At 51.7% G+C, this 57671-nt stretch carries 48 protein-coding genes (2 of these 48 cut by a window edge); 20 read left to right on the forward strand and 28 right to left on the reverse strand.

What is annotated here, in order from left to right:
* Window positions 1-1051: the 3' portion of an MFS transporter TsgA gene (gene tsgA, locus EC843_RS08655; RefSeq protein WP_064542897.1), read on the forward strand. 128 nt of this gene lie to the left of the window's left edge; the window shows 1051 of its 1179 coding nt (coding positions 129-1179); the start codon falls outside the window, past its left edge; the stop codon is at window positions 1049-1051.
* A 43-nt stretch (window positions 1052-1094) separates the two neighbouring features.
* On the opposite strand, the gene EC843_RS08660 is transcribed toward tsgA, so the two are convergent.
* Window positions 1095-2378 carry a cytosine deaminase gene (locus EC843_RS08660; RefSeq protein ID WP_133522092.1) on the reverse strand — a complete coding sequence of 428 codons (1284 nt, stop codon included), beginning with the start codon at window positions 2376-2378 and terminating at the stop codon, window positions 1095-1097.
* Between the two features lie 227 nt (window positions 2379-2605).
* On the opposite strand from EC843_RS08660, the gene nirB reads away from it, so the two are divergent.
* The 5 genes from nirB (at window position 2606) to EC843_RS08690 (ending at window position 8210) form a co-directional block, all read left to right on the forward strand.
* Complete coding sequence (nirB, locus tag EC843_RS08670) at window positions 2606-5158, forward strand: nitrite reductase large subunit NirB (protein WP_121814767.1); 2553 nt, start codon at window positions 2606-2608, stop codon at window positions 5156-5158.
* Window positions 5155-5481 (forward strand): nitrite reductase small subunit NirD, encoded by a 327-nt coding sequence (gene nirD, locus EC843_RS08675; protein ID WP_064542888.1) that lies wholly within the window; start codon window positions 5155-5157, stop codon window positions 5479-5481. The genes nirB and nirD overlap by 4 nt, the downstream gene beginning before the upstream one ends.
* 143 nt (window positions 5482-5624) lie before the next feature.
* A complete protein-coding gene (gene nirC / locus EC843_RS08680; RefSeq protein WP_064542885.1) occupies window positions 5625-6431 on the forward strand; it encodes a nitrite transporter NirC in 807 nt (268 codons plus the stop codon).
* Between the two features lie 18 nt (window positions 6432-6449).
* On the forward strand, window positions 6450-7823 hold the full coding sequence (gene cysG / locus EC843_RS08685) for a siroheme synthase CysG (protein ID WP_133522093.1): 1374 nt from the start codon (window positions 6450-6452) through the stop codon (window positions 7821-7823).
* A 213-nt stretch (window positions 7824-8036) separates the two neighbouring features.
* Window positions 8037-8210 (forward strand): DUF4223 family protein, encoded by a 174-nt coding sequence (locus tag EC843_RS08690; RefSeq protein WP_064542878.1) that lies wholly within the window; start codon window positions 8037-8039, stop codon window positions 8208-8210.
* Between the two features lie 48 nt (window positions 8211-8258).
* On the opposite strand, the gene EC843_RS08695 is transcribed toward EC843_RS08690, so the two are convergent.
* The 20 genes from EC843_RS08695 to EC843_RS08790 form a co-directional block, all read right to left on the reverse strand.
* The gene (locus tag EC843_RS08695) at window positions 8259-9344 is read right to left on the reverse strand and encodes an aminotransferase class V-fold PLP-dependent enzyme (protein WP_133522094.1); all 1086 of its coding nucleotides are present in this window, start codon (window positions 9342-9344) and stop codon (window positions 8259-8261) included.
* A 55-nt stretch (window positions 9345-9399) separates the two neighbouring features.
* A complete protein-coding gene (locus tag EC843_RS08700) occupies window positions 9400-10704 on the reverse strand; it encodes a YhfT family protein (RefSeq protein WP_064542875.1) in 1305 nt (434 codons plus the stop codon).
* Window positions 10705-10714: 10 nt separating this feature from the next.
* A complete protein-coding gene (locus tag EC843_RS08705; RefSeq protein WP_034499110.1) occupies window positions 10715-11068 on the reverse strand; it encodes a DUF2620 domain-containing protein in 354 nt (117 codons plus the stop codon).
* A 9-nt stretch (window positions 11069-11077) separates the two neighbouring features.
* The gene (locus tag EC843_RS08710; protein ID WP_133522095.1) at window positions 11078-11968 is read right to left on the reverse strand and encodes a phosphotriesterase-related protein; all 891 of its coding nucleotides are present in this window, start codon (window positions 11966-11968) and stop codon (window positions 11078-11080) included.
* The gene (locus EC843_RS08715; protein ID WP_133522096.1) at window positions 11961-13196 is read right to left on the reverse strand and encodes a phosphopentomutase; all 1236 of its coding nucleotides are present in this window, start codon (window positions 13194-13196) and stop codon (window positions 11961-11963) included. Before EC843_RS08715 ends, EC843_RS08710 begins: the two co-directional genes overlap by 8 nt.
* Window positions 13189-14364 carry a YhfX family PLP-dependent enzyme gene (locus EC843_RS08720; RefSeq protein ID WP_133522097.1) on the reverse strand — a complete coding sequence of 392 codons (1176 nt, stop codon included), beginning with the start codon at window positions 14362-14364 and terminating at the stop codon, window positions 13189-13191. The genes EC843_RS08715 and EC843_RS08720 overlap by 8 nt, the downstream gene beginning before the upstream one ends.
* A 91-nt stretch (window positions 14365-14455) precedes the next feature.
* The gene (locus tag EC843_RS08725; RefSeq protein ID WP_133522098.1) at window positions 14456-14812 is read right to left on the reverse strand and encodes a PRD domain-containing protein; all 357 of its coding nucleotides are present in this window, start codon (window positions 14810-14812) and stop codon (window positions 14456-14458) included.
* A gap of 24 nt (window positions 14813-14836) precedes the next feature.
* Complete coding sequence (gene yhfZ / locus EC843_RS08730) at window positions 14837-15739, reverse strand: GntR family transcriptional regulator YhfZ (protein WP_064542859.1); 903 nt, start codon at window positions 15737-15739, stop codon at window positions 14837-14839.
* A 360-nt stretch (window positions 15740-16099) separates the two neighbouring features.
* Window positions 16100-17104, reverse strand: a complete 1005-nt coding sequence (gene trpS, locus EC843_RS08735; protein ID WP_064542856.1) for a tryptophan--tRNA ligase — start codon at window positions 17102-17104, stop codon at window positions 16100-16102.
* Window positions 17097-17810: a phosphoglycolate phosphatase gene (locus EC843_RS08740; protein ID WP_064542851.1), complete on the reverse strand. Its 714-nt coding sequence runs from the start codon at window positions 17808-17810 to the stop codon at window positions 17097-17099. The genes trpS and EC843_RS08740 overlap by 8 nt, the downstream gene beginning before the upstream one ends.
* Window positions 17803-18480: a ribulose-phosphate 3-epimerase gene (gene rpe, locus EC843_RS08745; RefSeq protein WP_064542848.1), complete on the reverse strand. Its 678-nt coding sequence runs from the start codon at window positions 18478-18480 to the stop codon at window positions 17803-17805. The genes EC843_RS08740 and rpe overlap by 8 nt, the downstream gene beginning before the upstream one ends.
* Window positions 18481-18525: 45 nt before the next feature.
* Complete coding sequence (dam, locus tag EC843_RS08750) at window positions 18526-19344, reverse strand: adenine-specific DNA-methyltransferase (RefSeq protein ID WP_064542845.1); 819 nt, start codon at window positions 19342-19344, stop codon at window positions 18526-18528.
* Between the two features lie 64 nt (window positions 19345-19408).
* Window positions 19409-20731 carry a cell division protein DamX gene (damX, locus tag EC843_RS08755; protein ID WP_064542842.1) on the reverse strand — a complete coding sequence of 441 codons (1323 nt, stop codon included), beginning with the start codon at window positions 20729-20731 and terminating at the stop codon, window positions 19409-19411.
* 98 nt (window positions 20732-20829) lie between these two features.
* The gene (aroB, locus tag EC843_RS08760; RefSeq protein ID WP_064542839.1) at window positions 20830-21918 is read right to left on the reverse strand and encodes a 3-dehydroquinate synthase; all 1089 of its coding nucleotides are present in this window, start codon (window positions 21916-21918) and stop codon (window positions 20830-20832) included.
* A gap of 60 nt (window positions 21919-21978) precedes the next feature.
* Window positions 21979-22500 (reverse strand): shikimate kinase AroK, encoded by a 522-nt coding sequence (gene aroK / locus EC843_RS08765; RefSeq protein ID WP_064542836.1) that lies wholly within the window; start codon window positions 22498-22500, stop codon window positions 21979-21981.
* A gap of 319 nt (window positions 22501-22819) precedes the next feature.
* On the reverse strand, window positions 22820-24067 hold the full coding sequence (pilQ, locus tag EC843_RS08770; RefSeq protein WP_074388510.1) for a type IV pilus secretin PilQ: 1248 nt from the start codon (window positions 24065-24067) through the stop codon (window positions 22820-22822).
* On the reverse strand, window positions 24006-24392 hold the full coding sequence (locus EC843_RS08775; protein ID WP_064542833.1) for a HofP DNA utilization family protein: 387 nt from the start codon (window positions 24390-24392) through the stop codon (window positions 24006-24008). The genes pilQ and EC843_RS08775 overlap by 62 nt, the downstream gene beginning before the upstream one ends.
* The gene (locus tag EC843_RS08780) at window positions 24382-24849 is read right to left on the reverse strand and encodes a hypothetical protein (RefSeq protein WP_064542830.1); all 468 of its coding nucleotides are present in this window, start codon (window positions 24847-24849) and stop codon (window positions 24382-24384) included. The genes EC843_RS08775 and EC843_RS08780 overlap by 11 nt, the downstream gene beginning before the upstream one ends.
* Window positions 24833-25315, reverse strand: coding sequence for a PilN domain-containing protein (locus EC843_RS08785; RefSeq protein WP_133522099.1), 483 nt, complete (start codon window positions 25313-25315; stop codon window positions 24833-24835). Before EC843_RS08785 ends, EC843_RS08780 begins: the two co-directional genes overlap by 17 nt.
* Window positions 25316-25383: 68 nt before the next feature.
* A complete protein-coding gene (locus EC843_RS08790) occupies window positions 25384-26208 on the reverse strand; it encodes a pilus assembly protein (RefSeq protein ID WP_133522100.1) in 825 nt (274 codons plus the stop codon).
* Between the two features lie 119 nt (window positions 26209-26327).
* Here EC843_RS08790 and mrcA point away from each other — a divergent pair, with 119 nt between their 5' ends.
* Entirely contained in the window at window positions 26328-28880 is a 2553-nt protein-coding gene (gene mrcA / locus EC843_RS08795; RefSeq protein WP_064542821.1) for a peptidoglycan glycosyltransferase/peptidoglycan DD-transpeptidase MrcA, read from the forward strand.
* 49 nt (window positions 28881-28929) lie between these two features.
* Here mrcA and nudE read toward each other — a convergent pair whose 3' ends face one another.
* Complete coding sequence (gene nudE / locus EC843_RS08800; protein WP_064542818.1) at window positions 28930-29490, reverse strand: ADP compounds hydrolase NudE; 561 nt, start codon at window positions 29488-29490, stop codon at window positions 28930-28932.
* Between the two features lie 348 nt (window positions 29491-29838).
* Between nudE and EC843_RS08805 the strand changes: the two genes are divergently transcribed.
* From EC843_RS08805 to pckA, 5 genes are all read left to right on the forward strand, one after another.
* A complete protein-coding gene (locus EC843_RS08805; RefSeq protein ID WP_121814756.1) occupies window positions 29839-31980 on the forward strand; it encodes an intracellular growth attenuator family protein in 2142 nt (713 codons plus the stop codon).
* A 60-nt stretch (window positions 31981-32040) separates the two neighbouring features.
* Entirely contained in the window at window positions 32041-32721 is a 681-nt protein-coding gene (gene yrfG / locus EC843_RS08810) for a GMP/IMP nucleotidase (protein WP_121814755.1), read from the forward strand.
* Window positions 32721-33122 (forward strand): ribosome-associated heat shock protein Hsp15, encoded by a 402-nt coding sequence (hslR, locus tag EC843_RS08815; protein ID WP_133522101.1) that lies wholly within the window; start codon window positions 32721-32723, stop codon window positions 33120-33122. The genes yrfG and hslR overlap by 1 nt, the downstream gene beginning before the upstream one ends.
* A 28-nt stretch (window positions 33123-33150) precedes the next feature.
* Window positions 33151-34029 carry an Hsp33 family molecular chaperone HslO gene (gene hslO, locus EC843_RS08820; protein WP_064542806.1) on the forward strand — a complete coding sequence of 293 codons (879 nt, stop codon included), beginning with the start codon at window positions 33151-33153 and terminating at the stop codon, window positions 34027-34029.
* 980 nt (window positions 34030-35009) lie between these two features.
* A complete protein-coding gene (pckA, locus tag EC843_RS08825; RefSeq protein WP_064542797.1) occupies window positions 35010-36629 on the forward strand; it encodes a phosphoenolpyruvate carboxykinase (ATP) in 1620 nt (539 codons plus the stop codon).
* A 55-nt stretch (window positions 36630-36684) separates the two neighbouring features.
* On the opposite strand, the gene envZ is transcribed toward pckA, so the two are convergent.
* Complete coding sequence (gene envZ, locus EC843_RS08830; RefSeq protein ID WP_064542794.1) at window positions 36685-38043, reverse strand: two-component system sensor histidine kinase EnvZ; 1359 nt, start codon at window positions 38041-38043, stop codon at window positions 36685-36687.
* Entirely contained in the window at window positions 38040-38759 is a 720-nt protein-coding gene (gene ompR, locus EC843_RS08835; protein ID WP_001157751.1) for a two-component system response regulator OmpR, read from the reverse strand. Before ompR ends, envZ begins: the two co-directional genes overlap by 4 nt.
* A 236-nt stretch (window positions 38760-38995) precedes the next feature.
* On the opposite strand from ompR, the gene greB reads away from it, so the two are divergent.
* The 5 genes from greB to feoC all read left to right on the forward strand — a co-directional run bounded on the left by greB (window position 38996) and on the right by feoC (window position 45627).
* The gene (gene greB, locus EC843_RS08840; RefSeq protein WP_064542790.1) at window positions 38996-39469 is read left to right on the forward strand and encodes a transcription elongation factor GreB; all 474 of its coding nucleotides are present in this window, start codon (window positions 38996-38998) and stop codon (window positions 39467-39469) included.
* Window positions 39470-39588: 119 nt separating this feature from the next.
* A complete protein-coding gene (locus EC843_RS08845; RefSeq protein ID WP_064542787.1) occupies window positions 39589-41919 on the forward strand; it encodes a Tex family protein in 2331 nt (776 codons plus the stop codon).
* Between the two features lie 858 nt (window positions 41920-42777).
* Window positions 42778-43002: a ferrous iron transporter A gene (feoA, locus tag EC843_RS08850; RefSeq protein ID WP_064542784.1), complete on the forward strand. Its 225-nt coding sequence runs from the start codon at window positions 42778-42780 to the stop codon at window positions 43000-43002.
* Between the two features lie 54 nt (window positions 43003-43056).
* Entirely contained in the window at window positions 43057-45378 is a 2322-nt protein-coding gene (gene feoB, locus EC843_RS08855) for a Fe(2+) transporter permease subunit FeoB (RefSeq protein ID WP_064542780.1), read from the forward strand.
* A gap of 9 nt (window positions 45379-45387) precedes the next feature.
* Window positions 45388-45627, forward strand: a complete 240-nt coding sequence (gene feoC / locus EC843_RS08860; RefSeq protein ID WP_064542777.1) for a [Fe-S]-dependent transcriptional repressor FeoC — start codon at window positions 45388-45390, stop codon at window positions 45625-45627.
* A 25-nt stretch (window positions 45628-45652) separates the two neighbouring features.
* Here feoC and bioH read toward each other — a convergent pair whose 3' ends face one another.
* Window positions 45653-46429: a pimeloyl-ACP methyl ester esterase BioH gene (gene bioH / locus EC843_RS08865; RefSeq protein ID WP_064542774.1), complete on the reverse strand. Its 777-nt coding sequence runs from the start codon at window positions 46427-46429 to the stop codon at window positions 45653-45655.
* A 38-nt stretch (window positions 46430-46467) separates the two neighbouring features.
* On the opposite strand from bioH, the gene gntX reads away from it, so the two are divergent.
* Window positions 46468-47151 carry a DNA utilization protein GntX gene (gene gntX, locus EC843_RS08870; protein ID WP_121814753.1) on the forward strand — a complete coding sequence of 228 codons (684 nt, stop codon included), beginning with the start codon at window positions 46468-46470 and terminating at the stop codon, window positions 47149-47151.
* A 58-nt stretch (window positions 47152-47209) separates the two neighbouring features.
* Window positions 47210-47785 carry a Fe-S biogenesis protein NfuA gene (gene nfuA / locus EC843_RS08875; protein ID WP_064542768.1) on the forward strand — a complete coding sequence of 192 codons (576 nt, stop codon included), beginning with the start codon at window positions 47210-47212 and terminating at the stop codon, window positions 47783-47785.
* Window positions 47786-48532: 747 nt separating this feature from the next.
* Here the strand turns inward: nfuA and malQ are convergent.
* Together malQ and malP are read right to left on the reverse strand one after the other, a co-directional pair.
* The gene (malQ, locus tag EC843_RS08880) at window positions 48533-50614 is read right to left on the reverse strand and encodes a 4-alpha-glucanotransferase (RefSeq protein WP_133522102.1); all 2082 of its coding nucleotides are present in this window, start codon (window positions 50612-50614) and stop codon (window positions 48533-48535) included.
* Window positions 50615-50622: 8 nt separating this feature from the next.
* Window positions 50623-53025 (reverse strand): maltodextrin phosphorylase, encoded by a 2403-nt coding sequence (gene malP, locus EC843_RS08885; protein ID WP_064542762.1) that lies wholly within the window; start codon window positions 53023-53025, stop codon window positions 50623-50625.
* A 377-nt stretch (window positions 53026-53402) separates the two neighbouring features.
* On the opposite strand from malP, the gene malT reads away from it, so the two are divergent.
* Window positions 53403-56111, forward strand: a complete 2709-nt coding sequence (malT, locus tag EC843_RS08890; RefSeq protein WP_121814751.1) for an HTH-type transcriptional regulator MalT — start codon at window positions 53403-53405, stop codon at window positions 56109-56111.
* A 97-nt stretch (window positions 56112-56208) separates the two neighbouring features.
* On the opposite strand, the gene glpD is transcribed toward malT, so the two are convergent.
* Window positions 56209-57671, reverse strand: the 3' portion of a protein-coding gene (gene glpD, locus EC843_RS08895) for a glycerol-3-phosphate dehydrogenase (protein ID WP_064542756.1). Its footprint extends 46 nt past the window's final position; the window shows 1463 of its 1509 coding nt (coding positions 47-1509); its start codon lies off the right edge, out of view; the stop codon is at window positions 56209-56211.

Below are 57671 nucleotides of genomic sequence, written 5' to 3' on the forward strand. Positions count from 1 at the left end.
CAGCATGAGTAATACCTTTACCTTCCTGAACGCGGGTATTTTAATTTCTATTTTCCTGAATGCCTGGTTAATGGAAATCGTGCCACTGAAAACTCAGTTGCGCTTTGGTTTTATACTGATGGTTCTGGCGGTTGCCGGGCTTGTCTTTGGCGACAACCTAACCATTTTCTCGGCGGCAATGTTTGTGCTTGGGCTGGTCAGTGGTATCACGATGTCGATTGGTACATTCCTGATAACCCACATGTATGAAGGTCGTGAACGCGGTTCACGCCTGTTGTTTACCGACTCCTTCTTCAGCATGGCGGGGATGATTTTCCCAATGGTTGCCGCGATTCTTCTGGCTCGCAGCATCGACTGGTACTGGGTTTACGTCTGCATCGGTCTGGTGTACGTCGCTATCTTCATCCTGACTTTCGGTTGCGACTTCCCGGCATTAGGCAAACACGCCGCACCAACCGAGAAAGTGGCCGAGAAAGAAAAATGGGGGGTTGGCGTGCTGTTCCTGTCGATTGCCGCGCTGTGCTACATCTTAGGCCAACTGGGCTTTATCTCCTGGGTTCCGGAATACGCCAAAAGCCTCGGCATGAACCTGAATGATGCCGGTCAGTTAGTCAGTGATTTCTGGATGTCTTACATGTTCGGTATGTGGGCGTTCAGTTTCATTTTGCGTTTCTTCGATCTGCAACGCATTCTGACTGTTCTTGCGGGTGCAGCTACCGTTCTGATGTACCTGTTCAACACCAGCGAACCCACTCATCTGGCATGGTTTATTCTGGCTCTGGGCTTCTTCTCTAGCGCGATTTACACCTCGGTTATCACCCTTGGTTCATTGCAGACCAAAGTTGCCTCACCAAAACTGGTTAACTTCGTCCTGACTTGCGGCACTATCGGCACCATGCTGACCTTTGTGGTTACCGGCCCGATCGTGGCTCACAGCGGCCCGCATGCGGCGCTGCAAACCGCAAACGGCTTGTATGCCGTGGTGTTTGTTATGTGCCTGATTTTGGGTCTGGTGACGAAACACCGTCAGCATAACGCGACAATACATTAATCGTTTTATAGGGCGGATAAGCGCAAGCGCCATCCGCCACTTTTCACCCACCAAATGTTATCTCTTCGGCTTCATCCAGCATCACCCAGGTTTGCGACAACTGCGTGGTCGCAATCACCTTCCCTGCCCGCACTGACCAACGCACTGGCACCTGCCTGCGCACCGCATCAAAGCCATTTTCAGCCGGAAGAATAATCAGGTTCGCTGCATTTCCCTCGGCAATGCCGTAATCCTGCACGCCGAAGGTGCGCGCACTGTTATCGGTAATCAGTTTTAAGCCTTCATCAATTTGCTGATAGCCCATCATCTGGCAAACATGCAGCCCCATATGCAGCACCTGCAACATATTGGCGGTGCCCAGCGGATACCACGGGTCGAATACATCATCATGACCAAAACAGACGTTAATTCCTGCTTCGAGCAACTCTTTAACCCGCGTGATACCACGGCGTTTCGGATAATCATCAAAGCGCCCTTGCAGATGAATATTCACCAGCGGATTGGCGACAAAGTTAATCCCCGACAGCTTCAGTAAACGGAACAGCCGCGAGGTGTAAGCGCCATTGTAAGAGTGCATTGCCGTGGTATGGCTGGCAGTGACACGCGCACCAATGCCATCCCGTAGCGCCAGCGCGGCAACGGTTTCCACAAAGCGCGATTGTTCATCGTCAATTTCATCACAGTGAATATCTAACGGACGGTCATATTTGCGCGCCAGCGCGAAAGCTTTATGCAGCGACTCAACGCCATATTCGCGGGTGAATTCAAAATGCGGGATAGCGCCCACCACGTCAGCACCCAGCCGTAAGGCCTCCTCCAGCAAGCCTTCACCGTTGGGATACGAAAAAATCCCCTCCTGCGGAAATGCCACGATTTGCACCTCAATCCACGGCGCGGCCTCTTTTTTCACTTCCAGCATCGCTTTAAGCGCGGTCAGCGTCGGGTCGGAAACATCAACGTGTGTACGCACGAACTGAATACCATTGGCAATCTGCCACTTCAGCGTTTGCCAGGCGCGCTGCTTCACGTCCTCGTGGGTCAGCAACGCCTTGCGTTCAGCCCAGCGTTCAATGCCTTCAAACAAGGTACCTGATTGATTCCAGCTCGGTTGCCCGGCAGTCTGCGTGGTATCAAGGTGGATGTGCGGCTCAATAAATGGCGGGATTGCCAGACCGCCGCGCCCGTCAAGAATCTGCTGGCTCTCTGGCTGCGTTTCGCACATCGGCTTAATGGCCTTGATGCGCCCATTTTCGAAGGCTAATTGCCACAAACCTTCACGCCCCACCAGGCGCACATTTTGAATTAACTCCAACGTCTTGTTGCTCATACCCACCCCTTCTTGATTAGCCGCCCCTATTTCATAGCACACACCGCAAAACGAGGACATTTATTGTCGGTCCGCGAATAACTAAACATTTCCACGACTTATAAAAACTCACTAAAATCAAACATATACCTCTTAAGAGGTATATAAAGGTGTATTTGATTTGTATCAATAACCACCAATGCTGAATCGTTAAGGTAGGCGGTAATAGAAAAGAAATTGAGGCAATTATGAGCAAAGTCAAAATCGCAATCATCGGTAATGGCATGGTCGGCCATCGCTTTATCGAAGACTTACTTGATAAAGCCCAGCCAGGCCAATTCGACATTACTGTGTTCTGTGAAGAGCCGCGTAAAGCCTACGACCGCGTGCATCTGTCTTCCTATTTTTCGCATCATACCGCTGAAGAGTTATCGCTGGTCCGTGAAGGCTTTTACGAGAAACACGGCGTAAAAGTGCTGGTTGGCGAACGCGCCATCACCATTAACCGCCAGGAAAAAGTCATCCACTCGAATACCGGTCGTACCGTGTATTACGACAAACTGGTGATGGCCACCGGTTCTTACCCGTGGATCCCACCGATTAAAGGCTCTGAAACACAAGACTGTTTCGTCTACCGTACCATTGAAGATTTGAACGCCATCGAAGCCTGTGCGCGCCGTAGTAAACGCGGTGCCGTGGTCGGTGGTGGTTTGCTGGGCCTCGAAGCCGCAGGCGCGCTGAAAAACCTCGGCGTCGAAACACATGTGATTGAATTCGCCCCGATGCTGATGGCCGAGCAACTCGATCACATGGGTGGCGAGCAGCTACGCAATAAAATCGAAAGCATGGGCGTGCGCGTTCATACCAGCAAGAACACCCTGGAAATCGTACAACAAGGCAACCAGGCACGTAAGACTATGCGCTTTGCCGACGGCACCGACCTGGAAGTAGATTTCATCGTCTTCTCCACCGGTATCCGCCCACGCGATAAACTCGCGACCCAATGCGGCCTGGCAACGGGTCAACGCGGCGGTATTGCGGTTAACGACACCTGCCAGACTTCTGACCCGGACATTTACGCCATCGGCGAATGCGCCAGCTGGAATAACCGCACCTTCGGCCTGGTCGCCCCTGGCTACAAAATGGCGCAAGTCACCGCTGACCACCTGATCGGTAGCGAAAACGCTTTTGAAGGCGCAGACATGAGCGCCAAGCTAAAACTGCTGGGTGTGGATGTCGGCGGGATTGGTGATGCACATGGTCGCACGCCAAACTGCCGCAGCTACGTTTATCTGGATGAAAGCAAAGAAGTTTATAAGCGCCTGATTGTTAGCGCTGACAACAAAACCCTGCTCGGTGCGGTTCTGGTAGGCGACACCAGCGACTACGGCAACCTGCTGCAACTGGTACTCAATAACATCGAACTGCCGGAAAACCCGGACGCGCTGATTCTGCCTGCGCATGCCAGTTCCGGTAAGCCAGCGATTGGCGTCGACAAACTGCCGGACAGCGCGCAAATCTGTTCCTGCTTCGATGTCACCAAAGGGCATCTGGTTAAAGCCATCAACAACGGCTGCCATACCGTTGCCGCGCTGAAAGCAGAAACCAAAGCCGGTACCGGCTGTGGTGGCTGTATTCCATTGATTACGCAAGTATTGAATGCCGAACTGAGCAAGCAAGGCATCGAAGTCAACCACAACTTGTGTGAACACTTCGCGTTTTCACGCCAGGAGCTGTATCACCTGATCCGCGTTGAAGGCATTAAATCCTTCGACGAGCTGCTGCAAAAATACGGCAAAGGTTACGGCTGTGAAGTCTGTAAACCGACCGTCGGTTCGCTGCTGGCTTCTTGCTGGAACGACTATGTGCTGTCACCAAAGCACACGCCGCTTCAGGACACCAACGACAACTTCCTCGGCAACATCCAGAAAGACGGCACTTACTCGGTGATCCCGCGTTCTGCTGGCGGGGAAATTACCCCAGAAGGTTTGATGGAAGTGGGCCGTATCGCTCGCGAATTTAACCTCTACACCAAAATCACCGGTTCCCAGCGTATCGGCCTGTTTGGTGCGCAGAAAGATGATTTGCCAGAAATCTGGCGTCAGCTGATTGAAGCCGGTTTTGAAACAGGCCACGCCTACGCGAAGGCACTGCGTATGGCAAAAACTTGTGTTGGTAGCACCTGGTGCCGTTACGGCGTTGGCGATAGCGTTGGCTTCGGCGTTGAGCTGGAAAACCGCTACAAAGGCATTCGTACTCCACACAAAATGAAGTTTGGTGTGTCCGGCTGTACCCGTGAATGTGCGGAAGCACAGGGTAAAGACGTCGGGATTATCGCCACTGAAAAAGGCTGGAACCTGTACGTCTGCGGTAACGGCGGTATGAAACCACGTCACGCCGATTTACTGGCAGCAGATTTAGACAGTGAAACGCTGATCAAATACCTCGACCGCTTCATGATGTTCTACATCCGCACCGCCGACAAACTGACCCGTACCGCGCCGTGGCTCGACAGCCTGGAAGGCGGCATTGAGTACCTGAAACAAGTCATTATCGACGATAAACTGGGTCTGAATGATCAACTGGAAGCTGAGCTGGCGCGCCTGCGCGAGAAAGTGATCTGCGAGTGGACTGAAACGGTGAATACACCGGAAGCCCAGGTTCGCTTCAAACACTTTATCAACAGCCCACACCGCGACCCGCATGTACAAATTGTGCCTGAGCGCGAGCAACACCGCCCGGCTACGCCTTACGAACGTATCCCGGTCACCCTGGTAGAAGAAGTGGAGGAAAATGTATGAGCCAGTGGACTACCGTTTGCCAGTTAAACGACATTCTGCCTGCTACCGGTGTTTGCGCATTGGTGGGTAATCAGCAGATTGCTATTTTCCGCCCACGTAATGATGACCAGGTTTTCGCCATCAGCAATATCGACCCATTCTTTGAGGCCAGCGTGTTGTCTCGCGGCTTGATTGCTGAACATCAGAATGAATTGTGGGTTGCCAGCCCGTTGAAAAAGCAGCGTTTCAGACTGCGTGACGGGTTGTGCATGGAAGACGAGAGCCGTTCAATTGCGCATTACAAAGCGCGCGTACAAGACGGCCAGGTTCAGATTAAAGCTTAAGTCTTAAAACAACCCTCACCCTAGCCCTCTCCCTGAGGGAGAGGGAATTAAATCGGTGTTCTCCCTCTCCTTGGGGAGAGGGCCGGGGTGAGGGGAAAATTTCAATTATTTATTTTTTCTTTCAATTTATTGGGATAACAAAAATGTTCACCGATACCATTAACAAATGTGCGGCGAATGCCGCGCGCATTGCCCGATTGTCGCAAAACAATCCACTCGGATTCTGGATAAGCTCTGCCATGGCAGGCGCTTATGTCGGCCTCGGCATCATCCTGATCTTCACCCTCGGTAATCTGGTTGATCCCGCGCTGCGTCCACTGGTAATGGGTGCCACCTTCGGGATCGCCCTGACGCTGGTTATTATCGCAGGCTCTGAACTATTCACCGGACACACCATGTTCCTGACGTTCGGCGTCAAAGCAGGCACCATCACTCACGGTCAAATGTGGGGTATTTTGCCGCAAACCTGGCTGGGTAACCTGGTGGGTTCCGTGTTTGTTGCCCTGCTCTACAAATGGGGCGGCGGTAGCCTGCTGCCGTTGGACACCAGCCTGGTTCACACCGCGGCGCTGGCAAAAACCACTGCTCCGGCGATGGTACTGTTCTTCAAAGGTGCTTTGTGTAACTGGCTGGTTTGTCTGGCAATTTGGATGGCCGTGCGTACTGAAGGTGCTGCGAAGTTCATCGCTATCTGGTGGTGTCTGCTGGCGTTTATCGCTTCCGGTTACGAACACTCCATTGCCAACATGACGCTGTTTGCACTCTCCTGGTTTGGTCATCATAGCGACGCCTACACCATGGCGGGTATCGGTCACAACCTGTTGTGGGTAACGCTTGGGAATACCCTTTCCGGTGTAGTATTCATGGGTCTGGGTTATTGGTATGCTACGCCGAAAGCCGAGCGCCCACAGCCTGCGCAAGTCGCCGCGCCGGAGACTGCACGCAACTAATTTATTTGAGGATTGACCGTGGATCACCTGCCTATATTTTGTCAATTACGAGGTCGTGCCTGCCTGTTGGTCGGCGGTGGCGATGTCGCAGAACGTAAAGCACGTTTGTTGATGGAGGCAGGTGCGCAGGTCACTGTGAATGCCCTGGAATTCTCCCCACAATTTCATGTGTGGGCGGAACAGGGCATGATCACCCTTGTTGAGGGTGAATTCGCCCCCGAGCTGCTTGATGTTTGCTGGCTGGCCATTGCCGCAACTGACAACGAAACAGTGAATCAACAAGTCAGCGAAGCATGCGAATCACGCCGCATTTTCTGCAACGTGGTCGATGCCCCTAAACAAGCCAGTTTCATCATGCCTTCGATTATCGACCGTTCGCCGCTGATGGTGGCTGTCTCTTCCGGTGGTACCTCTCCCGTTCTTGCCCGCCTGTTACGTGAAAAACTCGAAGCCATTCTGCCACTGCATTTGGGGAAAATTGCCTCTTATGCCGGTACGTTGCGCGGGCGAGTAAAAACAAATTTCAAGGCCATGGCAGAACGCCGTCGCTTCTGGGAAAAGTTCTTCACTAATGACCGTCTGGCGCAATATCTGGCGAACGAAGACCAGCAAGCCATCGATAAAGAAACCGAGTCTATGTTTGCTACACCGCTCGATCACCGTGGTGAGGTCGTTTTGGTGGGTGCAGGTCCAGGCGATGCCGGATTACTGACGCTCAAAGGGCTACAGCAAATTCAACAAGCCGATGTGGTGGTTTATGACCGCCTGGTTTCTGATGACATCATGAATCTGGTGCGCCGTGATGCCGACCGCGTTTTCGTGGGTAAACGCGCGGGTTATCACTGCGTCCCGCAAGAAGAGATTAACCAAATCCTGCTGCGTGAAGCGCAAAGTGGCAAACGCGTTGTCCGTCTGAAAGGTGGCGATCCGTTTATCTTTGGTCGCGGCGGTGAAGAGCTAGAAACCTTGTGCGACGGCGGTATCCCGTTCTCCGTGGTGCCGGGCATTACTGCGGCATCCGGCTGTTCAGCTTATTCAGGCATTCCATTAACCCACCGCGATTACGCGCAAAGTGTGCGCCTGGTGACCGGCCACCTGAAAACCGGCGGTGAATTAGACTGGGAAAACCTGGCGGCAGAAAAACAGACGCTGGTCTTTTACATGGGTTTAAACCAGGCTCCTGCGATTCAGGAAAAGCTGATTGAACACGGCATGACTGCGGATATGCCGGTCGCGCTGGTTGAAAACGGCACAGCGGTTAACCAACGTGTAGTCAGTGGCGTATTACGCGAACTCGGTGAATTATCGACACAGGTTGCAAGCCCGGCGCTGATTATTGTCGGTCGCGTGGTGGCATTGCGCGATAGGTTGAATTGGTTCTCGAACCACTAATTCTACTTTAAGATAAAAAAAAGGCTTGTCAGATTATTCCGGCAAGCCTTTTTATTTATAAGTTATTAATTATTTTGCCAATCATTATAGGCAATATTTATTTCATGTAACCATGCGTCTGGTTTCAGACTTAGTGATATAGCAAGCAGCCCCTATACTTAATTGCCTTTTTGAAGTGCCTCATTACATCCAAGTAAATGATAGGGAATATCAATGAACAAGTTCGTAAAAGCTGCATCTGCACTGGCTGTCCTGGCTCTGTTGTCTGGCTGTACTGGTCATATTGAGAACAAAGACAAATCTTGCGGTTATGATTATTTACTGCACCCAGCCATTTCTATTTCTAAAATTATTGGTGGTTGTGGCCCAGCAACTCCACAGAAATAATAATAGCCACAAATTTTTAATACGCCCTCCCAGTGAGGGCATTTTAATTTATAACCCTTCACAACTTTCTTTTAATATTCGCAATACCGTCTGCGCCCCACTACGATTAGGATTTATACGGATCATACGTTGCTCAAGCGTTGGGTCAGACTGGCGGAAAGTCCCGGACAGCCGATAAAAAAGCGGCGGGATTTCATATTTCGACTCTGCCCCCACAGGATAAGGCAACGCGCCCAGCTTCTGTGCCGCCGCCAATACTTGCTCGGCAATCGGCTGATGAAACTCCACTAACAGAACCTTGGATTGCGCATTTGCGATAAATGCATGCTTCACCTGCGACACCGCTTCGGTATTGAGCGCTTCAACCAGTTTATCGTTTACCTGCGCCTGCACCGCGTGCATCACTGGCGCAAACACTAATCCGCGCAACGCTTCCATCGCCTGGATACCCTGCACCTGGCTGCCACCGGAATACATACTTTTTCGCACCGCATTTACTGTCTTTTCTTCACCCACCACCACGCCAATTCCCGGCGGCCCGAAGAGTTTAAAACACGAGAATGTTGAAAGTGTGGACCCACATTCACAACCAATCTTTTCGACTTTCATCACCGCGTAGTTGTCATCAGTCAACGACGGTAAACCATGCTGATTAAAACAACCAATCACCTCAGCCAACAGATATGAATCATCCATTTTCTGCCGGGTATGCTGAATAAGTGCAGCCTTCGGTTGGTACAACTCAATTGTCCTTTTAACGTCATCAAGTTGATTAAAATCGGCACGAATTAGCGTTAACCCCATCTGTTCAGCGATGACTGCCGAGGTGGGGTAAAGAGGGGCATCGTGGACAAGCAAGCTATCCCCCGCGTTAAGAAGTGCCGCTAACCCGCTACGAATTGCCCCGGTTCCCGCACCTTGCACCAGTCCCGCAGCCGGTGCGCCAAAGAAATCCGCCAGAACTGACTCCACACGCCGCGTCATTTGTGGCTGATTCAGACCGGGGACTAAGCCGAAATCCCCGGCATTGAGGAAATCAGCGCCGGGAAAATGACGGCAAATAATATCCACCAGTTGAAATTGCTTACTCTGCGCCTGCTCCATCGTCAGGCTCTGTAACGGCCAGGTTTTCACTTTATTCACTCCGTGAAGCCTGCCGCAGACCATTACGGCAGGCATTGAGAAGGGATCAGGCCGGAACGAACAGGCCACAGTAGTAAAGAATGTTCAGAATGATGCCGGTTATCAACACCGCGACAACCGGAGAGGCCATTTTCTGAACCGGCCGACCCAGCGATTCGTTGAGGAAGTAAATCGCCGCCGCAATAGAAAAACCGGTATAGCCCGCCATTTTGATAGCCGCAAAGATAGAGCCAACCAGCAGCGCCATTTCCATCAACATATTCATCGAGTTACGGATGTTATCCGATGCGTTACGCACCGATGGATAACGCCCGAGCCATTTGCCGATGGAACGTAGCAGCAATACTTCAACGGAAATCACCACCGCACCCACCGCAAACGCTAACAGCGGGTTAGAAATCAAGTATCCGGCGGCGTAAACAAAGGTGAAACCAGCAACGGCGTACACACCCGTCGCCAGCGCCGTGGTGGCAATCAGTGGAACAAATCCCAGCCCACGCATAAACTCCGCAAGTGCGGCCTGATGCACCAGGGTTTGTGACTGCTCAGGCGTGATGCCTGCGGAATAAGCCTTCTCCAGCGTAAAGATCGACACTTCAGAACCGGCAAAAATCTTCATGCTGGCGACGACCGCAATCAACCCACCAACAACCGCGATATACGGTAGGTGCTTGATAATGCGCGATGTTCGCTCCTCAAAGACCGATACCCCCTCGGTATCATGTTCTCGCTCATCACGGGTACGGTGATCCTGAGTAATCGCAATCCCCAGCAGCATCACCATGCCGACGAAGATTTCGATAGATTCGGGATTGAGGTGTGGGAAGAAACGCACGATCAAAACGCGCGTCATTAACACCACAAAGGCTGCGAGCAGACTGCTCTTCCAGCCAAATTGATAGAAAATTGCCACCAGAGGGAACAGCGCAAATGCAGAAACCACTGGCGAGCTCAACTCACCCAACGAACCCAGCACATCCACTGGCAGTGCCGTCAGCAAATGGTTTACCGGGATCAAGCAAGTCAGGATCAAAATTCCCCAGACTGCGCCCAACCCAAACGCCAACAAACTATTTGCCGCTAAGACTCCGAGGATATCTGTCGGCAGGAATAACAACCATGCATTAAGCAACCCAGTTTTCAGCGTAAACGAAATACCCACCGACGCCACGAAACCAATGCTCAGACCGAAAGCGATACTGCCCGCCTCGCGGCGATTCATATTACCTTCGATAAGCTGCGGCAAAATGGGGCGAATGCCGTCATGGAACACGGCTGCTGACTTATGCGCCAGCAAGGCCGTCATCCCAGTCAGGCAGGCCACCACGATTATTTGAATGTAGAAATCCATAGCGCGGCCTTTATTTTAAATGGGCGATAAGCATCGGAATGGCATGCTCGATATGCTCAACCGACAGACCAAAAGCAACTTTCCCATCCGCCACCATTTTGGCCACCTGCTCTTCTTTTGCCTTAATGCCAGGCTTGGCGATGGTGCAGCTTTTGTTGTAACCAATCACCGCGATGGCAATGGAAAGTGCTGCCCCAGCGCCGGTATTACAGGCACCAATGTAGTAATCAAGCTGCCCGGATTTCACTTTCATGGCAGCTTCCATATCGTTGTAAATAAACACTTCAAAGCAGTCAGGTGCAGACGTTTCGATGGTTTTTTTAATAAGTTCACGCTGTAAGCCAGCAACACCGATCTTTTTCATGGGAAATCCTTATTTAAAGAAGACAGAGGGGTTGTCACGTAACATCAAATCAACGTCGGCCTGAGAGAAGCCTGCCTCGAGCAAAAGAGGCACGAACGTTGTCAGCAAATAATCAAAACCAAGCCCACCGTTCGCCTTCAGATGTGAACGACGGGTAATATCCATGGAAAGCATGACGTGGTCGAGCAGCCCGCGGCTGGCAATTTCTTGCAGCATTGCCACGCGTTTCTCATCCGGGTAATAGTTGTTTTTCCCGATGGTATCGAACTGCACATACGCGCCCTGCTCAATCATGCGCAGAATGTTGTCGAGGTTATCTTTCAGGTCGCAGTGGCCCACAACAACGCGAGATAAATCCACACCGTGGCTTTTCAGCAGCGTCAGTTGTTCCAGCCCCATAGTGCTAAAAGAGGTGTGAGTTGAAATCGCACACCCAGTTTCACGGTGCGCTAAAGCCGCAGCAGCAAAAACTTTGGCTTCATCAGGGGTAATTACGTCTACGCTCGAACCAATTTCAGCAATGATCCCGGCCTTTAATTCAGTGCCATCAATACCTTGTTCAATTTCGTCGATCATCTCCTGCGCCAGTTTTTCAACGGGAGTTGTGGCGACGTGAGCCGGGAAAAAGTCATGCTGGTAATAACCGGTACACGCGACGACGTTCATTCCGCTATCACGCATGATATCCAACATAAACTGAGGGTTACGCCCCATGTAGCGGTTGGTCATTTCGATGATGTTGCGCACGCCCAGCGCGTACAGCGTTTTCATTTCCGCACAAATCAGGTCGTATTGATCCAGGCGGCAATCGATGTTGTTTTTGAATGACGATAAGTCGATATGCAGATGTTCATGCGCGTAGGTGTAGCCCGACGCACCAATTCGTTGCTGTTCAGCCATGGTTGCCTCCGGTGTTCGTGGTGTGCAGTTGTGACAAGAATGAAGTGCCGTTTTGTGGCGCATTTGCGTTAAAGAAATCGCAAACGGTAGCACCCACATCAGACAGTGTTGTTCTGCGGCCAAGATTTGCGCCGGTGATCCCCCGCTGCCAGACGAGCAGCGGCACATTTTCACGGGTGTGTTTGCTGTGGCCGATGGTCGGGTCATTGCCGTGATCGGCCATGACCACCAGGTAATCACCGGGCTGCATCACGTCCATTAACTTGCCGAGATTTTTATCCACCACCTGCAAACGCTCGGCGTAACGTGCGACATCCTGAGCGTGCCCGGCGAGGTCGGTTTCCTGAATGTTGGTGCAGATAAAAACGTCACCGGGCTTTTGGACTTCAGCAAGCGTGATGTCCATGATTTGCTGGGTATCAACGAGGTTCTGATAGCTGACACCGTGCGGATTGATGGCGATGTCGGCCACTTTCCCCACCAGTACTGTTTTGATAGCGGACTCATGCAGTTTTTGTGGCACCTGTACGCTGGCATTCACCCCGAACCCCATATGAACGACCTGAAAACCGTGCTGATACACCCCGGATCGCGGCGCGTTAATGCCAATGTATTTGCCCTGTTTTTCCTCGGCGGCATTCTGGAGTTGCGAACTGCTTTCCAGCAGGCCGCCAAACGCAATCACGCGCCCAACCTGCACGCAACGGCGGACAATTTCGCCGATATTGCGTACTTCCTCGAAAGAGATCGCATTCAGATTGGCACTGATGTTAAACACCTGGCCGAGGTCAGCTTCAAGGTTGTCGCCAATCGCCACCGCCTGATTGACCCACAAATATTGCAGCCCACTGCCCACCCGTTCGACCTGCCAACAATCGGCAATCAGTGCACGCTCTACTTCATCAATCACTTCAGAGAAAGGCATACGCAACGGCGCTTGTGGACGGGTACCGAGAATTTCCTGGTGCCCCATAAAAGTATCGCCACCTTCATGTTGCAGCGCGGCTGTTCCGTAAACAGCATTCGCTGAAGGGTGCATGGCTCCGGTGGTAAAACCCAGCGCGTTGATCAAGCCAAGCTGTTCCAGCACCGGTAAACGTAATTGTGGGAAATGCTGCAAAATATGCCCGCAGGTATTTGCACCGATATCCTCCGGCCTGACTTGTGGCACATCGTCCATCGCGCCGACGCCAAAACTATCAATCACCACCACCACAAACTTACTCACGCGAACCTCCGCAAATGGGGTTACCAAGGCTGTCATACAAAGCTTCGAGTACAGGTTCTCCGCGGCTGATTCCGGACACCAGTGCCACATCGCTGCGCGTGACAAAAACCTGAGTACGGAAACACATCACCACTGGCGTGCTGACCGGGAACTCGCCCGCCAGCCCGATGTGGTAATCAATGCTGCTGTCGTCCATCGGTAGCAATTTTGCTGATAATGCTTCACCGTCCAGAACAGGGAAAACCAGCGCGTTTTGCGCATGACCACGGCGGTAATAACCGCCGCCGAAGCAATAGCTGTTGCCCTGAAACTGGTGTGAGATTTCGGTGAGATAGAGCATGGCGATGTGTTCTGGCTGGTCGCCATGCTGGTTAGCGGGAATCGTTCCGGTTAGAGCATGACCCGGTTCGGCATGGGTCACGCCATATTCAGCCAGCAGCGGTAAAGTACTGCAACTTGAAGCCGATGGCGCGTTGAGCTGTGCCACGTCTATGCCCTGCGCACGAAGCATATCGCGCGCCTGCAATAGCGTATGCAGATTGGGCGTGGGCAGCGTTTGCTGTAATTCTTCATCCCAGAGCAGGCAGGGGAAGTGGGTCAGCCCGGCGATTTTCACGCCCGGCATGTTCTTGAGAGCGGCAACCACGTTATCCAGTGCTGACAACGGGAACCCGGCTTCCTGGCCTGAATACAGGTGGTCTTGTTCATCGAACACTTTCAACATGATGGGCTGGATATGCCCAAGACGTTGCGCTGCAACAGAGATTTCCTCGGCTTTATCCAGCGAGAAAACGGTGATCATTTCAGGTGAAGCGGTGACGTTTTCCGTTACCAGACTTTTTGGTAGCTGAACTAAATGTCCGACATGGGAAACCGGTACTTCTGCATTGCGCAGCGTGCGGGCTTCTTTGAAATCCACCGCAACGGTACCGTGAAAACCCAGCTCAATCAGACGCTTCGCCAGCCACGGATTACGCCCCAGTTGCTTGGTCATCAGATACAGCGTGATGCCATGACGCTCTGCTGTTTCAAGCAGGCGGCGTCCATTTTCCAAAACCTTATCAACATCAATGACGCAGGTATCTGGCAATATCTCTCCCTGCTGCCATAACTTCAGTGCGGCCCCAATCAGTGCCGGGTTTTGTGCCTTGAGTGCTTCAATAAACATGCCCTTGCCTCTCGACTCCATGCTGCAAAAAAACTTAAATAATCATTTTTTTGAATATTTAAGTTAAAGCAGACGGCTGACAAAAAAATTCTTAGCCTTTGCTAACCATCCACAAACTAAACAGGTTCGCGAGCAGATAGCCTTCTTCATTCGGGTGAATATTCACATCAAAGGGAGCCAGCATCGCCTGGTGAATCGGCAGCAGTTCGGCATAAGCCTGAGAAGTGACAATTTCTTCCAGCAGGTCTTCATCAAGTGGGCCGATTTCTTCACCCCGACGGCTGCGCATCAGCGCGTTTGCCATATGGGTGATCGCCATTTCCCCTTGTTCATTACGCATGGGAATGGCCCACATCGTTTCCATTTTCTCAACGACAGCAATCATGCCGTCGCAAATATCTCTGTCGATAACGCCCGCATCACACAGCAGGTTTAGCCGTTCTTCCATCCTGATTTACCCTTTGATGAAGTTCTAATAGCTTGGCTCCTGCTCACCCAGCAGCACTCTTTGTTGGTGAGCAAGCAGCTCATTTTTGTTCACCACTGTGCGCAGCAATTGATTAATTGGCGCATCATCGGCGCGAGTCAGCACCACGGCCTCGGAAGCCTGCAAAAAACGCGAGTCGCCTTTAAGGGGCTGCGCTTGCAGGCCGAGTAACTCAAGATCCGCCTCACTACCCACGTTCCAGATAACCGCATCAATTTCGCCTTTGGCGATACGATTAAGGCTCTCGTGGTAAGGCACATCGAGGATCTCAACCGGCTGACCCGCGAAATAAATGTCCGTCATAATGCGCTGGTCGGCGGAACGCGGGTCGAGGCCGACACGTCTAATTTGCTGATTACCGGTACGGCAAATCAATTTGTGTTCGCCAACGTAAGTGTGTGGCCCAAGTTCCAGCGCCATAAAGACATCGCTGTTATCGAGATAGCTCTGCGCGGCAAGCCTTGAGACAACCGCAAGGTCATAGACGCCATTCAACAAGCATTCCACCCGAACATCTGAGCCACGCATATGCGCGTAGTAAAATGGGATGCCATCAAACTGCGCTTTCAGGCCACTGGCTAAACCTTCATAAAGGCGGGTGTAAGGCAGCGGCATCGCACACACGACATTGCCGATATCAGCAAAAGCCAATAAGGCTTTGTTATCCATGCTGACCAGATAGCTGCCGTTGCGCCCGCGTCTCTCAACTTTTACCGCTCCGGCATTCTCAAGGGTTTTTAACGCCGCCTGAATCAGCCCGACGGAAAAACGACATTCGCTCGCCAGTTCATCAATGGTTTTCAGTCGGTTACCGCTTTTCTCGCCCAGCAAATAACGCGCCAGACTGGCCTGGGCAACCCCTTCTTTTTTGATAAAGCTACGGCTCATATTTAATCTTCAATTTATTGAATAGTTATATCTTCATTAAATTGAATATAAATGGCAAACGGGAAAGATGCAAAAAGAGAATATGATCACAAAAGATATTTAGCTGGGGAATTTATGGGGAGGGACGCCCTCACCCCGGCCCTCTCCCGCAGGAGAGGGAGAAAACCGATCAATCCCTTCTCCTGCAGGGCAGGAGAAAACCGATCAATCCCTTCTCCCTCAGGACAGGGGAAAACCGATCAATCCCTTCTCCCGCAGGAAAGGGGAAAACCGATCAATCCCTTCTCCTGCAGGACAGGGGAAAACCGATCAATCCCTTCTCCCTCAGGGAGAAGGTTAGGATGAGGGTTGTGTTAAAAATTATGGGTGTGCGACAAACCCAATAACTTCATAGACCTTTTTCAGCGTGGCACTGGCGTGCGCACGTGCTTTCTCGGCACCGTCTTTCATCACTTGCTGCAAGAATGCTTCATCGTTACGGAAACGATGAAAACGCTCCTGCAACTCGGTCAACATGTCTGAAACAGCCTCAGCCACGTCGCCTTTCAGGTGCCCATACATTTTGCCTTCAAACTGCTGCTCAAGCTCAGGGATAGATTTACCCGTCACACCCGCCAGGATATCCAGCATGTTGGATACGCCCGCTTTGTTGGCAGTATCGTAACGCACGACAGGTGGCTCGTCAGAGTCAGTTACCGCGCGTTTGATTTTCTTCACGACAGATTTCGGGTCTTCCAGCAGGCCAATAACGTTGTTGCGGTTATCGTCTGATTTAGACATTTTCTTGGTCGGCTCAAGCAGAGACATTACGCGCGCGCCAGATTTCGGGATGAACGGCTCTGGTACTTTGAACACATCACCGTACAACGCATTGAAACGTGCAGCGATATCGCGGCTCAGTTCCAGGTGCTGTTTCTGGTCTTCACCAACGGGCACCAGGTTGGTCTGGTACAGCAGAATGTCAGCGGCCATCAGCACCGGATAATCAAACAGGCCAGCGTTAATGTTTTCAGCATAGCGGGAAGATTTATCTTTGAACTGAGTCATGCGGCTTAGCTCACCAAAATAGGTGTAGCAGTTCAGTACCCAGCCCAGTTGTGCATGTTCAGGCACGTGGGACTGTACAAAGATAGTACTTTTCGCCGGGTCAATACCGCAAGCCAGGTACAACGCCAACGTATCGAGAGTACGGCTGCGTAGTTGTGTCGCATCCTGACGCGCGGTAATCGCGTGCTGGTCAACGATGCAGTAAATGCAGTGGTAATCATCCTGCATATGGACCCACTGACGCAGCGCACCCATGTAGTTACCAATGGTCAATTCACCTGATGGCTGTGCGCCACTAAAGACGATGGGCTTACTCATGTTCTGATTCCTGATGTTCTTTGTTAGAGAGCCCTAATGCGGGCAATAAATCGTTGAAATGGTCGTACACGAAATCGGGTTTGCTCAACTCGATGGCTTCACCGTAGTTATAACCATAAGTCAGGCCAATGGAACAGCACCCAGCCGCCTGTGCTGCGAGAATATCGTTGCGTGAATCACCAACAAACAGCAGCTCTTCAGCACTGAGGTTCAACTTCTCCATCACTTTGTGCAGCGCTTCGGGATGAGGTTTTTTATTTTCCACATCGTCGCCACCAATAATGATTTTGAAGTAATGCGCGATGCCTAATCTTTCCAGCATCGGCAGCACAAATGGAGTCGGCTTGTTAGTGACCAGGCCCATCGGCAGGCCTTTCTCGGCCAATGCCGCCAGAGTGTTAGCCACTTCAGGGAACAGGAAACTGCCCTCTTCCGCAGTTTGTGCATAGAAAGCATCAAACAGTTTACGCGCGATACGGCACTGGTCGTCTTGTGGCTCTTCGCCTTTTAACGCCCAGGTCAGCGCACGCTTAACCAGCACATCGGCACCATTGCCGATCCACTTTTCAACTTTGTCTTCACCTGCTGTTGGCAACTCCAGCGCATACAGCGCCTGGTCCATTGCCTGCGTCAAACCCAATGCGGTGTCAACCAGCGTACCGTCTAAATCAAAGGCGATACCGCGAATTTTATTTAACTTATCCATGAGTTACCTTTGCCAACTCACTACGCATACGGTCAATAACCGCTTTGTAATCCGGCTGGTTGAAAATCGCAGAACCGGCGACAAACATATCTGCACCTGCTGCGGCAATTTCTGCGATGTTGTCCGCTTTTACACCACCGTCGACTTCCAGGCGGATGTCATAACCCGAAGCATCAATACGTTCACGCACCTGACGTAATTTTTCCAGCGTATGAGGAATGAAAGATTGCCCACCGAAACCGGGGTTAACGGACATCAGCAAAATCACATCCAGCTTATCCATAACGTGATCAAGCCAACTGAGCGATGTCGCCGGGTTAAACACCAGGCCTGCTTTACAGCCATGCTCTTTAATCAGTTGCAGGGAACGGTCAACATGCTCTGACGCTTCCGGGTGGAAGGTGATGATATTGGCACCGGCAGCGGCGAAGTCCGGAATAATACGGTCAACGGGTTTCACCATCAGATGCACATCAACAGGAGCGGTAATACCGTAATCACGCAGGGCTTTTAGTACCATCGGGCCGATGGTGAGATTTGGGACGTAATGGTTATCCATAACATCAAAATGGACGACATCCGCACCAGCAGCCAGTACCGCAGCCGTGTCTTCACCCAGGCGGGCAAAATCGGCTGAGAGGATTGATGGGGCAATCAAAAACTGTTTCATCCGCTTCTCCAATAGCAAATCAAAAACGACCGCGGGCGAAACAGCTTAGGCACCGACTTTGTAAAGCGCCAGCAGTTCGTCCACCTTGTTACGTTTTCCACCATCCCGACTGATGCTGCGCCGAACCTGCAACTTATGCATTTTCGCCTGCTTGTACCACAACCGAGTCAACTCAGTGTCATGGTTTGAAATCAGCACCGGGATGCCACCTTCTTGCAAGTTTTCAGCTAACTGCGCCAGATGTTGTTGCTGCACCATATTAAAGCTATCGGTGTGATACGCCGTAAAATTAGCCGTGGCAGACAATGGCGCGTAAGGCGGGTCGCAATAGACTACAGAACCCGCAGCGACATTCGCCATGCTGACATCATACGACTGGCACAGGAACGTGGCGTTTTGTGCTCGCTCGGCAAAATGATACAACTCTTCTTCCGGGAAGTAGGGTTTGATGTAGCGGCCGAACGGGACGTTGAATTCACCACGTAGGTTATAACGACAAAGGCCGTTGTAACAATGGCGGTTCAGATATAAAAACAGAAGTGCACGACGGAACTCATCTTTGCACAGATTAAATTCAGTTCGATTGAGATAGAACGCTTGCTCGTCGTTTTGTGCCGCAGTGAAGAGTTTTCTGGACTCTTCAACGTACTCATCCGTACGTGTTTTGACGATGTTATATAGGTTAATCAGATCGCTATTAATATCTGCGAGGATATAACGGGAGTAATCAGTATTCAGAAAGACTGAGCCAGCACCAACAAACGGCTCAATCAAACAATCACCTTTCGGCAGATACTTTTTAATGTCTTCGAGCAGGGGGTATTTCCCCCCCGCCCATTTCAGAAAAGCGCGATTTTTTTTCATGCTGCCTAACTATTTACACCTTTTCCTGCTGTGGAAAGGTTCCAACAGCGGCTGCGCTTGTTCATCACTTCAGATCAGACTGAACCTGATGGATAGGTTTTGCCCACGGGTTCTTAGCCTGTACATCAGCTGGCAATGTTGCTACGGCACGTTTTGCCTCATCTTTGCTGGCGTAAATACCGCTAACCAACACATACCATGGCTGACCATTTCGAACTGTCTGGTAGACCATATAGTGTTGCAGTTTCTCTTTCTTCGCCCAGGCATTCAAGTTATCTGAGTTAGAAGAGGAGCTGAGTTGTAAGGTGTAATTGCTACCAGGAGCGCCTTTGATTGCGCCCGCATCACCCGCTACAGCACCTGTTGCTGCTGTCACTGGCGCAGCGGCTGTTGCTTTCGGAGCTGGAGTGGCTGCGGTAGCAGTGGTCGTAGTCGTCGCTTTCGGTGCAACTTCGGTCACAGGGACTTTCACAGATGTAGTCGCAGTTGGTGCGGGAACTGGAGCTGGCTCGCTACGTTTCGCAGTCGTTACCGGTTTTGGTTCCGCTACTGGCGTTTTCGCCACAGTCTGTTGCTTAGCAGGCTGAGTTTTGTGCGGCTCAATCACTGCAGTTTTACGTTCCTGGCGTGGTGCTGCTGGCTTCGCAGGCTCTGATTTCGCGACCGGGCGTGGTGCTGTCGTTGCGCCATTACTACCTGCAACTGCGGCAACTGTAGCCGGTGCGGTTGGCAACGTTGAATTGCTCACCACATTATCAATTTGGCCGGATTGTTGAGTCAGGGCGTTATTCAGATCACCCGGAACTTCAACACGCTGCTGGCCCTGAGGTGCAGGCTGAGTTTGTGCGTCAGTCGGGGTTGACGAAATGGCAGGAAGAGTCACTTCTTGTGGGTTTCCTGCATTTTCTGTCTGGTTAGCCGCAGATGTCGAACCTGGCTGAGGTTGAGTACCATTAGCCTGATCGCTAGTAGAACCAGACAGATCAATGTTTTTCTCGGCAGACGGATTCTTATTCACAGTTTCCGTATCAGAAGATGGGGCTTTCAGCGCCGAACCAATCCCAATGATGAGCAGCAACAGAACGAGAATACCAATGCCCATCATCAGGTGCTGACGGGATACCGGAACTTTCGGTTTAGCGGATTTTTTGCGGGCACGCGCCGGACGACGTTCTTCTGCATCAACTTGCATCTCGTCATCGTTTTCATACTCTTCTTCATCACGAGTACGGCGGGAACGCGCAGGACGAGGCTCGTCGGCGTCTAACTCAACATCATCGACATTGAAATGTGGCTCACTGTCGCGCTCATCAGCTTTACGGTTACGGCCTGAACGGCGATCGCTGGGATCAGGTTTCAGTTCGTCTTCCGGTTTAAACTCATCCATTTAACACCCCACTCAAAGGCTTATGCCAGCAATTCGAACTCAGCACATCACCCGAAGTTAAAAATCGCCTGACTACAAGCGACCGAAATTTCTAATAATTAAGCCTGCTGACAATCAGCAATGGCGGACAAAACGACATCGTGTGGCACTCCGCCACGCATTTCACTCTTCCCGATTGCCAGTGGCAGCACCAAGCGCAGCTCACCAGCTAAAACTTTCTTGTCACGCATCATGTGGGGCATATACGCGGCGGCAAGCATTTCTTTCGGCCCGGTCACTGGCAGCCCGGCACGTTGTAGCAGTTTGATGATTCTGCGCACATCGGCCTCACTGAAATTCCCAAGACGCTGTGCTGTACGAGCCGCCATCACCATACCTGCAGCAACAGCTTCACCGTGCAGCCAGTTGCCATAGCCCATTTCAGCTTCTATAGCGTGACCAAAGGTGTGGCCCAGATTCAGTAAAGCACGTAAGCCGCTTTCGCGCTCGTCAGCGGCAACAACTTCGGCTTTCAGCTCACAACAACGACGAATACACCAGGACATCGCTTTGCCATCAAGCGCCAGCAATGCGTCCAGGTTTTCTTCAAGCCAATCGAAGAATTCACCGTCGAGAATAATGCCGTATTTAATCACTTCAGCCAGGCCAGAGGCTAACTCCCGCGGCGGTAAAGTTTTCAGACAGTCGAGATCCACCACAACCGAAGCTGGCTGGTAGAACGCACCAATCATATTTTTACCGAGGGGGTGGTTAACGGCTGTTTTTCCGCCAACTGAAGAGTCCACTTGCGAAAGCAAGGTGGTTGGGACTTGAATAAAACGCACGCCACGTTGATAGCTCGCCGCAGCAAAGCCAGTCAGGTCACCGACGACACCGCCACCAAGGGCGATGAGTGTCGTATCACGACCGTGTGGCTTTTCAAGCAACGCGGTAAAGACAGTATCTAATACTGCGAGGCTTTTAAATTGTTCGCCATCCGGAAGGATGACGGAATCGACTTTAACGCCCGCTTGCTCAAGCACGCCACGCACCTTATCCAGGTAGAGCGGCGCCAGGGTTTCATTGGTCACCAGCATCGTTTGGTCGCCAGCTTTCAGCGGCCCAAAAGATGCCGAGTCACTAAATAACCCAGCAGCAATGGTGATAGGGTAACTACGTTCCCCGAGAGTGACTGTTAACCTCTCCATAACGCGAAGTCCACCTTGATGTTGCTTAGCCCGCAGGCGTTTTTTTCGATTAAGCCAGAATCAGTTGCTTTCCAACATATGAATAATCTGGTTGGCAACCACTTTGGCGCTTTGGTCGTCAGTGCGAATCGTCACATCAGCAATCTCTTCGTAAAGAGGATTGCGCTCTTGAGCTAATGCTTCAAGAACTTCACGCGGTGGAGTCTCAACTTGCAGCAGTGGGCGCTTTTTATCGCGCTGTGTACGAGCAAGCTGTTTTTCGATTGTGGTTTCAAGATACACCACAACTCCACGGGCGGAGAGACGGTTACGGGTCTCACGAGACTTCACAGAGCCGCCGCCAGTTGCCAGCACAATGCCCTGCTTTTCAGTGAGTTCGTTGATGATTTTTTCTTCGCGATCGCGGAAGCCGTCTTCGCCTTCAACGTCGAATACCCAGCCCACATCAGCTCCAGTACGTTTCTCAATCTCTTGATCAGAATCGAAAAATTCCATATTGAGTTGCTGAGCTAACTGACGCCCAATAGTGCTTTTGCCGGCACCCATAGGCCCAACCAGAAAGATATTGCGTTTCTCTGCCATTTTTTCGGTACTACTAAGACAATTCGTTGATGATAAACCCGCCCTGTTAAAACCAGGTGCAGCGGGACATGAACTGAAACCTCATAAGCGATAGTGCGAGAGTCAGACTGAAAATTATCTCAATACTCAAGGTGGTTTGGCAACCGATTATATTCCCCAGCGTTCTTATGAAGAAGAAAATGCATAAATCAGGGTTATCTGTCACAAGTCTTGAGCATCCAGCCTCTCGAAACGGTACACCTTGTAAGCTAATTCCTCTCTGCCGTCAAACACCTGGGCACCGTTTCAAAGAAAAACTCCACTATGGCGAAAGAAAACACTATAGAACAGGGATAAGTCGCGGAGTAATAAATACCACTAATTCGCGGCGCTGATGGTTTTTAGCATCGTGGCGAAACAGGCTCCCGACGAGTGGGAGCGAGCCGAGAATGGGTACACTATCATTGCTGTCTTTGTTTTGCTGCTGGAAAATCCCACCCAGCGCGAGGGTTTCGCCATCTTTCACCGCCACCACAGTTTCTATCTCTTGCTTGTCTATCGCCAGCACTTCGCCATCAGCCTGCTGAATACTTCGGCCCGGCATATTTTGGCTGATACGTAGCTTCAAACGAATATTGCCATGAGGCTGAATGGTTGGAGTCACTTCCATCCCCAGAACCGCTTCCTTAAATTCAATTGCGGTTGCCCCACTCTCACCGCTAGAAACCTGATAGGGAATTTCAGTCCCTTGTTTAATGCTGGCAGGTTGCTGGTGAGCTGCCATCAAGCGCGGGCTGGCAATAATCTCTAATTGTTGCTGCTGCTCCAGAGCAGATAGCTCCAGTTCCAGCAGCCGGCCATCGATGCGAGCAATATTGAAACCGACTTTAGTCGTGGCGTTTGCGACCGAGAGATCGGCCGAGATTCCCGTAGGCTGGTAAATTTTACTTTCTCCAGTTTGCTCCGCAGCAGACCATTTCACACCCAGCTCGCGCAGCTTGTCCTGATTGATAGTGACAATATGGGCTTCGATTTCCACTTGCCCAATGGGTAAATCCATTTCAGCTATCCAGGCGGTAATCTGTTTCAATACATCCTTATTGTCATGCACAATCAGCCGATTAGTTCGCTTATCTACCGTGACATAGCCCATGGCGCTCATTAATTTCGCGCCAGCCGATTTCAATGCACTGGCTAGCTCTTCAACATCAGCATGATGGGGGGCAAAAACCTGCTGCAACATCGGTTGGTTGAGAGTGAGCTGTTTACGCTGTTCCATTGCTAACGCTTGCTGTTCGCGCTGGCGAGCCTTAGAAAGAATTTGTATGACATTGCCGTCCCGTTGCTGAGTCAGCTCAGCGCTATTGAGCACCAGTTGAAACGCTTGTTTCCACGGCACATTGATTAAATTAAGCGACAGCACACCTTCAACACCAGGTGCAATCAACAGGTTAACTCGTTGGGTTTCAGCCAGCGCCTGCAACACCTGGCTTATCGGCGCATCATCAAGTACCAGCGAAATACCTTTATCGGCCTGGCTGGTGAATGGCAGCACCAGCGTCAGAAGTAATACCCGCATCCATTGCATGTGTTTTTCCTTTTATATCCCAACGGTAAGAAGAGATTGGGCAACCTGGACCAAGTTTGGCGACCACATATCCCTCACCCACGCTTTCAATCTGAGCACCTTCAAAGAGCTCGTTATCTTGCTTGATTCGCCGCCATACACCTTGTGGGCTGAGCATCAAAGCCGTGCTGGTGTTGGTTGAAGTGATAACGCCATTTAACGACCAACTCTCAAGTTGAGTGGCCAAACTTTCACAGAGCGAAATGTGTGGCTGAAAGGGATTTGGAGGTATCGCCCACGCCGGGGAGATAACCAGGAAGACCAACCCGCTAATGCTACGGATCATCGGCAAACTCCATGCCCAGAACCAGATTGAGTAACTCCCCTTGGGCAGTGATGGTGAACGAGTGGTCTGCCACAACACGGTATTCAGCGAGCCATATGAATAATCCTGGCAATTTTTCCCACGGAACCAACATAGTCAGAACAGCGCTTCTCTCTTCCGGCTGCCACTTCACTAATTGCCCGTCCGCTTGTCTGACAAACTCCACCACGGAAAACACTGGCGAATTTGACGACATAACAGGTTGTTCATGTGCAGCCAACTGCCGGATTTTGTGTCTTAACAGTGCCAGTTGTTGACTCGCTTTCATGCTGTTCGCTCGCAACTGTTGAATCTGAGAATGCTGCGGCACTACCAGCAACAGCCATACGGCAAGAATGACCATGCTACTTAAGGTGGTAAAGGTAACGACTCGTACCCAGTGCGCACCACTAAACCAGCGTTCAATCAGCCAGGGCATTGGCTACCTCAGACAGCGTGAGTGTGAAACCGAAGCCAAACCCACCGGGTGTTTCATGCTGAACCGCATCCGTCTGCACTGTCGCCACATCGCCAAGCTGAGCAAGGTCCTTTTCCAGCGTCCGTATATCTTCCAGCTCCATTGCGTGTCCCTTAATCTCAAATCGCCCCTTTTGTAGGGTGAGAGAGGACAACCAGGCTCCGGCAGGCAAGCCGCTCGCCAGACGAAGTAATCGCCGTTCCCATACCTGCACGGCCTGTTGCTGTGCATCGCGAATTTGCTGCAACTGCAGTAATTTTCTGTTCTGTTCCTGCAAACCCAATTGTTGCTGATACAGGGCTTGCAAGGCGGGAAGCGTACTTGCCAGATATGCATTTTGAATCTGCTGCTGGCTTAATTTCCATGCCGATAACTGCCGGGCGCCAGCGGCAAATAAAGGAGCGAGAATGAAAACCGCAGCCAGCAATACACTCCAACGGCATATCCTCTGTTGGCGCAGTGTCTTCCTCCAGGGCAATAAATTTATTAGCCCTTTCATCGGGAAACCTGACCGATTGCCAGCGCTATTGCCACCGTAAATATCCCGCCATGACGTGGCAATGGCGGCTGCAAACGTGAAAGTGCCTCCCAGGCGTCCAAAAGTAATACCCCAGTTGGCAGTGACTGTGGCTGCGCGAAACTCAGTGCCACTCTGTCTGGCGCAGTTTTTAATTGCTGGCATAGCTCGGCAATCGTTGGGATAACATGGGTATCAACCCATCCCCAACGTGGCATGGCTTCAGCAGAGGCCCACAACCAGTGATCCCCTTCGTGATGTACTAAATACTGGCACTTCTCCAAATGACACGGTGCAATGAGCGCTGGCAATGCACTCGCACCGGGAGTTAGCGTTGCCGGATAGAGCCTTATCGCTGCCAGACTTTTTATCAACGCTGCGACATCTGTCTGGCGCGCAGCTATGATCAGATACGGGTCAGTAACATCTTGTGACGCTAAATAATCCCAGCACAATTGAGCCGGTGTCATCTGCAACTGCCGTGCAGTGGCTGATGCGATATACGCTTCACTTGCAGGTTCCGCCAGACGTTTATCAGGCGCAGGAATGGGGCGTTGCAATGTCCGTTGGGTTGGAAAAGAAACGCGTAATTGATGGCGAACCGGCAATTCTTTTCGCCAGTCCAGCAAAGCTTTAGTGAAAGCTTCAGAATTAGTTAATAAACCATCACGAAAGGTGCCTTCGGGCAATGGAAGTTGCCACCAATGCCGAAGCTGCCACCCTTGCCGCTGGCGCTGGACAGCCACAGCACGAATGCTTTCATGTTGAATATCCAGGCCTATTTGCCAGGTCGAGAACATCATGATTACGATCTCCTTATCGCCGTGCGAGGAAAATGCCATACCAATGCCACTGGCTTGCCTTTATACTACCGCGCGGTTGTTTATAAACTGCCCAATGGAAACGTAATGGGAAATCTAAGGTGAAGTTCGTAAAGTATTTATTAATCCTTGCAGTGTGTTGCATTCTGCTGGGAGCAGGCTCGATCTTCGGGCTCTACAAATTTATTGAGCCGCAGTTGCCTGATGTCGCCACGCTTAAAGACGTGCGACTCCAGATCCCAATGCAGGTTTATAGCGCCGATGGTGAGCTAATCGCACAATACGGGGAAAAACGCCGTATCCCGGTTACGCTCCAGCAAATTCCGCCAGTGATGGTGAAAGCGTTTATTGCAACTGAGGACAGCCGTTTCTACGAGCACCACGGTGTTGACCCTGTCGGGATCTTCCGTGCTGCCAGTGTGGCGCTGTTTTCGGGTCACGCTTCTCAAGGTGCGAGTACCATCACGCAGCAGTTGGCACGTAACTTCTTCTTGAGCCCTGAACGCACGCTGATGCGTAAGATAAAAGAAGTGTTCCTGGCGATTCGTATCGAGCAGTTGCTGACTAAAGATGAAATCCTCGAGTTATACCTTAACAAGATTTATCTCGGTTACCGTGCCTATGGTGTCGGTGCGGCAGCACAAGTCTATTTCGGTAAGCCGATTGATCAACTCACACTGAGTGAAATGGCGGTGATTGCCGGCTTGCCAAAAGCACCGTCAACCTTTAACCCGCTTTACTCAATGGATCGTGCCACTTCCCGTCGTAATGTCGTGTTATCGCGTATGTTAAGCGAAAACTATATTACGCAGGCGCAGTATGATGAAGCGCGTAATCAGCCTATTGATGCTAATTATCACGCGCCAGAAATCGCTTTCTCTGCGCCGTATCTTTCAGAGTTGGTGCGCCAGGATATGGTGGCGCGTTATGGTGAAAAAGCCTACGAAGATGGTTTTAAGGTTTACACCACCATCGCGCGCAAAAATCAGCAAGCCGCGCAGCAAGCCGTACGCAATAACGTAATTGCTTACGATATGCGCCATGGTTACCGCGGCCCATCCAATGTGCTGTGGAAAGTGGGCGAAACACCGTGGGATCAAACCAGGATTGTTGATTCGTTAAAGAATCTACCGGTCTACGGCCCAATGTTCCCTGCCGTTATTACCCAGGCAACCCCGACAGAAGCGACAGCGATGATGGCTGACGGCAGCGCCGTTTCCATCAGTATGGAGGGCATGCGCTGGGCGCGTCCTTATCGTTCAGATACCGCACAAGGCCCAACGCCGCGCAAAGTGACGGATGTCGTGCAAGCTGGGCAACAAATCTGGGTGCGTAAGGTTGAAGAGAGTTGGTGGCTTGGGCAAGTCCCGGACGTCAATTCCGCACTGGTTTCTATCAATCCACATGACGGTGCAGTTGTCGCATTGGTGGGTGGTTTTGACTTCAATCAGAGCAAGTTTAACCGCGCCACGCAGGCATTACGCCAGGTTGGCTCCAACATCAAACCGTTCCTTTATACAGCAGCAATGGATAAAGGTCTGACCCTGGCGAGCGTGCTGAACGATGTGCCGATCTCGCGCTGGGATGCCGGTGCCGGTTCCGACTGGCGCCCGAAAAACTCTCCGCCAGAATATGCAGGACCAATCAGGTTGCGTCAGGGGCTTGGCCAATCGAAAAACGTGGTGATGGTGCGTGCGATGCGAGCCATGGGTGTCGATTATGCAGCTGAATACCTGCAACGTTTCGGCTTCCCTGCGCAGAATATTGTGCACACCGAATCTCTGGCCTTAGGTTCAGCCTCGTTCACGCCGATGCAGGTCGCTCGCGGTTATTCTGTGATGGCCAACGGTGGCTTCCTGGTCGACCCGTACTACATCTCAAAAATTGAGACTGAAGTTGGCGGCACTCTTTTTGAAGCCAAACCGAAAGTGGCTTGTGCTGATTGTGATATTCCAGTGATTTACGGTGAAACGCAAAAGTCTAATGTGCTGGAAAATCAGGATGTGGAAGATGTCGCACAATCTCAGGAACAGCAGAACGCCAGCGTGCCAATGCCGAAACTGGAACAAGCGAACAGCGAGTTGGTTGCACAGAGCAGCCCGCCGGAGTACGCACCGCATGTGATTAACACTCCATTGGCATTCCTGATCAAAAGTGCGCTGAACTCCAATATTTATGGCGAACCCGGTTGGCAAGGTACCGGCTGGCGTGCGGGTCGTGATCTAAAGCGTAACGATATTGGCGGCAAAACCGGCACCACGAACAGCTCGAAAGACGCGTGGTTCTCAGGCTACGGGCCTGGTGTGGTGACATCCGTATGGATTGGTTTTGACGATCATCGCCGTGACCTTGGACGAACCTCCGCATCAGGCGCTATTAAAGATCAAATCTCAGGTTATGAAGGTGGGGCGAAGAGTGCTCAACCAGCATGGGATGATTTTATGAAAGCCGCACTGGAAGGCGTACCGGAAGAACCGTTAACCCCACCACCGGGCATCGTCACCGTGAATATTGACCGTTACACCGGGCAATTGGCGAATGGTGGAAGTAGCCGTCCGGAATTCTTTATCGAAGGCACTCAACCGACGCAGCAGGCTGTGCATGAAGTGGGTACCACGATAATTGATAACGGCGAGAGCCACGAGTTGTTCTAAGACGTTGATGCAGCCCGCCTCACTTTGATGCGGGCTGCATTGAGCAGAACTACAAACGCCCCTGCTCTTTCAACCATTCACGCACCAGGAAAAGCGCACTGACATTTCGCGCCTCGCTAAAATCTTCTTCATTAAGCAAATCAAGCAGCGACGCCAGCGGCCAACGGACTTGTGGCAACTCTTCAGGCTCGTCACCTTCCAGCGATTCGGGATAAAGATCCTCAGCAATCACGATATTCATTTTGCTGGAAAAATAGGACGGTGCCATTGTCAGCTTTTTCAAAAACGTCAGCTGATTAGCGCCAAATCCAACCTCTTCTTTGAGTTCGCGATTTGCCGCTTCAAAGACGGTTTCGCCAGGGTCGATTAACCCTTTAGAGAAACCAAGCTCATAGGATTCAGTTCCAACTGCGTATTCACGGATCAAAATCAAATGATTGTCGATGATAGGCACTATCATTACAGCTTCGCGCGCAGACGGGCGCATCCGCTCATAGACGCGGCGCACACCGTTGCTAAATTCCAGGTCCACCGTTTCGACATTAAACAGCCGTGAACGGGCCACGGTTTCAACATGTAAAATGGTCGGTTTTTGTAATGGTTTACTCATTGTGGCTGGGCTAACAGTAAATGCAGGTACTTCATTGTGCGGTATGCCACATATCTCACGCAACGAACATTCGAAATTATTTACATTCCTGTAACTTTACAGTGATTTTTCTCAGTCTCTGCTACATGTCAACGGGCTGCAAATGAAATAGGAATTTGCTGATATTTCTCGCAAAGTCGCTTTGCTAACATTATGTTACAGCACGCTATGCACCAAAAATGTCTCAAGAAAGACGTCATAGCTGCCGATAAAGATGTAGCTTAAAGTCTGTTGGGCAGACGCCCGAATGCTGTAAGGGGTGCAACTTGCTGCGTTTTAATAAAAAAACGAGTGTTTGATGGGGAAAGCATGAGCACCTTATTACTTCTTTTAGCTGCTATGCTGGCCTGCATCTTAATTGCGGGGTGGCTGATTTGGCGCAACCTGCGCTTACGCGCTCGTGTCTCACAAGCACAATCATTTAGTGGCGCGACCTCGCGCAAGCTAACTGCTGATGAACGCGCCGCTGTTGAAAATTACATCGAATCTTTAGCCCGCACGCAGGATATCGTCGGGCCTTCTGGTGCCAGCGCCGCGCCGCCCAAACTGGTGCTCAATGCGTTGAGTAACACCGCGCTTTCGCTCACTCGCGCTATCACCCGCTATGGCTTATCCACCGACGATCCGAATAAGTGGCGTTACTACCTCGATTCTGTAGAGGTACATCTTCCGCCATTCTGGGAACAGTACATTACCAACGATAACTACGTTGAGCTGATTCGAACTGAAACCATGCCGCTGGTGATTTCCCTTAACGGACACACACTTATCGATTACAGCAGCGAAAATTTTGGTTTCGCTCTGGAAAAGAACCCTCACAGCCAGGCGTCGATTCGTGGAGAAGAAAGCGAACAAATAGAACTGCTGAATATCCGCCAGGAAACCCCTGAAGAGTACGCGCTGAGTCGTCCCGACGGATTACGTGAGGCCTTACTCATCTGTGTGGCTTTCATTATGCTGTTTTTGTGTCTGGTGACCCCGTCGGTCGTTTTACCGTGGTTAGTGGGTGGCGCCTTTATGCTGTTGGCCGCGAGCCTGTGGGGTTTATTTGCTCCGCCGGCAAAAAATGCGCTGCGTGAAGTTCACTGCTTACGCGGCACGCCTAAACGCTGGGGGCTATTTGGCGAGTCAAATCAGGAACAGATTAATAATATCTCGTTAGGGATAATCGACCTGATCTATCCAGCTCACTGGCAACCGTATGTTGCTCAGGATCTCGGGCAAAAAACGGATATTGATATTTATCTCGACCGCCATGTCATTCGCCAGGGGCGTTTTCTGTCATTGCATGACGAAGTCCGCAACTTCCCTATCCAACACTGGGTCCGCAACCTGGTGATTGCCATCGGTAGCCTGTTAGTGCTGACGATGCTGACAATCTGGGTACCTTTAGAAATGCCGCTCAAGCTAAGTATCTCCTGGCTGGAAGGCGCGAAAACTATCGAAGCCAAAACGGTGGCTGATCTCGATAAAACAACGCTCCGGGTTGGCGACACGCTGAAAGTAAACGGTACGGGGATGTGTAACGTCCATACGCCAGGAAACTACACCACGCGACAAACTTATCCGTTTACGCCGTTCGACTGTTCACAAATTATCTGGAATACCGCCCAATCTCTGCCGGTGCCGGAATCAGATATTATGGATAAAGCCACGGCGTTAACGCAGGCAGTGAGTGGGCAAATCCATCCGCAGGCCAGCGATGATTCAAAAGTTAACCCGCAGTTACGCAGTGCGATTCAGAAATCAGGCATGGTGTTGCTGGACGATTTCGCCGGTATTGTGCTGAAAACTCAGGCGCTTTGTACCAGTGACGACGAATGTGTACGACTGAAAAATGCGCTGGTAAACCTCGGCAATACCAAAGATTGGGATACGCTGACCAAAAAAGCTGATTCTGGAAGACTCGCTGGCGTGAATGTACTGCTGCGCCCAGTCAGTGCCGAGTCGCTGGATAACCTGGTGACCACCTCTACGGCACCGTTCTTTATCCGTGAAACATCACGCGCGGCGCAGGCTCTGAATAGCCCAGCACCAGGCGGATACGTGATTATTAGTGACGAAGGTAGCGACCTGGTTGAGCAACCGTTGCCGCCCGTTCCGCTATACGATATTCCAGCGCAAGAGCAGTGGTCTGAGTTCCAGCGGCTAGCTGAAATGCTGCTCAAAACGCCATTTAAAGCCGAAGGCATTATTACCGGCATTAGCCAGGATGCGAACGGCACTAAGCATATTACTCTGCACCGAGTCCCGGATAGCAGCGGACTATGGAGTTACATCAGTACCACGCTGTTGCTTATTAGTATGGTTATTTGTCTGCTGGTTAACGGTGTACTGGCTATTCGCCGTTATCGCCGTAATCGCAACCGTCTGGCGCAAATCCAGCAGTACTATGACAACTGCATCAATCCGTCTCTTACCACAATCTCCGCTGTACGCCCGCTGTTCTAAACTTCGCGTGACAGGTTGTGCTAACCTGTCACGCAGTTTTTCTTAATCAGGTCCGAACCTATGCATATTGATATTGCCTGGCAAGAGGTCGATACCGTCTTGCTGGATATGGACGGCACGTTGTTGGATCTCGCTTTCGACAATCACTTCTGGCAGAAACTGGTTCCAGAAACACTCAGTGAACACAGATCGATTCCTTTGGATGAAGCCCATCAGCTGATTCGTCAGGAATATCACGCGGTGCAACATACGCTAAACTGGTACTGTCTGGATTACTGGAGTGAGCGTCTGGGTTTGGATATTTGTGCGATGACCACCGCACAAGGGCCAAATGCGGTGTTACGTGAAGATACCGTCCCGTTCCTTGACGCCCTTAAATCCTGCGGAAAGCGCCGCATTTTGCTGACCAATGCGCATCCGCATAATCTGGCCGTCAAACTTGAACATACCGGTTTAGCTCAGCACCTTGATTTATTACTTTCTACCCACACATTTGGTTATCCGAAAGAAGATCAGCGGTTGTGGCAAGCCGTTACTGAACACACCGGGCTGGAACCTGAGAAAACGCTATTTATAGATGATAGCGAACCAATTCTGGATTCCGCTGCGAAGTTTGGCATTCGCTATTGCCTGGGTGTGACCAATCCCGATTCAGGCCAGCCCGACAAAACCTGGCAACGCCATCCGGCATTGAACGATTATCGCCAACTACTCCCGAAGTTGATGTTTAAGGAGTCGTGATGAAAGAAAAAGCGTCTGAAGGTGTGCGTCTCGACAAATGGCTGTGGGCAGCGCGTTTTTATAAAACCCGTGCCATTGCCCGGGAAATGGTGGAAGGCGGGAAAGTGCATTACAACGGCCAACGCAGCAAGCCGAGTAAAATCATTGAGCTGAATGCCATGCTGACACTCCGCCAGGGTAATGACGAGAAAACCGTCAAAGTGCTGGCCATTACTGAGCAACGTCGTCCGGCCACTGATGCCTCACAGCTTTATGAAGAGACAGCAGAAAGTATCACTAAACGGGAAAAAGTGGCGCTGGCGCGCAAGATGAATGCGCTGACGATGCCACACCCCGACCGACGCCCCGATAAAAAAGAGCGTCGCGATTTGATGAAATTTAAACACGGTGGCAACGAATAGCTGCCATCTTGATGCATGAGAGAAAATTATGGCTCAACACGACCAACTACATCGTTACTTGTTTGAAAACTTCGCCGTGCGCGGTGAACTGGTAACGGTTTCCGATACCTGGCAGCAAATCATGGAACACCATGATTACCCGGCCCCGGTGAAAACTATTCTTGGTGAATTGCTGGTCGCGACCAGCCTGCTGACGGCGACCCTCAAATTTGATGGCGACATTACCGTACAATTGCAGGGTGATGGCCCAATGAACCTTGCCGTCATCAACGGCAACAATAACCAGCAAATGCGTGGTGTTGCGCGTTATAAAGGTGAAATCCCTGCCGATGCAGATTTGAAAACCCTGGTGGGCAATGGCTACCTGGTGATCACCATCACTCCGGCTGAAGGCGAGCGCTATCAAGGTGTGGTTGGGCTGGAAGGCGATACTTTGGCGGCATGCCTGGAAGATTACTTCTTGCGTTCCGAACAGCTCCCAACGCGCCTGTTTATCCGTACCGGCGATGTTGAAGGCAAACCTGTGGCTGGCGGTATGCTGCTGCAAGTGCTGCCAGCTCAAGACGCGCAAGCAGACGACTTCAACCACCTGGCTGCACTGACTGAGACAATTAAGGCTGAAGAGTTACTGACATTGCCAGCCAATGATGTGCTGTGGCGTTTGTATCACGAAGAAGAAGTAACACTTTACGACCCACAAAACGTCGAATTTAAATGTACTTGTTCACGTGAGCGCTGTGCCGATGCGCTGAGAACTCTGCCTGATGAAGAAGTGAACAGCATCATCGCAGACGAAGGTGAAATTGACATGAACTGCGATTATTGCGGCAACCACTATGTGTTCAACTCAATGGACATTGCTGAGATCCGCAACAACGCCTCCCCGGCAGATCCGCAGGTTCATTGATTGTTTTTTGCCCATTTTGGCGTTCTCCTTCTCCTGTGGGCTGTCTCTTGTACACAACTCATCCTGGCTATCTTGTCAGGGTGAGATCTGTAAGCCCTGCTGGTTTTCCGTTCACCCGTGTGTTCAGTTATCTCTTTAATTCCCGCAAACGGTGAACGTATCAAGGGGTTAACGCCAACCCCTTGATAATCCAGGCGCCCGGCAAATCAATCGCCGCTAAAGCGGTAAACACCGTTTTTCACCCAACATTCGGGGTCGTTCGCGATTCGTTCCCGACGATCGCTCTCTCACGTGGTTCCCGACCACGTGACCCCGACTGAAGGGTAAAAAACGGCGCGATTGAAGCCGGGGACAAGGTCAAAACCGTTCTGGCTTTTGACTTTGACCTTGAATTTCTGGTCCGGCTTAAATCGCCTCCATTTTGACTCCAGGTGGCAGGGTCCAGCCGTCGGGAACGGCTGGAGGGCGCGATCGTCTGGAACGAATCGCAACCGACCCTGACACGGAGGCAAAATGGAGGTTTACCGCTTGCGGCGATTTATTTGCCGGGAGTCAGGGTTCTTAGGGTGACGACGGTGGTCACCCTAAGACGTTCACCGGTTCAGTGGCTATATGAAACACTGAACATCGGGTGAACGGAACTGTCTCCCGGCTCACAGAGATGTGACCAAGAGACAGCTCCATCAGGGAGAGGGCCAGGGTGAGGGCATCCAGGCCTAAATCAATTTCAAAGTTTGCACACAAGTGCGCTCTCAGTCACACCTCGTCCGTTAATCGCACTATTTTTTAACATATTCAGAATATTTTCCCCGATGCATTTATATTTCCTGCCATACTCTCACCCCGTTGTGACTCGCTTCACAGCGTTTTCCGCTATATGGATTCGAGTGGATGCTCAAATCTATGATAGGTGTCGCGGTTAACAACCAATAAACAACCCTACAATCTCAAGCAGTACAAATTGGCTAAGGAGCAGTGAAATGCGAGTTAAAGGCATAACCCCGCAAGATCTCAAGGCTTATGGAATTCATGACGCAAGTGAAGTGATTTATAACCCTGATTACGACACCTTGTACCACGAAGAACTAAATCCCAACCTGGAAGGTTTTGAGCGCGGCATAGAAACAAATCTCGGTGCAATTGCTGTTGATACCGGCATTTTTACCGGTCGTTCCCCGAAAGATAAATACATTGTCCGTGATGACACGACGCGCGATACCCTGTGGTGGGCGGATAATGGTAAGGGTAAAAACGATAATAAACCGCTCAGCGAAGAAACCTGGCACCATCTGAAAGACCTGGTCACCAACCAACTGTCTGGAAAACGCCTGTTTATTATTGATGCTTTCTGCGGTGCAAACGCAGATACCCGTCTTTCAGTGCGTTTTATTACCGAAGTGGCCTGGCAGGCTCATTTCGTTAAAAACATGTTCATCCGTCCTACAGACGAAGAATTAGCCACCTTTGAAGCTGATTTTGTGGTGATGAACGGTGCAAAATGCACTAACCCACAATGGCAAGAACAGGGTCTGAACTCTGAAAACTTCATCGCTTTTAACCTTACCGAACGCGTGCAACTGATTGGCGGGACCTGGTACGGCGGCGAAATGAAGAAAGGTATGTTCTCGATCATGAACTACCTGCTGCCGTTGAAAGGCATAGCCTCAATGCACTGCTCAGCAAACGTCGGCGAAGAAGGCGATGTAGCTGTGTTCTTTGGTCTGTCTGGCACCGGTAAAACTACGCTTTCTACCGATCCAAAACGTCGCCTGATTGGCGATGATGAACATGGCTGGGACGATGACGGCGTGTTCAATTTCGAAGGCGGCTGCTACGCAAAAACCATTCGTTTATCCAAAGAAGCAGAACCGGAAATCTTTAATGCGATTCGCCGTGATGCGCTGCTGGAAAACGTCACCGTGCGTGACGATGGTTCTATCGACTTTGATGACGGTTCTAAAACCGAAAACACCCGTGTTTCCTACCCGATTTACCATATCGATAACATCGTTAAACCGGTTTCTAAAGCGGGCCACGCCAACAAAGTTATCTTCCTGACCGCTGATGCCTTTGGCGTTCTGCCTCCGGTTTCACGCCTGACGGCAAATCAAACTCAGTACCACTTCCTGTCTGGCTTTACTGCCAAACTGGCCGGTACAGAGCGCGGTGTCACAGAGCCTACACCAACGTTCTCCGCTTGTTTCGGTGCTGCATTCTTGTCTTTGCACCCGACTCAATACGCAGAAGTACTGGTCAAACGCATGCAGGCCGCAGGCGCTCAGGCTTATCTGGTTAATACCGGCTGGAACGGCACAGGCAAACGTATCTCCATCAAAGACACGCGCGCGATTATTGATGCGATTCTGGATGGTTCTCTGGACGACACTGAAACCTTCACGCTACCAATCTTTGGCCTTGCGGTTCCAACTGCGCTGCCAGGTGTTGATACCCACATTCTGGACCCACGTAAAACCTACGCATCCCCAGAATTGTGGCAGGAAAAATCTGAGCAACTGGCTAAGTTGTTTATCGAGAACTTTGATAAATACACTGACACTCCAGCAGGTGCAGCACTGGTGAGTGCAGGGCCGAAGCTGTAATTCGCACTGTAATTGATAGTAAAAAGCCCTCTCAATCTCTCTGAGAGGGCTTTTTTTATTCCCGCTCGTTATTGAGAGGCTGAGGAGATTTATTCATCGGCAACGGCAAATAAGCCTTTATCCGCAAACCACCGCGTTCGCTAACGCCGATGTCCAGCAAGCCGTTATGGTTGTCGATAATACGTTGCACAATCGCCAACCCTAAACCGGTACCGCTGGTGCTGCGAGCACTGTCGCCGCGCACAAATGGCTGGAACAGATGCTTGAGCTGGTCAGGTTTAATCCCTGGGCCGTCGTCCTCTACCTGGAACCAGGCACGGTTTAACTCACCGCCACTGCTGACTTTAATCCAGCCATTACCGTAACGCGCGGCATTAACCACCATATTGGCGGCAGCACGTTTAATGGACAACGGATGGATATTCACCAGCAATTCGCCTGCTTGCAGATCGGTGTCGATTTCCCGCTCGTAACCACTTTCCGCGGCCACCACTTCACCCAACACACTGTTGAGATCGGCAGTCTCCAGCGGCATCTCTTGCCCGGTACGCAGGTAATCGATGAACTGCTCGATTATCGCATTACACTCTTCGATATCTTTGTTAATCGACTCGGAGAGATAGCCATCTTCCTCACTCATCATTTCTGTTGCCAGACGAATACGAGTGAGCGGCGTACGTAAATCGTGGCTGACGCCCGCCATTAACAGCGTGCGGTCATCGGCGAGCTGCTTCACACCGGCGGCCATATGGTTAAACGCCCGGGTAACTGAGCGCACCTCTGACGCGCCATATTCACGCAACGGCGGCGGAATAATACCTTTACCGACCTGCAAAGCGGCGTGTTCCAGGTCAACCAAGGGTCGGTTCTGGATACGGATAAACAGCCACGCACCACCAATCGCCAACAGCATTATCGCCAGCGTATAGCGGAACAACGGTGAGAAGTCGCCCTGATGGATTTCAGTCAGTGGTACACGGACCCAGATATTCGGCGACAGCCACGTCTTCAGCCAGACAACCGGCGAGCTCTTGTTAACCTCAACGCGCACTTCGGTTGGGCCACCCAATTGCTGTGCCATTTGATGACTGAGGAATTCGTAATGCTGCGCCCAGCGCAAACCCGCGTCTTCCGCCGCTTCATTGGAATAGAGAGAGATTCCCAACTCACGATAGATTTCACGCCGAAAAGCAGGCGGAACCACCAGTTGCGTACCATCTTCGAGTTGCAGTTTATCGGTCATCAGCATACGAACTTCGTAAGCCAGTACCTTATTAAACTGTTGCAAGCTCGGCAGAATGGCAAAGTTCAACACCACAAGGTAGGTCGTCACCAGGCTGACGAACAGCAAGGTGACAATCAGTAATAACGTGCGGGCAAACGAGCTTCTGGGGGAGAAGCGGACTCGCCTCATGCCTTGGAACCGTCCGGCACAAATACGTAGCCCAGGCCCCAAACGGTCTGGATATAGCGTGGATGTGCAGGATCTTCTTCGACCATGCGACGCAGACGAGAAATCTGCACATCAATTGAGCGTTCCATCGCACTGTATTCACGGCCACGGGCCAGGTTCATCAGTTTATCGCGTGATAACGGTTCGCGCGGATGGCTGACCAACGCTTTCAGAACCGCGAACTCGCCGCTGGTTAATGGCATAGGTTCGTCTTCACGGAACATCTCACGGGTGCCGAGGTTCAGTTTAAACTTACCAAAGGCGATAACCGCTTCTTCCTGAGAAGGTGCACCAGGCAGCTCATTAGCCTGACGGCGCAGAACAGCACGGATACGTGCTAACAGTTCACGCGGGTTAAACGGTTTTGGAATGTAGTCATCAGCGCCAATTTCCAGGCCAACGATGCGGTCAACTTCTTCGCCTTTCGCGGTCACCATGATGATTGGCATTGGGTTGCTTTGGCTGCGCAGACGGCGGCAGATAGACAAACCATCTTCGCCTGGCAACATCAGATCAAGGACCATCAAATGGAAGGATTCACGGGTTAGCAGGCGATCCATCTGTTCTGCGTTAGCAACGCTACGGACCTGGAAGCCTTGTTCGGTGAGGTAACGTTCCAGCAGCGCACGCAGGCGCATGTCGTCATCCACGACCAGAATCTTATAATTCTCTTGCATTCTTATACTCCCAAAGGCTCGAACAGTGAGTGCGTATTCTTAAAAAACTGCGGCGTTACGACCAGTCAATTCTGGTATATATTCTAGTCGAAATTGTTACAAAGCATATTAAACAGATGGTTATAGGCACTTTTTCAGCAAAAATAATGACGTAGTTCGCAGATCTCCGGGATTGCCATCACCCTGATAATTCGGTTTAAATCACCTTTATTGTGCTACCCATTCAAGGCTTGATAATGAAAACGCCACTGATTACCCGTGAAGGCTACGAAAAGCTCAAACAAGAAAAGGACACTTTGTGGCGTGAGGAGCGTCCTGAGGTGACAAAAAAGGTTACCTGGGCGGCAAGTCTGGGCGATCGCAGTGAAAATGCCGACTACCAGTACAACAAAAAAAGGCTGCGAGAAATAGATCGTAGAGTGCGATATCTCACGAAATGCCTCGAACAGCTGAAAATTGTCGACTATTCGCCGCAACAAGAAGGCAAAGTGTTCTTTGGCGCGTGGGTAGAGGTTGAAAATGATGACGGCAACCAGCTGCGTTTTCGCATCGTCGGTTATGACGAAATCTTTGGTCGCAGAGATTACATCTCGATTGATTCCCCGATGGCACGTGCGCTACTGAAAAAAGAAGTGGGCGATCTGGCGGTGGTACAAACTCCGGCAGGTGAAGCCCAGTGGTACATCAATGATATCGAGTATGTGAAATAGGCCACAGGCCAGCAACAGAACAGTCTGATTCATCACCTCTCGGGCGCTGTGGCTGGCATTTTTACCCTCCAATCCGTATAACTATCCCCTGAAATTTCGACTAACACAGATGAAAAACCATGATGAATGATTCACTCTGCCGCATTATTGCCAGCGAGCTAAAGGCCAGAAATGAACAGGTTGATGCTGCCGTTCGCCTGCTGGACGAAGGGAATACCGTGCCGTTTATTGCACGTTATCGTAAGGAAGTTACCGGCGGTCTGGATGACACGCAACTGCGTCAGTTAGAAACCCGTCTGAGTTATCTGCGCGAATTAGAAGACCGCCGCCAGGCGATCCTCAAATCCATTACCGAACAAGGCAAATTGAGTGACGAACTCGCCGCGGCCATTAACGGCACGCTGAGCAAAACCGAGCTTGAAGATCTCTATTTGCCGTATAAGCAAAAACGCCGCACGCGCGGGCAAATTGCTATCGAAGCAGGGCTTGAGCCACTGGCCGAGCTGCTTTGGAATGACCCGTCACACACACCTGAAGAAGCCGCAGCAAGTTACATTGATGCCGATAAAGGTGTCGCTGATACCAAAGCCGCACTGGATGGCGCACGCTATATCTTGATGGAGCGTTTTGCCGAAGATGCCGCGCTGCTGGCAAAAGTGCGTAACTACCTGTGGAAGAACGCCCATCTTGTTGCCACCGTGGTGGCAGGCAAAGAAGAGGAAGGTGCAAAATTCCGTGATTATTTCGACCATCACGAACCGATTGCCACCGCCCCGTCCCACCGTGCACTCGCCATGTTCCGTGGCCGCAATGAAGGCATTTTGCAGCTGGCGCTGAATGCCGATCCACAGCACGACGAGCCACCGCGTGAAAGCTACTGCGAACAGCTGATTATCGACCATCTGGGCCTGCGCCTGAACAATGCTCCGGCAGACGCCTGGCGCCGTGCCGTGGTGAGCTGGACCTGGCGTATCAAAGTACTGATGCACCTTGAAACCGAGCTGATGGGCACCGTGCGCGAACGCGCCGAAGATGAAGCGATTAACGTTTTTGCCCGTAACCTCCACGACTTGTTGATGGCGGCTCCAGCTGGCTTACGCGCCACCATGGGTCTGGATCCGGGCTTGCGTACCGGTGTGAAAGTCGCGGTGGTTGATTCCACCGGCAAGCTAGTCGCCTTCGATACCATCTATCCCCATACCGGGCAAACGGCGAAAGCCGCGGTTGCCGTTGCGGCTTTGTGTGAGAAACACAACGTTGAACTGGTGGCTATCGGCAACGGTACCGCATCGCGTGAAACCGAGCGTTTCTTCCTCGACGTGCAAGAGCAGTTCCCGAAAGTCACCGCGCAGAAAGTAATTGTCAGTGAAGCTGGCGCTTCGGTGTACTCAGCTTCTGAGCTGGCAGCACTGGAATTCCCGGATCTTGACGTTTCGATTCGTGGCGCAGTATCCATTGCCCGTCGCCTGCAAGACCCGCTTGCGGAGCTAGTGAAAATCGACCCGAAATCTATCGGCGTCGGCCAGTATCAGCACGATGTCAGCCAGTCGCAGCTGGCGAAGAAGCTGGATGCGGTAGTCGAAGACTGCGTGAACGCCGTCGGTGTGGATCTGAACACTGCCTCGGTGCCGCTATTAACTCGCGTGGCCGGCTTAACGCGCATGATGGCGCAGAACATCGTTAACTGGCGCGACGAAAATGGCCGCTTCCAGAACCGTCAGCAGTTGCTGAAAGTCAGCCGTTTAGGGCCGAAAGCGTTTGAACAGTGCGCGGGCTTCCTGCGCATTAACCACGGCGACAACCCGCTGGATGCCTCAACCGTTCACCCGGAAGCCTACCCGATTGTGGAACGTATTCTGGCGGCGACCGAACAGGCGCTACAGGATTTAATGGGTAACGGTGAAGCGTTACGCGGCCTTAGCGCCCGTGAATTTACCGACGAGCGTTTCGGTGTGCCAACGGTGACTGACATCATCAAAGAGCTGGAAAAACCAGGCCGTGACCCGCGTCCAGAATTCAAAACCGCGAAATTTGCCGATGGCGTCGAAACCATGAACGACCTTCAGCCTGGCATGGTGCTGGAAGGTGCCGTCACCAACGTGACTAACTTCGGTGCGTTTGTTGATATCGGCGTCCATCAGGACGGTTTAGTTCACATCTCCTCGCTCTCCGACAAGTTCATCGACGACCCGCATAAAGTGGTGAAAGCCGGTGATATCGTCAAAGTGAAAGTGATGGAAGTGGATATGTCGCGCAAACGTATCGCGCTGACGATGCGCCTTGATGAGCAGCCTGGCGAATCCAACCGCCGTGGCAGTGCACCACGCGAGCAAAACGAACGCCGTCCGGCACAACAGCAGAAACCTCGCGGGCGTGATAACGCCAGCAGCAGTGCGGGCAACAGTGCGATGAGTGATGCGCTGGCAGCGGCATTGGGTAAAAAGCGTTAATCGTTAGCCATTTTTCCGCCCTCTCCGGCTCGTCCTGTCTCTTATCCACAACTCGCCCTGGCAATCTTGTCAGGGCGAGATCTGTAAGTCTTGCTGATTTTCCGTTCACCCGTGTGTTCAGTTATCTCTTTAATTCCCGAAAACGGTGAACGTGCCAGTGGGATAACGACATCCCCCTGGCGACCCCGTCGCCCGGTGATTGATTTGCCGGGAGTCAGGGTTCTTAGGGTGACGACGGTGGTCACCCTAAGACGTTCACCAGTTCAGTCGCGACATAAACACGCTATCGCCTGGTGAACGGAACCTTCTCCGGCTCGGCAGAAACCGGCCCTCAAAGATGTGACTAAGAGACAGCCGGCTCGTCAGGGGAGCGGCGGAAACATCGGGTTATTATTTCCCCTCTCGCCCAATTCAGCACAATTTGCCTGTTTAATCCCCAACTGCTTATTAACAACATTTCATTAGCATTATCTGAATTTTGTCAAAAAAATAGAATGAGTTTGCGATAGATCAATTTCCTAAAAAACGGTAAAAACAACACCAATATTTATCACAGCTGTAACAGATGAAATATTCAGACAACATTCACAACGATAAAATAATAAACTCTTCATTTTTAAAAATTCATAACATACTGTTATTTATAAAATAATAATAAACACCCTCATAAAACCCGCACTGGTAAAACAATCAACCGGCCTGATTTAAATAAACCAAAACGTATTATTCATCACAAAAATAATCATTGAAGACAGAAACCATTCTCATTATCATTGGTTTGTTCGTTATTTCTCCTTTATCCAACGAAATCTCTCGTTAGCGTAAATACCAGAGCACAACTCTAAGTGGGTCCGTCCTATGCGATTCTTACCAAAAAGTACGTGGAAAATTACCGGCTTTGCCAGTGAAATTAGCCCGTCATATCGCCAAAAATTACTGTCACTCGGTATGTTGCCCGGTTCTTCATTCAGCGTTGTGCGTGTCGCACCTTTAGGCGATCCGATTCATATCGAAACGCGTCGCGTCAGTTTGGTATTACGAAAAAAAGATCTCGAATTACTGCACGTTGAAGCCATTGCCTGACTGGCGGGGTGAGCGCTTGCGCTCGTTGCAATTCTCTTTAAGTTCGCGAAAAAAATGAAAAAATTAACTATCGGCTTAATCGGTAACCCCAACTCCGGGAAAACCACCTTATTCAACCAACTCACCGGCTCTCGCCAACGGGTTGGCAACTGGGCGGGCGTCACCGTAGAACGTAAAGAAGGTCAGTTTTCAACGCTTGCGCACCAGGTCACGCTGGTCGATTTACCCGGCACCTATTCCCTGACCACCATTTCATCGCAAACCTCTCTCGACGAGCAAATCGCCTGCCACTACATCCTGAGCGGTGATGCTGACCTGCTTATCAACGTTGTTGATGCGTCAAACCTGGAACGTAATCTGTATCTGACGCTGCAACTGCTTGAATTAGGCATTCCGTGTGTGGTCGCGCTTAACATGCTCGACATCGCCGAGAAGCAAGATATTCGTATCGATATTGACGCCCTTGCCGCCCGTCTGGGCTGCCCGGTTGTGCCACTGGTATCCACGCGTGGCCGGGGTATGGAAGGCCTGAAACTGGCTATCGACCGCCGCCAGCCGAACACGCATAGCGATTTAGTGTTGTACCCGCCAAAACTACTGGAAGAAGCCGACAACCTGGCCGCTGAAATGCCGCATGATATGCCTGCGCAACAGCGCCGTTGGCTGGCACTGCAAATGCTGGAAGGCGATATTTACAGCCGCGAATATGCCGGTCATGCCGCCGATAAACTCGATGTAATTCGTACCCAACTGGCGGAAGAACACGAAGACCCGGCGCTGCTAATTGCCGATGCCCGTTACCAAACGATTGCCGCCATCTGCGATTCCATCAGTAACAGTCTCACCGCCGAACCGCACCGCTTAACGGCGATGATGGATAAAATCATCCTCAACCGTTTCCTCGGCTTGCCTATTTTCTTGCTGGTGATGTACCTGATGTTCTTGCTGGCGATTAACATCGGCGGCGCGTTGCAGCCTATTTTCGACGGTGGTTCTGCGGCTATCTTTATCCATGGTATTCAGTGGATTGGTGCCACATTACACTTCCCAGGCTGGCTGACAATTTTCTTAGCGCAAGGGATTGGCGGCGGTATCAATACTGTGCTGCCACTGGTGCCACAAATCGGCATGATGTACCTGTTCCTGTCGTTCCTTGAAGACTCCGGTTACATGGCGCGTGCGGCATTCGTTATGGACCGCCTGATGCAGTCGCTCGGCTTGCCGGGTAAATCCTTCGTGCCGTTGATTGTTGGCTTCGGCTGTAACGTGCCTTCGGTGATGGGCGCGCGTACTCTGGATGCACCGCGTGAACGCCTGATGACCATCATGATGGCGCCGTTTATGTCGTGCGGTGCGCGTCTGGCTATTTTTGCGGTATTTGCCGCAGCGTTCTTTGGCCAGCAAGGCGCATTGGTCGTCTTCTCGCTCTACATTCTTGGCATTGTGATGGCGATTCTGACCGGCCTGATGCTCAAACACACCATCATGCGCGGTGAAGCCTCGCCGTTTGTGATGGAGCTGCCGGTCTATCACGTTCCACACCTGAAAAGCCTGTTGCTGCAAACCTGGCAACGCCTGAAAGGCTTCGTGATGCGCGCCGGTAAAGTGATTGTCATCGTCAGTATTTTCATTGGTGCGCTGAATAGCTTCTCGTTCAGCGGCAAAGAAGTCGACAGCATCAATGACTCCGCGCTGGCGTCCGTCAGCCGTGTGCTCACTCCGCTGCTAAAACCGATTGGTGTGCATGAAGATAACTGGCAAGCAACGGTCGGCCTGTTCACTGGCGCAATGGCGAAAGAAGTGGTGGTGGGGACGCTCAACACGCTCTACACCGCAGAAGATATGCACGAAGAGCCGTTTGATGCTGCAAGCTTCAACTTGTTCGATGAATTAGGCGGAGCCGCTGGCGAAACCTGGCAAAGCCTGAAAGACACCTTCAGCCTGAGCGTACTGCTAAACCCAATCGAAGCCAGCAAAGGCGATGGTGAAATGGCAAGCGGTGCGATGGGCGTGATGAGCAGCAAGTTTGGCAGCGCGGCGGCAGCGTACAGCTATCTTATTTTCGTGCTGCTCTACATTCCTTGTATTTCTGTGATGGGTGCTGTGGCGCGTGAATCAAGCCGTGGCTGGATGATGTTTTCGGTGTTGTGGGGGCTGAATATTGCTTACTCGCTTTCCACGCTCTACTACCAGACCGTGACGTTTAATGCGCATCCGCAATACAGCCTGGTTTGCATCCTTTCAGTGGTGTTATTCAATGTGCTGCTGATTGGTGGTTTGCGTAAAGCTCGCAGCCGTGTAGATGTCAGCCTGATGACGACCCGTAAAACAGTCGAAGCAGCATGTTGCAAAAGCGCCGCTGGCGATTGCCACTAAGGAGAAGGTATGGCGAGTTTAATTGAGATTCGTGATGCATTAGCGCTGCAAGGGCGACTGGATGCGACGCAAATTAGCCAACAGCTCGCCACCCCGTTGCCGCTGGTGAATGCGATGCTGAGCCGTCTTGAAGCGATGGGCAAAGCCATGCGCGTAACCGAAGATTCGAGCGATTGCCTGAGCAGCGGCTGTAAAAGCTGCCCGGAAAGTAAGAAGTGTATTCGCGAAGTGTGGGCGCTGCGGGCTTAAACTTTGTGTAACGGGTGGATGACGCCTACGGCTTATCCACCTTACAAAATTCCTCAAGCACCCGGCAAACATCCTGCGGGTGCGAAATAAACGGCGCATGGGCGGCTTTCGGGAAAATCACCGCTTCACTTTGTGGCCACTGCGCATCCAGCAAACCAGCGATTTTGCGCGGCACCAGCCCATCCAGATACCCGTACAATCGCAAGAACGGCACTTTCAACTGGCTCAGCGGCTGGCGTAAGTCCGCCGTTTTCAGGATCTCCAGCCCACCGTTTAACACTTCAACGCTCGGCATCGGTTGCTCAAGCACCACTGACTTGAGGCGGCGAGCATCCTGGCGCGCGCTTTCTGTCCCCAATGTTTGCAACGCCAGAAAACGCTCCACGGTACGTTGAAAATCATCACTCAATTGCTGCTGGAAACCTGCCAGCACTTCAGGCTTGATACCCGGCCAGTCACCTTGCGCGGTGAAACAAGGCGAGGAAGCAATAGTCACTAACCTTTTCACGCGCGACGGATGGCTTAACGCAATCTGGCTTGCCACCAGCCCGCCCAAACTCCAGCCCAGCCAAATAGCCTGTTCCGGCGCTTGCGCCAGCACCACTTCTGCCATTTCCTCGAGCGTTAACGCGCCAAAATCCTGGCTACGGCCATAACCGGGTAAGTCGACCAGATGAAGGCGAAAATGCGAGCTGAGTTCCTCGCAAATGCAATGCCACACTTGGGCATTCAGCCCCCATCCGTGCAGCAGCACAAGATCATCTTTTCCTTCACCTTTTGTCTGCCACCAAAGCTTACTCATCAGTTACTGTTCTCATCTTTATCTGCAAGGAAGCGAATATGCTAACAATCCCAGGGCTATGTTGGCTATGCCAGATGCCCCTCGCTTGTGCACATTGGGGGATTTGCTCACGTTGTAGCTACGCCTTACCCGCGCCACCGCCTTGCTGCCCGCGTTGTGGATTGCCCTGCGCGTACAGACATTCGCCTTGCGGACGTTGCCTGCAAGAACCGCCCGCATGGGATTCAATGCTGTTCGTCACGGATTACTGCCTACCGCTCAACCGGCTCGTCCAGCGATTTAAATTTAACGCCACCGTAGCACTGGCTCCGGCTTTGGCGCGGTTAATGCTATTGCGCGTGCTGGATGCAAAACGCCAGCCGTTGTGGCAAAAGCCCGACTGCATGGTCAGTGTTCCATTGCATTCGCGTCGTGCCTGGCGTCGTGGTTTTAACCAAAGTGACCTGCTGGCGAACTGTCTTGCGCGCTGGTTGCAGTGCGACTATTTCCCTAAAGGAATCAGGCGGATTCGTGCCGGGCAATCACAACATCAGCTCAATGCCAGAATGCGGCGCAACAATCTAAAAGGCGCTTTCAGGGTTGATTTTCCGGTGGCAGGCCGCCATATAATTATTGTGGATGATGTCGTCACGACGGGCAGTACGGTGGCGGAAATTGCGCGGCTGCTGAAAAAGCAGGGCGCGGCGACTATCCAGGTGTGGTGCCTTTGTCGAACCTTGTAGACCCTCGATGATGGGCGTATTATAACCGACTAAAATAGTCAACTATTGAGCAATCGTTATGATCCGTATTTCCGATACAGCACAATCCCACTTTGCCAAACTGCTGGCAGGTCAGGAAGAAGGGACGCAAATCCGCGTATTCGTCATTAATCCTGGTACTCCAAATGCGGAGTGCGGGGTTTCTTACTGTCCGCCGGATGCGGTAGAAGCATCAGATACTGCCCTCAAATTCGAGCAGTTGACCGCATATGTCGATGAACTGAGCAAACCTTATCTTGAAGATGCTGAAATTGATTTCGTGACCGACCAGCTCGGTTCACAGCTGACGCTGAAAGCGCCAAACGCCAAAATGCGTAAGGTTTCAGATGATGCGCCATTAATGGAACGCGTTGAATACATGCTGCAAGCCACGGTTAACCCGCAGCTGGCAGGCCACGGCGGCCGTGTCACGCTGATGGAAATTACCGATGAAGGGTTTGCGATTCTGCAATTCGGCGGCGGCTGTAACGGCTGTTCAATGGTCGACGTGACCCTGAAAGAAGGCATCGAAAAACAACTGCTGGCCGAGTTCCCTGAACTGAAAGGCGTTCGTGATTTGACCGAACACCAGCGCGGCGAGCATTCGTACTACTGATTTTCACCCTCACCCCGGCCCTCTCCCCCAGGAGAGGGAGCAAAGAAAGTTCCCTCTTCTGGGCTGTCTCTTATACGCAATTTTGAAGGGCAGTTCTTGCCAATTCGGAGAAGGTTCCGTTCACCAGGCGAAAGTGTATTTATGTCGCTACCGAACTGGTGAACGTCTTAGGGTGGCCACCGTCGCCACCCTAAGAACCCTGACTCCCGGCAAATAAATCGCCGCAAGCGGTAAACCTCCATTTTGCCTCCGTGTCAGGGTCGGTTGCGATTCGTTCCCGACGATCGCGCCCTCCAGCCGTTCCCGACGGCTGGACCCTGCCACCAGGAGTCAAAATGGAGGCGATTTAAGCCGGACCCGAAATTCAAAGTCAAAGGCCAGAGCTGTTTTGACCTTGTTCCCGGCTTCCATCGCACCGTTTTTCACCCTTCAGTTGGGGTCACGTGGCCGGGAGCCACGTGAGAGAGCGATCGTCGGGAACGAATCGCGAACGACCCCGAATGTTGGGTGAAAAACGGTGTTTACCGCGTTAGCGGCGATTGATTTGCCGGGCGCCTGGATTATCAAGGGGTTGGCGTTAACCCCTTGATACGTTCACCGTTTTCGGGGATTAAAGAGATAACTGGACGCACGGGTGAACGGAAAATCAGCGAGGCTTACAGATCTCACCCTGACAAGATTGCCAGGATGAGTTGTGTATAAGAGACTGGACTCGGGAGAGAGCTAGAGTGAGGGCGTATCACACCTTCACCTTTTCTTACGCCGCTTATCCAAATCCTTCAGCAACTTATTCACTTCTTCGTCTGCGAACATCGCCTCAAGCGAGGTCGATAACTTGCGCCGCCAGTTTTTGTACTGATAACTGGTGCCCGGAATATTCACCGGTTCGGCCACGCCAATCCAGTCTTCCGGTTGTAGCCCCAACAACGCGCTGTTGCTGTCGGCAATATAACGCTGCATCCCGCGATTAAGCGTCGCCGTCATCGCCATCAACGAGGCTTTATGCCCTGCGCGTTTAGGTAGACAACCGTACTTATGCAGGCCCTCCAGCAAACCTTGTTTGGCACGTTCGCGATCCTGATACAGCTCAGTCAACATATCTTCATCAGGATACAGGCCAAGCGTTTTACCCAGCGTCAAATCACCGCTTTCCCAGTAACCGCGCAGTGTCGGTAAATCGTGAGTCGTAGCAACCGCCATTGACTGCTTCGGCCACGCTTTCGGCGCGCGGAACTGCTTTTCGTTGTCATGCTCGAAATAGAGCACTTTGTACGAATAAACTCCGCTGTCGCGCAGCTTGCCGACGATCTCCACCGGCACGGTTCCCAGATCTTCACCGATCACCATGCAGTTATGACGCTTACTTTCCAGCGCGAGGATCGACAGCAAATCGTCCACCGGATAATGTACGTAAGCGCCTTTATCGGCGGTTTCGCCATACGGGATCCACCACAAACGCAGCATCGACATAACATGGTCGATACGCAGTGCACCGCAACTGGTCATGTTCGAACGCAGCAGTTCGATAAACGGCTGATAGGCACGCGCCGCAATCACATGCGGGTCCATCGGTGGTAAACCCCAGTTCTGGCCGAGCGGGCCAAGAATATCTGGTGGCGCACCCACCGAGGCTTTCAGGCAATAGAGTTCACGGTCACACCAGGTTTCCGAGCCGCCTTCTGCCACGCCAACCGCCAGGTCACGATACAAACCAATCGGCATCTTGAAGCCCTGGCTGGTTTGCCAGCACGCTTCAAACTGGGTGTAAGCCAGGAATTGCAGCCACAGATAGAAATTCACTTCGTCACTGTGTTCGGTGCAGAAAGCTTTAACTTCTGGGTTATGCGCGTCGCGGAAACCTTCCGGCCAGACCGGCCAGCCCCAACGCATTTCATCTTCTTTGACCTGATATGCATGCAGCGCATCGAATGCTGCCTGGTAATACAGGCTATCGCCGCCTTCCTGCACAAACTTCTGGAATGAAACAACGTGTTCGTCACGCGCACCGCGCCGTGAAAACTGCTTCCACGCCATCCGCAGCGCGGCCATTTTCAGTACGGTGACGGTTGAATAATCTACCCACTGCGCGTCACGGGCTTCACTCAGCATTTGCTGCGTGACCGGCATTTTCCACCAGTCTTGCGCTTCATCACTCAGCAAGAAATCATCCACCGCGTTCACGTCGATATAAATCACGTTCAACCAACGGCGCGATGACGGGCTATACGGGCTGGCACTTTCTGGATTCGCAGGATACAGCGCGTGAATAGGATTCAGGCCGATAAACGCCCCGCCCCGCTTCGCGACATCCACCAGCATGCGCTGCAAATCGCCGAAATCACCAATGCCCCAGTTATGCGCGGAACGTAAGGTGTAGAGTTGCACACACGCGCCCCACAGCTTTTCATCCTGCATCAGTGCGGCAGGTTCATAACAACGCTTTGGCGCAACAATCACCCGGCATTGCCAGTGATGCTCATTCTGGCTGACTGTCAGGTCGTGATAGCCTTCCGGCAGTGCAGCAGGCAGCACCAGCTTTTTGCCAGCCAGAGCATGCCCTTTATGCTGCTTGCCATCTTCGGCGGTCAGTTGCCAGGTGTAATCGCCGTTGCCTTCCAGCAGTGTTGCCAAACGCGAGCCGGAGGTAAACACCAGCACATTTGGCACTGGCGTCACCGCCACCTTTTTCAAGGTGGTGGGACGGCTCATGGCTTCCAGCAAACGCAGCTTGGTATCCGCAGGAATAGCCTGCGGTTTGCCGTGGGCGTTAATGTAGTTTGGGCTAATTCCCGCCTCAAGAGCGGCGTTATCAAGACGTTTGCTGTCCATGCGTTCCCTTAGCGTTTTGCCTGCCAGATACGTTGCTGATAATCACGGATCGAGCGGTCGGAGCTGAACATCCCGCAACGTGCCGTGTTAAGAATGGCGGCGCGTGTCCAGGCATCCTGGTCGAGATACAGTGCATCCGCGAGTTTTTGCGCTTCCGCATACGTCGTGAAATCAGCCATCACTAAATACGGGTCGCCGCCTTGTTTGCCGATGCTGTGCAGCATCTGGTCAAAGGCATGTTTATCACCATCGCTATAAACGCCCTTCTCCAGCTCTTTGAGCACCGCATCCAATACTTTGTCTTTCTTACGCCATTTCACCGGGTCGTAGCCTTTGGCTTTCAGCGCTTTCACTTCTTCCACGGTATGGCCGAAGATAAAGATGTTTTCCTCACCGACTTTCTCGGCGATTTCGACGTTTGCACCGTCCAGCGTACCGACTGTCAACGCGCCATTGAGCGCCAGTTTCATGTTGCCGGTACCAGAAGCTTCTTTACCCGCAGTCGAGATTTGCTCAGAAATATCCGCCGCCGGGATCATCACTTCCGCCGCAGAAACGCAGTAATCCGGCAGGAATACCACTTTCAACCGATCGCCAACGATCGGATCGTTATTGATCGCCTGTGCCACTTTGTTAATGGCAAAGATAATGTTTTTCGCCAGGTAGTAACCCGGTGCTGCTTTCGCGCCGAACAGATACACACGCGGTACGCGGGCGGCTGTTGGGTTCTCGCGGATTTCTTTGTACTGCGCCAGAATATGCAGCAAATTCAGGTGCTGGCGTTTGTATTCGTGCAGGCGTTTGATTTGCACGTCGAACAACGCATCCGGGCTTATCACGATGCCGGTACGCGCTTTCACAAACGCCGCCAGCTTCACTTTGTTCTGGTATTTGATATCGCGGTATTCTTTGCGGAATTTCGCGTCGTCGGCGTATTTTTCCAGCCCTTCCAGCACATCGAGATTGTTAGCCCACTCTTTCTTGAGCTTTTTATCGAGCAATGCCGCCAGTGCCGGGTTGCACTGTTTAATCCAGCGGCGTGGTGTAATGCCGTTGGTGACGTTATGGAATTTGTTCGGCCACAGTTGGTGATATTCCGGGAACAGGTCTTTAACCACCAAATCAGAGTGCAACGCGGCAACACCATTCACTGCAAAGCCACTGACCACGCACATGTTCGCCATGCGAACTTGTTTGTTATGCACCACCGCCAGTTTCGCCCACACCGCTTCATCGCCCGGCCAGGTTTTATCCACCAGTTTCTTAAAGCGGGTGTTGATTTCGTTGATGATCTGCATATGGCGCGGTAGCAGCGCTTTCACCAGTTTCTCGTCCCAACATTCCAGCGCTTCAGGCATCAACGTGTGGTTGGTGTAAGCAAAGGTTTTGCTGGTGATGGCCCATGCGTCGTCCCAGCTCATCTGGTGCTCGTCGATAAGCACACGCAGCAGTTCTGGAATGGCGATAGTCGGGTGGGTATCGTTAAGCTGAATCACTTCATAATCAGCCAGTTCTGCAAGCTTGCGGCCAGCCAAATGGTGACGGCGTAAAATATCGCCCACCGAACATGCGCACTGGAAATACTGCTGCATCAGGCGCAATTTCTTGCCGTTCAGGTGGTTGTCGTTCGGGTACAGCACTTTGGTCAGTTTTTCAGCGTCGATACCCTGTTGTTCTGCTTTCAGGAAATCGCCGTCGTTGAATTTAGTTAAATCAAATGGATGGGCGTGTTTCGCCTGCCACAAACGCAGCGGTTGCGCTACGCCATTACGGTAGCCAACCACCGGCAAATCCCAGGCTTCACCGTGGAAGATAAACGCCGGTTCCCAGCGCACGGTTTTGCCGTCTTTAACCACTTTACCGCCAACACCCACTTGCACGTCGAGTGCGGAGTTGTGCTGGAACCAGGGATAGCTGCCGCGATGCCAGTCGTCCGGCGCTTCCATCTGCTGCCCATCTTTGAAGGATTGACGGAACAGACCGTACTGGTAATTCAGGCCGTAACCAATCGCCGACTGGCCGACGGTGGCCATGGAATCCAGGAAACACGCTGCCAGGCGCCCTAAGCCACCGTTACCTAATGCCGGATCGGTTTCTGCTTCCAGCAAATCGCTCAGGTTGATATCAAACGCTTTCAGTTCATCCGCTACTTCCTGATACCAGCCCAGGTTCAGCAGGTTGTTACCTGTCAGGCGACCAATCAAAAACTCCATCGAGATGTAGTTAACGTGGCGCTGATTTTTTTCAGGTTTCGCCACCGGCTGCGCGGCCAGTAATTCTGCCAGCGCACCGCTGACAGCATGCCACCATTGTTGCGGGGTCATTTCGGCGGCTGAATGCAGCCCATATCGCTGCCACTGACGTGTCAGTGCAGCCTGAAATTGTGCTTTATTGAAGGTCGTCTGTGACATAGGGGCTCGGGTCCTGTGATGTTCTAATTTCATTACCCGCTAGTGTGACGGGTGGCCTGGGCTAATTCCTCCTCCTGAGGGGCATTACGGAGGGAGGAGTCGCGGGGAGTAGCTAAAAATGTGATCGCTGCCACTAAAAGTGAGCCGCTGTTAGCTGAAACGCCCACCAGCTCTGGGTTTTCACTTCAGACACCGACATTTCACAATTGAATTCATCTAATCAATAGATTTGTGACCAGGAGCAACTTACAACGCCTCAAACCCTCAACAATCTTGCAATAACCCGCAAACTGGTCGACTTTGTAGTAAGTATTAATTACGAAGCGTAAAAAAAATCACATTCGTACATATTTCTTACACAGTGAAGTGGTAGACCCATGCTGATCCCCTCCAAATTAAGTCGTCCAGTACGTCTGGAAAATACAGTGGTCCGCGACCGGCTATTGATGAAATTATCAACAGCCAATAATTATCGTGTGGCACTGATAACCAGCCCGGCGGGTTATGGGAAAACGACCCTTGTTTCTCAATGGGCAGCAGGGAAGAAAGAGCTCGGTTGGTACTCTCTGGATGAGAGTGATAACCAGCAAGAACGTTTTGCCAGCTATTTGATAGCGGCCATTCAGCAAGCAACGTCCGGTCATTGTGTGACCAGCGAAGTGATGGTGCAAAAACGCCAGTACTCGAGCTTAACGGCTCTGTTCGCACAACTATTCATTGAAATGGTGGAGTGGCATCGCCCGCTGTTCCTGGTGATTGATGATTACCATCTGATTACCAACCCGGTTATTCACGAAGCGATGCGCTTTTTCATCCGCCACCAGCCAGAAAACCTGACGCTGCTGGTACTGTCGCGTAATTTGCCACAGCTCGGCATCGCCAATTTGCGTGTGCGCGATCAACTGCTGGAAATCGGCAGCCAACAACTCGCTTTTACCCATAATGAAGCGAAACAGTTTTTCGACCATCGGCTCAATTCACCACTCGAACATACCGAGAGCAATAGCCTGTGTGATGACGTCGCCGGTTGGGCGACCGCGCTGCAACTTATTGCGCTTTCCGCACGGCAAAGCAGTAACTCCTCAGCACAGCATTCTGCACGTCGGCTTTCGGGGATTAACGCCAGCCATTTGTCTGATTATCTGGCCGATGAAGTGCTGGATAATGTCGATCCCCAAACCCGTAACTTCCTGCTGCGCAGCTCGATTCTGCGTTCGATGAATGACGCGTTGATTGTGCGTGTCACGGGTGAAGAAAACGGCCAGATGCGCCTCGAAGAAACCGAACGTCAGGGGTTATTCATTCAACGCATGGATGACAGCGGCGAGTGGTTCCGTTTCCATCCGCTGTTTGGCAATTTCTTACGCCAGCGTTGCCAGTGGGAACTGGCGACTGAGCTCCCGGAAATCCATCGTGCCGCAGCAGAAAGCTGGATGGCGCAGGGTTTCCCAAGCGAAGCCATTCACCATGCTCTGGCCGCAGGCGACGCCAGCCTACTGCGCGATATTTTGCTCACTCACGCCTGGGCGCTGTTTAACCACAGCGAACTAGCGTTGCTGGAAGAATCTTTAAAAGCGTTACCGTGGGAAAGCCTGCTGGAAAACCCAAAACTTGTTTTGCTGCAAGCGTGGCTGATGCAAAGCCAGCATCGCTATAGCGAAGTGAACATGTTGTTGGCGCGTGCCGAGCAGGAAATGAATGTCGTAATGGATGAAACCATGCACGGTGAATTCAATGCGTTACGTGCCCAGGTGGCGATTAACGACGGCAATCCGGAAGAAGCCGAACGGCTGGCAATGATCGCCCTGGACACACTACCGCTGGCCAGTTTCTACAGCCGTATTGTCGCGACGTCGGTCCACGGCGAAGTGTTGCATTGCAAAGGTGAGCTGACTAAATCGCTTTCTGTGATGCAGCAAACCGAACAAATGGCACGTCGCCACGATATGTGGCATTACGCGTTATGGGGTTTATGCCAGCAAAGCGAGATTCTACTGGCGCAAGGTTTCCTGCAGTCAGCCTGGGAAGCACAAGAGAAAGCCTTCACATTGATTGAAGAGCAGCACCTTGAGCAACTCCCGCTCCACGAATTTCTGCTACGCATTCGCGCACAATTGCTGTGGGCGTGGTCGCGGCTCGACGAAGCCGAAGCATCAACACGCATGGGACTGGAAGTACTTTCCGGTTACCAGCCGCAGCAGCAATTACAATGCATGGCGTTGTTAGTGCAATGCTCGCTGGCGCGAGGGGATCTGGATAACGCCCGTAATCACCTGAACCGCCTGGAAAACTTATTGGGCAATGGCTCATTCCACAGCGATTGGGTATCCAACGCTGACAAAGTGCGGGTGATTTACTGGCAAATGACCGGTGATAAACAATCTGCCGCCAACTGGTTACGCCTGACGCCGAAACCCGAGTTTGCCAATAACCATTTCCTGCAAAGCCAGTGGCGCAATATTGCACGAGCGCAGATTTTACTGAGTGATTTCGAGCCCGCCGAAATGGTGCTGGAAGAGTTAAACGAAAATGCTCGCGGCCTGCGTTTGATGAGCGATCTTAACCGTAACCTGCTGCTGTTAAACCAGCTTTACTGGCAGGCCGGGCGTAAAAGTGATGCTCAGCGCGTGTTACTGGAAGCGCTAGCGTTGGCTAACCGCACCGGTTTTATCAGCCACTTTGTGATTGAAGGCGAAGCGATGGCGCAACAATTACGCCAGTTGATTCAACTCAATACGCTACCTGAACTTGATCAACATCGTGCGCAGCGAATTTTGCGTGAGATTAACCAGCATCATCGCCATAAGTTCGCCCATTTCGATGAAAACTTTGTTAGCCGTTTATTGACGCACCCTGAAGTGCCGGAGCTTATTCGCACCAGTCCACTGACACAACGCGAATGGCAAGTGTTGGGGCTGATTTATTCAGGCTACAGCAATGAGCAAATCGCCGGTGAGCTGGATGTAGCAGCCACGACGATTAAAACGCACATTCGAAATTTGTATCAGAAGCTCGGTGTCGCACATCGCCAGGATGCGGTGTTACATGCGCAGAAATTACTGAAGATGATGGGGTATGGGGTTTAGCTTCTGAAATAAAACTGGCGGATGACGCCTACGCTTATCCGCCCTACGGGAAAGGTGTTGTAGGGTGGATAAGCGCAAGCGTCATCCACCATTAACATCACGATGCCAAAGACAACTTCGCCCTACCGCCCCGCTTTACCAGCCACTGCGCCACCCGCGCCTGCTGTTCTTCGCTCAACCACATCCCTAATTTGGTACGACGCCAAATAGCATCATCAACGCCACGCACCCACTCATGCTCCACCAGGTAACGTAATTCCGCTTCATAAAACTCATGACCGAAATCTTCACCCAACTCAGTGACGCTGGTTGCGCGGCCCAGAATCAAGTCGCTGTTACTGCCATAAGTACGTGAGAAACGACGCGCCAGGTTTTCTGTCAGGAACGGGTAACGGCGGCGCAGTTGAGCGGCGTAATCATCACGGTCACCGTTAATATCGCCACCCGGCAAGGTACTGCCTTTAGTCCATGCTGGCCCCATTTTTGGGTAGTAACCTTTCAGTTTATCCAGTGCGTGTTCTGCGAGCTTACGGTAAGTGGTGAGTTTGCCGCCAAACACTGACAACAGTGGCGCTTTGCCCTGCTCATCATGAATATCGAGGGTGTAATCACGGGTGATAGCTTGCGGTGAATCTGACTCATCATCACACAGCGGACGCACGCCGGAGTAAGTCCAGACGATGTCGTCGCGGCTTAGCGTCTTTTTAAAGTGCGCGTTGTAGGCATCCAACAAGTAGTTAATTTCATTGTCATCAATGTGGACGTCTTTCGGGTCACCCTTATATTCCACATCAGTGGTGCCAATAATGGAGAACTCATCCATCCACGGAATGACAAACACGATGCGCTTATCTTCGTTTTGCAGAATGTAAGCCTGCTTCTGGTTATGCACACGTGGCACCACAATATGGCTGCCTTTGATCAGGCGGATGCCGTATGGCGAAGGCAGTTGCAGGCCGTCGTCAAAGAAGTTTTTCACCCATGGGCCAGTGGCGTTCACCAGACCGCGAGCACGCCAGGTGAACGTTTCACCGGTATCAATATCTTGTGCTTCAACAACCCAGTGGCCGTTTTCACGGCGAGCGCGGGTTGCGCGGGTACGGGTTTTCACCTCACCGCCTTCACGCGTCACCATCTGCGCGTTGGCTAAAACCAGGCGCGCATCATCAACCCAACAGTCGGAATATTCGAAACCGCGCACAATATTCGATTTTAGAACTGAATCTGCACCAAAACGCAAACCGGTGGACGCAGGCAAACTAGTACGTTTACCGAGATGGTCGTACATAAACAGACCAATACGAATCATCCATGCCGGGCGCAGATGCGGGCGGTGTGGTAGACGAAAACGCATCGGGAAAGCGATATGAGGAGCCATGTTCAGCAGCACTTCGCGCTCGGCTAAAGCTTCACTCACCAAACGAAACTCGTAATGCTCAAGGTAACGCAAGCCACCGTGAATCAATTTCGAGCTGTTTGAAGAGGTGGCACTCGCCAAGTCTTGCGCTTCAAGCATCAACACGGATAAACCACGGCCTGCGGCGTCAGCGGCGATACCTG

It is taken from the genome of Buttiauxella sp. JUb87, assembly GCF_004361975.1.
Lineage (GTDB): Bacteria > Pseudomonadota > Gammaproteobacteria > Enterobacterales > Enterobacteriaceae > Buttiauxella > Buttiauxella ferragutiae.

What these genes read in the sequence shown, in the direction of transcription:
- EC843_RS08705 (WP_034499110.1), bottom strand. Translation starts at nt 11,068, where the DNA reads ATGAAAAAGATCGGTGTTGCTGGCTTACAGCGTGAACTTATTAAAAAA.
- yrfG (WP_121814755.1), top strand. Translation starts at nt 32,041, where the DNA reads ATGCATATTGATATTGCCTGGCAAGAGGTCGATACCGTCTTGCTGGAT.
- yhfZ (WP_064542859.1), bottom strand. Translation starts at nt 15,739, where the DNA reads ATGAGCCGTAGCTTTATCAAAAAAGAAGGGGTTGCCCAGGCCAGTCTG.
- aroB (WP_064542839.1), bottom strand. Translation starts at nt 21,918, where the DNA reads ATGGAGAGGTTAACAGTCACTCTCGGGGAACGTAGTTACCCTATCACC.
- feoA (WP_064542784.1), top strand. Translation starts at nt 42,778, where the DNA reads ATGCGATTCTTACCAAAAAGTACGTGGAAAATTACCGGCTTTGCCAGT.
- trpS (WP_064542856.1), bottom strand. Translation starts at nt 17,104, where the DNA reads ATGAGTAAGCCCATCGTCTTTAGTGGCGCACAGCCATCAGGTGAATTG.
- malQ (WP_133522102.1), bottom strand. Translation starts at nt 50,614, where the DNA reads ATGGACAGCAAACGTCTTGATAACGCCGCTCTTGAGGCGGGAATTAGC.
- nirB (WP_121814767.1), top strand. Translation starts at nt 2,606, where the DNA reads ATGAGCAAAGTCAAAATCGCAATCATCGGTAATGGCATGGTCGGCCAT.
- EC843_RS08845 (WP_064542787.1), top strand. Translation starts at nt 39,589, where the DNA reads ATGATGAATGATTCACTCTGCCGCATTATTGCCAGCGAGCTAAAGGCC.
- damX (WP_064542842.1), bottom strand. Translation starts at nt 20,731, where the DNA reads ATGGATGAGTTTAAACCGGAAGACGAACTGAAACCTGATCCCAGCGAT.
- EC843_RS08700 (WP_064542875.1), bottom strand. Translation starts at nt 10,704, where the DNA reads ATGGATTTCTACATTCAAATAATCGTGGTGGCCTGCCTGACTGGGATG.
- nirD (WP_064542888.1), top strand. Translation starts at nt 5,155, where the DNA reads ATGAGCCAGTGGACTACCGTTTGCCAGTTAAACGACATTCTGCCTGCT.
- nfuA (WP_064542768.1), top strand. Translation starts at nt 47,210, where the DNA reads ATGATCCGTATTTCCGATACAGCACAATCCCACTTTGCCAAACTGCTG.
- EC843_RS08720 (WP_133522097.1), bottom strand. Translation starts at nt 14,364, where the DNA reads ATGTTTATTGAAGCACTCAAGGCACAAAACCCGGCACTGATTGGGGCC.
- pckA (WP_064542797.1), top strand. Translation starts at nt 35,010, where the DNA reads ATGCGAGTTAAAGGCATAACCCCGCAAGATCTCAAGGCTTATGGAATT.
- EC843_RS08780 (WP_064542830.1), bottom strand. Translation starts at nt 24,849, where the DNA reads ATGCCCTGGCTGATTGAACGCTGGTTTAGTGGTGCGCACTGGGTACGA.
- hslR (WP_133522101.1), top strand. Translation starts at nt 32,721, where the DNA reads ATGAAAGAAAAAGCGTCTGAAGGTGTGCGTCTCGACAAATGGCTGTGG.
- pilQ (WP_074388510.1), bottom strand. Translation starts at nt 24,067, where the DNA reads ATGCAATGGATGCGGGTATTACTTCTGACGCTGGTGCTGCCATTCACC.
- EC843_RS08690 (WP_064542878.1), top strand. Translation starts at nt 8,037, where the DNA reads ATGAACAAGTTCGTAAAAGCTGCATCTGCACTGGCTGTCCTGGCTCTG.
- nudE (WP_064542818.1), bottom strand. Translation starts at nt 29,490, where the DNA reads ATGAGTAAACCATTACAAAAACCGACCATTTTACATGTTGAAACCGTG.
- EC843_RS08775 (WP_064542833.1), bottom strand. Translation starts at nt 24,392, where the DNA reads ATGATCCGTAGCATTAGCGGGTTGGTCTTCCTGGTTATCTCCCCGGCG.
- EC843_RS08660 (WP_133522092.1), bottom strand. Translation starts at nt 2,378, where the DNA reads ATGAGCAACAAGACGTTGGAGTTAATTCAAAATGTGCGCCTGGTGGGG.
- EC843_RS08740 (WP_064542851.1), bottom strand. Translation starts at nt 17,810, where the DNA reads ATGGATAAGTTAAATAAAATTCGCGGTATCGCCTTTGATTTAGACGGT.
- rpe (WP_064542848.1), bottom strand. Translation starts at nt 18,480, where the DNA reads ATGAAACAGTTTTTGATTGCCCCATCAATCCTCTCAGCCGATTTTGCC.
- aroK (WP_064542836.1), bottom strand. Translation starts at nt 22,500, where the DNA reads ATGGCAGAGAAACGCAATATCTTTCTGGTTGGGCCTATGGGTGCCGGC.
- EC843_RS08725 (WP_133522098.1), bottom strand. Translation starts at nt 14,812, where the DNA reads ATGGAAGAACGGCTAAACCTGCTGTGTGATGCGGGCGTTATCGACAGA.
- gntX (WP_121814753.1), top strand. Translation starts at nt 46,468, where the DNA reads ATGCTAACAATCCCAGGGCTATGTTGGCTATGCCAGATGCCCCTCGCT.
- feoC (WP_064542777.1), top strand. Translation starts at nt 45,388, where the DNA reads ATGGCGAGTTTAATTGAGATTCGTGATGCATTAGCGCTGCAAGGGCGA.
- hslO (WP_064542806.1), top strand. Translation starts at nt 33,151, where the DNA reads ATGGCTCAACACGACCAACTACATCGTTACTTGTTTGAAAACTTCGCC.
- EC843_RS08710 (WP_133522095.1), bottom strand. Translation starts at nt 11,968, where the DNA reads ATGGCTGAACAGCAACGAATTGGTGCGTCGGGCTACACCTACGCGCAT.
- EC843_RS08790 (WP_133522100.1), bottom strand. Translation starts at nt 26,208, where the DNA reads ATGATGTTCTCGACCTGGCAAATAGGCCTGGATATTCAACATGAAAGC.
- greB (WP_064542790.1), top strand. Translation starts at nt 38,996, where the DNA reads ATGAAAACGCCACTGATTACCCGTGAAGGCTACGAAAAGCTCAAACAA.
- envZ (WP_064542794.1), bottom strand. Translation starts at nt 38,043, where the DNA reads ATGAGGCGAGTCCGCTTCTCCCCCAGAAGCTCGTTTGCCCGCACGTTA.
- nirC (WP_064542885.1), top strand. Translation starts at nt 5,625, where the DNA reads ATGTTCACCGATACCATTAACAAATGTGCGGCGAATGCCGCGCGCATT.
- feoB (WP_064542780.1), top strand. Translation starts at nt 43,057, where the DNA reads ATGAAAAAATTAACTATCGGCTTAATCGGTAACCCCAACTCCGGGAAA.
- bioH (WP_064542774.1), bottom strand. Translation starts at nt 46,429, where the DNA reads ATGAGTAAGCTTTGGTGGCAGACAAAAGGTGAAGGAAAAGATGATCTT.
- EC843_RS08805 (WP_121814756.1), top strand. Translation starts at nt 29,839, where the DNA reads ATGAGCACCTTATTACTTCTTTTAGCTGCTATGCTGGCCTGCATCTTA.
- malT (WP_121814751.1), top strand. Translation starts at nt 53,403, where the DNA reads ATGCTGATCCCCTCCAAATTAAGTCGTCCAGTACGTCTGGAAAATACA.
- dam (WP_064542845.1), bottom strand. Translation starts at nt 19,344, where the DNA reads ATGAAAAAAAATCGCGCTTTTCTGAAATGGGCGGGGGGGAAATACCCC.
- ompR (WP_001157751.1), bottom strand. Translation starts at nt 38,759, where the DNA reads ATGCAAGAGAATTATAAGATTCTGGTCGTGGATGACGACATGCGCCTG.
- malP (WP_064542762.1), bottom strand. Translation starts at nt 53,025, where the DNA reads ATGTCACAGACGACCTTCAATAAAGCACAATTTCAGGCTGCACTGACA.